The organism is Myroides sp. WP-1, assembly GCF_014145635.1.
Lineage (GTDB): Bacteria > Bacteroidota > Bacteroidia > Flavobacteriales > Flavobacteriaceae > Flavobacterium.
Genome location: NZ_JACHTC010000002.1, coordinates 57,672 through 115,342 on the forward strand (window position 1 = coordinate 57,672; position 57,671 = coordinate 115,342).

Annotated in this window: 46 protein-coding genes and 1 pseudogene (2 of these 47 cut by a window edge); 25 read left to right on the top strand and 22 right to left on the bottom strand. The window is 35.7% G+C overall.

Annotated elements, in window-relative coordinates:
* The 3 genes from H4K33_RS01985 to rplU all read right to left on the bottom strand — a co-directional run.
* Window positions 1–1,305, bottom strand: partial view of a hypothetical protein gene (locus H4K33_RS01985; RefSeq protein ID WP_182646836.1) — the 5' portion only. The gene continues 36 nt to the left of window position 1, outside the view; 1,305 of the gene's 1,341 nt are visible here — the first part of the coding sequence; its start codon is at window positions 1,303–1,305; the stop codon falls past the left edge of the window.
* A 772-nt stretch (window positions 1,306–2,077) separates the two neighbouring features.
* Complete coding sequence (gene rpmA, locus H4K33_RS01990) at window positions 2,078–2,338, bottom strand: 50S ribosomal protein L27 (RefSeq protein ID WP_182646837.1); 261 nt, start codon at window positions 2,336–2,338, stop codon at window positions 2,078–2,080.
* 24 nt (window positions 2,339–2,362) lie between these two features.
* Complete coding sequence (gene rplU, locus H4K33_RS01995) at window positions 2,363–2,725, bottom strand: 50S ribosomal protein L21 (RefSeq protein ID WP_002989791.1); 363 nt, start codon at window positions 2,723–2,725, stop codon at window positions 2,363–2,365.
* Window positions 2,726–2,983: 258 nt separating this feature from the next.
* Between rplU and H4K33_RS02000 the strand changes: the two genes are divergently transcribed.
* From H4K33_RS02000 to H4K33_RS02010, 3 genes are all read left to right on the top strand, one after another.
* Complete coding sequence (locus H4K33_RS02000) at window positions 2,984–4,303, top strand: pitrilysin family protein (RefSeq protein WP_182646838.1); 1,320 nt, start codon at window positions 2,984–2,986, stop codon at window positions 4,301–4,303.
* Window positions 4,304–4,324: 21 nt separating this feature from the next.
* The gene (locus tag H4K33_RS02005; RefSeq protein WP_182646839.1) at window positions 4,325–6,370 is read left to right on the top strand and encodes a pitrilysin family protein; all 2,046 of its coding nucleotides are present in this window, start codon (window positions 4,325–4,327) and stop codon (window positions 6,368–6,370) included.
* A 224-nt stretch (window positions 6,371–6,594) separates the two neighbouring features.
* A complete protein-coding gene (locus tag H4K33_RS02010; protein WP_182646840.1) occupies window positions 6,595–6,987 on the top strand; it encodes a heavy-metal-associated domain-containing protein in 393 nt (130 codons plus the stop codon).
* Between the two features lie 63 nt (window positions 6,988–7,050).
* Here H4K33_RS02010 and gldD read toward each other — a convergent pair whose 3' ends face one another.
* From gldD to mutY, 3 genes are read right to left on the bottom strand one after another with little or no spacing between them, the layout of a single operon-like run.
* The gene (gene gldD, locus H4K33_RS02015) at window positions 7,051–7,629 is read right to left on the bottom strand and encodes a gliding motility lipoprotein GldD (protein ID WP_182646841.1); all 579 of its coding nucleotides are present in this window, start codon (window positions 7,627–7,629) and stop codon (window positions 7,051–7,053) included.
* 21 nt (window positions 7,630–7,650) lie between these two features.
* Window positions 7,651–8,091 (bottom strand): single-stranded DNA-binding protein, encoded by a 441-nt coding sequence (locus H4K33_RS02020; RefSeq protein WP_182646842.1) that lies wholly within the window; start codon window positions 8,089–8,091, stop codon window positions 7,651–7,653.
* An 11-nt stretch (window positions 8,092–8,102) separates the two neighbouring features.
* On the bottom strand, window positions 8,103–9,137 hold the full coding sequence (gene mutY, locus H4K33_RS02025) for an A/G-specific adenine glycosylase (RefSeq protein WP_182646843.1): 1,035 nt from the start codon (window positions 9,135–9,137) through the stop codon (window positions 8,103–8,105).
* Between the two features lie 139 nt (window positions 9,138–9,276).
* On the opposite strand from mutY, the gene H4K33_RS02030 reads away from it, so the two are divergent.
* Both H4K33_RS02030 and H4K33_RS02035 read left to right on the top strand, forming a co-directional pair.
* Window positions 9,277–9,573, top strand: a complete 297-nt coding sequence (locus H4K33_RS02030) for an HU family DNA-binding protein (protein WP_002989807.1) — start codon at window positions 9,277–9,279, stop codon at window positions 9,571–9,573.
* A gap of 323 nt (window positions 9,574–9,896) precedes the next feature.
* Window positions 9,897–11,453, top strand: a complete 1,557-nt coding sequence (locus H4K33_RS02035) for a ribonuclease E/G (protein WP_182646844.1) — start codon at window positions 9,897–9,899, stop codon at window positions 11,451–11,453.
* A 37-nt stretch (window positions 11,454–11,490) separates the two neighbouring features.
* Here the strand turns inward: H4K33_RS02035 and pbpC are convergent, their stop codons facing one another.
* From pbpC to H4K33_RS02050, 3 genes are read right to left on the bottom strand one after another with little or no spacing between them, the layout of a single operon-like run.
* Window positions 11,491–13,863 (bottom strand): penicillin-binding protein 1C, encoded by a 2,373-nt coding sequence (gene pbpC / locus H4K33_RS02040; RefSeq protein WP_182646845.1) that lies wholly within the window; start codon window positions 13,861–13,863, stop codon window positions 11,491–11,493.
* 51 nt (window positions 13,864–13,914) lie between these two features.
* On the bottom strand, window positions 13,915–19,413 hold the full coding sequence (locus tag H4K33_RS02045) for an alpha-2-macroglobulin (protein WP_182646846.1): 5,499 nt from the start codon (window positions 19,411–19,413) through the stop codon (window positions 13,915–13,917).
* 13 nt (window positions 19,414–19,426) lie between these two features.
* Entirely contained in the window at window positions 19,427–19,867 is a 441-nt protein-coding gene (locus H4K33_RS02050) for a nucleoside deaminase (protein WP_182646847.1), read from the bottom strand.
* Window positions 19,868–20,112: 245 nt separating this feature from the next.
* On the opposite strand from H4K33_RS02050, the gene H4K33_RS02055 reads away from it, so the two are divergent.
* From H4K33_RS02055 to H4K33_RS02065, 3 genes are read left to right on the top strand one after another with little or no spacing between them, the layout of a single operon-like run.
* Window positions 20,113–21,876, top strand: coding sequence for a 1-deoxy-D-xylulose-5-phosphate synthase (locus H4K33_RS02055; RefSeq protein ID WP_182646848.1), 1,764 nt, complete (start codon window positions 20,113–20,115; stop codon window positions 21,874–21,876).
* Window positions 21,873–23,084: a DUF3078 domain-containing protein gene (locus H4K33_RS02060; RefSeq protein WP_182646849.1), complete on the top strand. Its 1,212-nt coding sequence runs from the start codon at window positions 21,873–21,875 to the stop codon at window positions 23,082–23,084. The genes H4K33_RS02055 and H4K33_RS02060 overlap by 4 nt, the downstream gene beginning before the upstream one ends.
* Before the next feature lie 17 nt (window positions 23,085–23,101).
* Window positions 23,102–23,806 carry a porin family protein gene (locus H4K33_RS02065; protein ID WP_182646850.1) on the top strand — a complete coding sequence of 235 codons (705 nt, stop codon included), beginning with the start codon at window positions 23,102–23,104 and terminating at the stop codon, window positions 23,804–23,806.
* Window positions 23,807–23,830: 24 nt separating this feature from the next.
* Here the strand turns inward: H4K33_RS02065 and H4K33_RS02070 are convergent, their stop codons facing one another.
* From H4K33_RS02070 to H4K33_RS02095, 6 genes are all read right to left on the bottom strand, one after another.
* Window positions 23,831–24,439, bottom strand: coding sequence for a hypothetical protein (locus tag H4K33_RS02070; RefSeq protein WP_182646851.1), 609 nt, complete (start codon window positions 24,437–24,439; stop codon window positions 23,831–23,833).
* Window positions 24,440–24,481: 42 nt separating this feature from the next.
* A complete protein-coding gene (gene rpoN / locus H4K33_RS02075; protein ID WP_182646852.1) occupies window positions 24,482–25,936 on the bottom strand; it encodes an RNA polymerase factor sigma-54 in 1,455 nt (484 codons plus the stop codon).
* Between the two features lie 111 nt (window positions 25,937–26,047).
* On the bottom strand, window positions 26,048–27,481 hold the full coding sequence (gene asnS / locus H4K33_RS02080) for an asparagine--tRNA ligase (RefSeq protein ID WP_182646853.1): 1,434 nt from the start codon (window positions 27,479–27,481) through the stop codon (window positions 26,048–26,050).
* Between the two features lie 233 nt (window positions 27,482–27,714).
* Window positions 27,715–28,278: a ribosome recycling factor gene (frr, locus tag H4K33_RS02085; RefSeq protein ID WP_182646854.1), complete on the bottom strand. Its 564-nt coding sequence runs from the start codon at window positions 28,276–28,278 to the stop codon at window positions 27,715–27,717.
* 8 nt (window positions 28,279–28,286) lie between these two features.
* Window positions 28,287–29,006 (bottom strand): UMP kinase, encoded by a 720-nt coding sequence (gene pyrH / locus H4K33_RS02090; protein ID WP_182646855.1) that lies wholly within the window; start codon window positions 29,004–29,006, stop codon window positions 28,287–28,289.
* 46 nt (window positions 29,007–29,052) lie between these two features.
* On the bottom strand, window positions 29,053–29,847 hold the full coding sequence (locus H4K33_RS02095; protein ID WP_182646856.1) for a patatin-like phospholipase family protein: 795 nt from the start codon (window positions 29,845–29,847) through the stop codon (window positions 29,053–29,055).
* Window positions 29,848–29,916: 69 nt separating this feature from the next.
* On the opposite strand from H4K33_RS02095, the gene H4K33_RS02100 reads away from it, so the two are divergent.
* Window positions 29,917–30,519: a thioredoxin family protein gene (locus H4K33_RS02100; protein WP_182646857.1), complete on the top strand. Its 603-nt coding sequence runs from the start codon at window positions 29,917–29,919 to the stop codon at window positions 30,517–30,519.
* Window positions 30,520–30,531: 12 nt separating this feature from the next.
* Here H4K33_RS02100 and H4K33_RS02105 read toward each other — a convergent pair whose 3' ends face one another.
* A complete protein-coding gene (locus tag H4K33_RS02105) occupies window positions 30,532–31,155 on the bottom strand; it encodes a YiiX/YebB-like N1pC/P60 family cysteine hydrolase (RefSeq protein WP_182646858.1) in 624 nt (207 codons plus the stop codon).
* Window positions 31,156–31,348: 193 nt separating this feature from the next.
* Between H4K33_RS02105 and H4K33_RS02110 the strand changes: the two genes are divergently transcribed.
* The gene (locus tag H4K33_RS02110) at window positions 31,349–32,854 is read left to right on the top strand and encodes an aldehyde dehydrogenase family protein (protein ID WP_182646859.1); all 1,506 of its coding nucleotides are present in this window, start codon (window positions 31,349–31,351) and stop codon (window positions 32,852–32,854) included.
* A 13-nt stretch (window positions 32,855–32,867) separates the two neighbouring features.
* The gene (locus H4K33_RS02115; protein ID WP_182646860.1) at window positions 32,868–33,248 is read left to right on the top strand and encodes a DUF779 domain-containing protein; all 381 of its coding nucleotides are present in this window, start codon (window positions 32,868–32,870) and stop codon (window positions 33,246–33,248) included.
* A gap of 56 nt (window positions 33,249–33,304) precedes the next feature.
* On the opposite strand, the pseudogene H4K33_RS02120 reads toward H4K33_RS02115, so the two are convergent.
* A pseudogene (locus H4K33_RS02120) lies at window positions 33,305–33,607 on the bottom strand (tRNA pseudouridine(55) synthase); the annotation flags it as partial.
* 282 nt (window positions 33,608–33,889) lie between these two features.
* Between H4K33_RS02120 and H4K33_RS02125 the strand changes: the two are divergent.
* The 6 genes from H4K33_RS02125 (at window position 33,890) to H4K33_RS02150 (ending at window position 41,902) form a co-directional block, all read left to right on the top strand.
* Window positions 33,890–34,519 (top strand): response regulator transcription factor, encoded by a 630-nt coding sequence (locus tag H4K33_RS02125; RefSeq protein ID WP_182646861.1) that lies wholly within the window; start codon window positions 33,890–33,892, stop codon window positions 34,517–34,519.
* 171 nt (window positions 34,520–34,690) lie between these two features.
* Window positions 34,691–37,078 carry an outer membrane beta-barrel family protein gene (locus tag H4K33_RS02130; protein WP_220485285.1) on the top strand — a complete coding sequence of 796 codons (2,388 nt, stop codon included), beginning with the start codon at window positions 34,691–34,693 and terminating at the stop codon, window positions 37,076–37,078.
* A 66-nt stretch (window positions 37,079–37,144) separates the two neighbouring features.
* Window positions 37,145–37,318 carry a hypothetical protein gene (locus tag H4K33_RS02135; RefSeq protein WP_182646863.1) on the top strand — a complete coding sequence of 58 codons (174 nt, stop codon included), beginning with the start codon at window positions 37,145–37,147 and terminating at the stop codon, window positions 37,316–37,318.
* 73 nt (window positions 37,319–37,391) lie between these two features.
* Window positions 37,392–38,768 (top strand): radical SAM/SPASM domain-containing protein, encoded by a 1,377-nt coding sequence (locus H4K33_RS02140; protein WP_182646864.1) that lies wholly within the window; start codon window positions 37,392–37,394, stop codon window positions 38,766–38,768.
* Window positions 38,765–39,694: a hypothetical protein gene (locus H4K33_RS02145; RefSeq protein ID WP_182646865.1), complete on the top strand. Its 930-nt coding sequence runs from the start codon at window positions 38,765–38,767 to the stop codon at window positions 39,692–39,694. The genes H4K33_RS02140 and H4K33_RS02145 overlap by 4 nt, the downstream gene beginning before the upstream one ends.
* Before the next feature lie 3 nt (window positions 39,695–39,697).
* Window positions 39,698–41,902 (top strand): peptidase domain-containing ABC transporter, encoded by a 2,205-nt coding sequence (locus H4K33_RS02150; RefSeq protein ID WP_182646866.1) that lies wholly within the window; start codon window positions 39,698–39,700, stop codon window positions 41,900–41,902.
* Between the two features lie 153 nt (window positions 41,903–42,055).
* Here the strand turns inward: H4K33_RS02150 and truB are convergent, their stop codons facing one another.
* Genes truB through H4K33_RS02170 form a run of 4 tightly spaced genes read right to left on the bottom strand, consistent with a single transcriptional unit; the run spans window position 42,056 to window position 44,710 of the window.
* Window positions 42,056–42,757 carry a tRNA pseudouridine(55) synthase TruB gene (gene truB, locus H4K33_RS02155; RefSeq protein ID WP_182646867.1) on the bottom strand — a complete coding sequence of 234 codons (702 nt, stop codon included), beginning with the start codon at window positions 42,755–42,757 and terminating at the stop codon, window positions 42,056–42,058.
* Between the two features lie 2 nt (window positions 42,758–42,759).
* Window positions 42,760–43,569, bottom strand: a complete 810-nt coding sequence (locus tag H4K33_RS02160; protein ID WP_182646868.1) for an undecaprenyl-diphosphate phosphatase — start codon at window positions 43,567–43,569, stop codon at window positions 42,760–42,762.
* 11 nt (window positions 43,570–43,580) lie between these two features.
* The gene (locus H4K33_RS02165; RefSeq protein ID WP_182646869.1) at window positions 43,581–43,826 is read right to left on the bottom strand and encodes a DUF3098 domain-containing protein; all 246 of its coding nucleotides are present in this window, start codon (window positions 43,824–43,826) and stop codon (window positions 43,581–43,583) included.
* Between the two features lie 2 nt (window positions 43,827–43,828).
* Window positions 43,829–44,710, bottom strand: coding sequence for an ABC transporter permease (locus H4K33_RS02170; protein ID WP_182646870.1), 882 nt, complete (start codon window positions 44,708–44,710; stop codon window positions 43,829–43,831).
* A 291-nt stretch (window positions 44,711–45,001) separates the two neighbouring features.
* Here H4K33_RS02170 and H4K33_RS02175 point away from each other — a divergent pair, with 291 nt between their 5' ends.
* From H4K33_RS02175 to leuS, 3 genes are all read left to right on the top strand, one after another.
* The gene (locus H4K33_RS02175; RefSeq protein ID WP_182646871.1) at window positions 45,002–45,835 is read left to right on the top strand and encodes a LytTR family DNA-binding domain-containing protein; all 834 of its coding nucleotides are present in this window, start codon (window positions 45,002–45,004) and stop codon (window positions 45,833–45,835) included.
* A 148-nt stretch (window positions 45,836–45,983) separates the two neighbouring features.
* Complete coding sequence (locus tag H4K33_RS02180) at window positions 45,984–47,375, top strand: S41 family peptidase (RefSeq protein ID WP_182646872.1); 1,392 nt, start codon at window positions 45,984–45,986, stop codon at window positions 47,373–47,375.
* Window positions 47,376–47,521: 146 nt separating this feature from the next.
* Complete coding sequence (leuS, locus tag H4K33_RS02185; RefSeq protein WP_182646873.1) at window positions 47,522–50,335, top strand: leucine--tRNA ligase; 2,814 nt, start codon at window positions 47,522–47,524, stop codon at window positions 50,333–50,335.
* A gap of 61 nt (window positions 50,336–50,396) precedes the next feature.
* On the opposite strand, the gene H4K33_RS02190 is transcribed toward leuS, so the two are convergent.
* Window positions 50,397–50,777 carry an SPOR domain-containing protein gene (locus H4K33_RS02190; RefSeq protein ID WP_182646874.1) on the bottom strand — a complete coding sequence of 127 codons (381 nt, stop codon included), beginning with the start codon at window positions 50,775–50,777 and terminating at the stop codon, window positions 50,397–50,399.
* 219 nt (window positions 50,778–50,996) lie between these two features.
* On the opposite strand from H4K33_RS02190, the gene H4K33_RS02195 reads away from it, so the two are divergent.
* The 5 genes in view from H4K33_RS02195 to H4K33_RS02215 are tightly spaced (at most 40 nt apart) and all read left to right on the top strand, a layout consistent with a single transcriptional unit that may run on beyond the window.
* Window positions 50,997–52,277: a c-type cytochrome gene (locus H4K33_RS02195; RefSeq protein WP_182646875.1), complete on the top strand. Its 1,281-nt coding sequence runs from the start codon at window positions 50,997–50,999 to the stop codon at window positions 52,275–52,277.
* A 37-nt stretch (window positions 52,278–52,314) separates the two neighbouring features.
* Window positions 52,315–55,365 carry a TAT-variant-translocated molybdopterin oxidoreductase gene (locus H4K33_RS02200; RefSeq protein WP_182646876.1) on the top strand — a complete coding sequence of 1,017 codons (3,051 nt, stop codon included), beginning with the start codon at window positions 52,315–52,317 and terminating at the stop codon, window positions 55,363–55,365.
* A 40-nt stretch (window positions 55,366–55,405) separates the two neighbouring features.
* Window positions 55,406–56,815, top strand: a complete 1,410-nt coding sequence (nrfD, locus tag H4K33_RS02205; RefSeq protein ID WP_182646877.1) for an NrfD/PsrC family molybdoenzyme membrane anchor subunit — start codon at window positions 55,406–55,408, stop codon at window positions 56,813–56,815.
* 6 nt (window positions 56,816–56,821) lie between these two features.
* Window positions 56,822–57,343 (top strand): DUF3341 domain-containing protein, encoded by a 522-nt coding sequence (locus H4K33_RS02210; protein WP_182646878.1) that lies wholly within the window; start codon window positions 56,822–56,824, stop codon window positions 57,341–57,343.
* A gap of 7 nt (window positions 57,344–57,350) precedes the next feature.
* On the top strand, window positions 57,351–57,671 hold the 5' portion of the coding sequence (locus H4K33_RS02215) for a cytochrome c (protein WP_182646879.1). The gene runs 228 nt beyond the window's last position; only the first 321 of its 549 coding nucleotides appear in the window; it begins with the start codon at window positions 57,351–57,353; the stop codon falls past the right edge of the window.

Sequence of the window (57,671 nt, forward strand, 5' to 3'; positions counted from 1 at the left end):
AGCCATCATTCCGCCATCCCACATTTTCATAGCATCTGGAGCAGCGATTGCTTTAGCTTCTTCTAGCGTTTTTCCGATTACATCTCCTTTGCTAGCTGCAATTGAAGATTCACCTTTTTTTGTAGCAATAGCGAAAGTAGCTTTACCTGCTGTTTCTTTGTAATCTCTAACGTATATGGTTAAGAATTGTCCTGTTCTTCCGTCATAGTATCCTTCAGAGTTTAAGATTTCATAAATGATTTGTCCTTTAGCCTCGTCTGTGAATACGCGTTTCATTTCGATTTTTCCACCTTCAGTGAATGTACCTGTACCTCTGAAGTCTCCCATAAAAATGAATGCTTCATCATTCTCTCCAATGTGGAATTCGTATTGACCTACATCAACTCCGTTCATTGCGATCATTGCTGATAAGTAAGTTCCGTTTAATTCTGCAAAAGCAGGAGTTGTAACACCACCTTCTTTTGTGTATGTAGTGAATTTACCCCCTGTTAGTTCAGAAGCTAACGCAAATTCAGCTTCTGCTTTTTGTTTCGCATCTGCTTCACCAAAAGTTAAACGTGCTACATCTACTGTGTTTTCAGTGATGTTTTTTAATTGTGCTACATAGAAAGTTCCCGCTTTTTCGCCTACACCTTCTAATAAGATTTTGTTTGTGTTTGTGTTGTGTTTCAATACAGTCATGTCATAAGACCCATTGAAATTTACTACTGTATTAGAGAATGTATAGTAGTACGTGTGTCCTTGAGCTGAAAAAACGTACTTTCCTTGAACAGGTAAGTTGATTTTCGCAGGTTCTTCACCGCCAGTTCTTGTAAGTTTTAACCAAGGGAAGATATTGTTTCCGTGATCAGGAGTAATGTCACCTGAAGTTGGATAAGTAGATTCAATTGCTTCAATTTCAGACTTAAATGTATAGTTGATATTGATGTCTAATGATTCTTCTTTAATGTTTTTGAAGAAAAACGCTTTGTATTCGCTTTCTTTTGTGTTTTTTGCAACTGCCTTTAAAACATTGTTTTTGTCTTTGTATACTTTTAGAACATTATAGGTGTCATCTTCTTGACCACTACCAGCCATTCCTGACATTTTCATGTTGATTGTTTTCTTTGTAAATTCAAATGGAATTGGATTTCCAGCATGAGCATAAGCAAAGTTACCTTCAAAAGGAAGTTCAGAACCTACTTCTGTTTGGTCGTTGTTGTTTTCTTTTCTGATTACGTCATCATCACTAGAACAACTAGCTGTACCAACTGAAATTAACGCAAGCATTGCTAAAGCAGATAAGAGTTTAGTTACTTTCATCATGAGTAAATTATTATGTTTTTAGTTATAATTTAATTTAGACCAAAAATAAATAAGAAAAATGAGATGTGCAATATTATTTTTATTTTTTCTAAATAAGAATAACGTTTAAGGAAAGAGGAAATCGAAACGTAGTGAAAATCGGAACGTAGTGAAGATTCATCGAACACAAAAACAAATATAAACTCGGTGAGATAAAGAGGAAAGAGGAAAGTGGAAAGAGGAAAGTGGAAAGAGGAAAGTGGAAAGAGGAAATCGAAACGTAGTGAAAATCGGAACGTAGTGAAGATTCATCGAACACAAAAACAAATATAAACTCGGTGAGATATATTCATCGAACACCAAAATAAAATATAAACTTGGTGAGATAAAGAGGAAAGAAGAAAGAAGAAATCTAAACGCAGTGAAAATCGTAACGTAGTGAAGATTCATCGAACACAAAAACAAATATAAACTCGGTGAGATATATTCATCGAACACAAAAACAAATATAAAATAAGTGAGATATATTCATCAACACCAAAATAAAATATAAACTCCGCGAGATAAAGAGGATGAGATGGTTAGTGGTTAGAATGACGATCGGTGAGTAACGAATGCGACTTCTCTTAGATCAAAGAGATATACTGGGTGGAGTGATGGATTCCTCTAAAAATAAAATTTACTTTTCTCTTCTTTCCTTTCTCTTCTCTCCAAAAAAAAAGGTATTGTGAAATTTCACAATACCTTTTTTTATTTTGTAACCTTTTATCTGTTCACACAGATAGATAGATTCTTAAGCTTCGAATGGAATGATTGAAACGTAAGACTTGTTGTCTTTTTTCTTTTGGAATTTAACAACACCGTCAACTTTAGCATGTAAAGTATGGTCTTTTCCCATATAAACGTTTTCACCAGGATTATGCTTAGAACCTCTTTGTCTTACAAGGATGTTTCCAGCGATAGCTGCTTGACCACCGTAAATCTTAACACCTAAGCGTTTCGATTCTGATTCTCTACCGTTCTTCGAACTTCCGACACCTTTTTTGTGAGCCATGACGTTATAATTTTAAATTGTTAATTACTCAGCTGCTTCAGCTGTTTCTTTTTTAGTCGCTTTTTTCTTTGCTCCACCGAAGTTGATTCCTTCAATTACGATTTGAGTCAAAGCTTGTCTGTGACCGTTTTTCTTTTTGTAACCTTTTCTTCTTTTCTTTTTGAAAACGATTACTTTGTCACCTTTAAGGTGTTGTAAAACTTTAGCTTCTACAGAAGCACCTTCTATAACTGGGGCGCCTACAGTAATGTTATTGTTGTCATCAACTAAAAGAACTTTATCAAAAGTGATAGTCGCTCCTTCTTCTGTTGCCAAACGGTGAACATAAACTTTAAGGTCTTTGCTAACTTTGAATTGTTGCCCAGCTATCTCTACGATTGCGTACATAACAATAAATTATTAAGGTTTATTTAAGTGTGCAAAGTTACAATTCTTTTTTAATTGGTCAAGTGTTTTTTGCTTTTTGTTTTCTGATTTTTATGTTGTTGTAGAAACAAATGTTAATTATGCCTGTGTTGACTAATTGCCACATCTTCACAAAGTCACGAGATCAAATGTTAAAATTGAAACTAAAAGTTAACTAGCCTGTAACATTTAGAAAAAATAGCGTCTCATAGTACTATAAACTAAATTCAGAACTATAAAATGAAAAGATCACTCTTGATTTTAGGCGCGCTTTTTTATGGAATGACAGCGTCAGCTCAAAAAGTGGAATTCGAAGAATACGCTTTAGAAAATGGGCTTAAAGTTATTTTGCATCAGGATAAATCAGCTCCTGTTATCATTACTTCCGTAATGTACCACGTAGGAGCGAAGGACGAAAATCCTGAACGCACGGGGTTTGCCCATTTCTTTGAACACTTATTGTTTGAAGGAACAAAAAATATCGAACGCGGAGAATGGTTTAAATTGGTTACGGCTAATGGTGGTAAAAACAATGCGAATACATCAGATGATAGAACATACTACTATGAAGTATTTCCATCAAATAACTTAGAATTAGGGTTGTGGATGGAATCTGAGCGTTTGATGCATCCTATTATTAACCAAATTGGTGTAGATACACAAAATGAAGTAGTGAAGGAAGAGAAGCGTTTGCGTATGGACAATCAACCTTACGGACAACTCCTACCTCAAGTAAAAGAGAACTTATTTACAAAACACCCTTATCGTTGGGCGCCTATTGGATCTATGGAACATTTAGATGCGGCTACTTTGGAGGAATTCTTAGCGTTTAACAAGAAGTTCTATATTCCTAATAACGCAGTGTTAGTGGTAGCAGGTGATTTTGAAACGGCACAAGCTAAAAAATGGATTCAACAATACTTTGGTTCAATTGAAAAAGGTACTCCAGTTACGCGTACTGCAATTCAAGAAGATCCAATCACAAAAGAAATCAGAGCAGAGTATCAAGATCCGAACGTTCAAATCCCAATGCTTGTACAAGCTTATCGTACGCCTTCAATGAAAACACGTGAGGCTCGTGTATTGGATATGATTTCTACAATCTTATCAAACGGAAAAAGCTCGAGATTATACAAAAAAATTGTAGACGAACAGAAGAAAGCTTTAGAAATCGGGGCATTCAATTTAAGTCAAGAGGATTATGGCGCTTATCTAATCTATGGTTTACCAATGCAAGGGTATACAACAGCAGATTTAGTTGCTGAAATCGACAGTGAAATTGAAAAATTGCAAACTGAATTGATTTCTGAACGCGATTTTCAAAAATTGCAAAATGTGTTAGAAAATGAATATGTGAGAGGAAATGCTGACTTAGAAGGATTGGCTCATAATTTAGCAACGTATAGCTTATTGTATGGCGATACAAATCTGATTAATACAAATATTGAGATGTATAGAGATATTACTCGTGAAGAAATCCGCGAAGTAGCTAAGAAGTATTTGAACAAAAATCAGCGCTTAATCTTAGATTATATTCCAGAGAAAGAAGCTAATAACTAATGCTAAACAAGAAGAAGAGAAATGAAAAAAGTATATATTTACGCAGCTAGTTTGGTTTTTGCTTTAGCAGCTGCTCAATTACAAGCACAAGACAGAAAACAACCCGTTTCAGGACCTGTACCCGTGGTTCACGTAGGGAAACCTACTTCATTTACGTTGAAGAATGGAATGAAAGTATTGGTTGTTCCCAACCATAAATTACCTCAAGTATCGTATACCCTAACCATTGATAACCCTTTAATTGCTGAAGGTGATAAAGCAGGAGTTACTTCTATTTTATCTCAAGTTTTGGGAAATCAAACGAAAAAAATGTCCAAAGAACAATTCAATGATGAGATTGATTTCTTAGGAGCTAATGTTCGTTTTTTCTCTAGTGGAGCTTTCGCAAGCGGATTGTCGAAATACAATGAAACAATTCTTGGATTGTTGGCAGATGGTGCTTTAAATTCTGTTATCACACAGGAAGAATTCGATAAAGCAAAAGCACAGATTATCGAATCGTTAAAAACGAGCGAGAAAAGTGTATCTGCAGTTGCAAGTCGAGTTGAAGACGCTTTGTTGTATGGAAAGAATACTGCAGCAGGAGAGTTTGAAACTGAAGCTACTGTTTCTAATGTTACTTTGGCTGATGTACAAGCATATTACGCAAAATACTTTACGCCAAATAACGCTTATTTAGTGGTTGTAGGAGATATTGATTACAAGAAAACAGAAAAGACAATCAAGTCTTTGTTTGACAATTGGAAAAAATCTACCACAACTTTTGCTGAAGCAACAACGAATAAGAATGTAGCTCAAACGCAAATTGATTTCGTTAATATGCCAAACGCAGTGCAATCTGAAATTGCTTTGATCAATGAGGTTGAGTTGAAGATGACAGATAACGATTACTTTGCAGCCATTTTAGCCAACCAAATCCTAGGTGGTGGTGGAGAAGGTCGTTTGTTTTTAAATTTACGTGAAGCACATGGATGGACGTATGGTGCCTATTCTTCAATCAGTACTGCGCGTAAGTATCCAGGAAAATTTAGAGCGACAGCTTCTGTGCGCAATGTGGTAACAGATAGCGCAGTTACGGAGTTCATTAAAGAGATTGAATTAATGCGTACAACTTTAGTCAAAGACGAAGAGTTGAAAATGGCAAAAGCCAAGTATATCGGAAACTTTGTGATGGAAATTCAAAAACCTGAGACAGTAGCTCGTTATGCTTTAAATAAAGAATTACACAAATTACCAGCTGATTTTTACGAAAATTACATCAAAGGTATTAATGCAGTAACACCTGCGGATATTCAAAAAGCAGCACAAAAATATTTCTTAAACGACAATATGCGCATCGTAATTGTTGGAAAAGGAGCAGATGTTGTAAGTGGATTAGAAGGCTTGAATAAGCCAATGTATTTCTACGATAAAGAAGCTAATCCGGTTGAAAAACCTGTGTTCAAAAAAGAAGTACCTGCAGGAGTAACAGTACAAACTGTTTTAGCAAACTACATTCAAGCTATCGGAGGCGATGCAAAAGTGAAAGCTGTTAAATCGTTGTGGATTACAAGTGAAGCAGAAGTACAAGGAATGACATTGGAAATGGTGAACAAAGTAAAAGACGGCTTTTTGTCTTCAGAACAGAAAATGATGGGTGCAGTGATGTCTAAGCAAGTGATTACACCTAAAATGGGGTATGCAGTTGTACAAGGACAAAAAACAGAAATCACGGGTGAAGAGTTAAAAGAAGCACAAGCTGAAGCGGTTCCTTTTGGAGAGTTAAAAGCAGATGCAACTGCTGTGTTGACAGGTGTTGAATCAATCAATGGTGTGGATGCATACGGTGTGAAAGTAGGAAATACAACAAGCTACTATGACACAACAACAGGATTAAAAGTGGCTGCAGTACAAGAAGTGGAGCAAATGGGGCAAAAAATGCAGCAAGTGGTTAACTATTCTGATTACAAAGAAGTAAAAGGAATTAAATTTCCTTTCGTTCAATCGATGAATGTCGGTATTGAAATCGAAATGAAAATCAAAGAAATTAAAGTTAACGAAGGAGTTTCGGATGCAGATTTTAAATAATCTTTTTTAAAATTAATTATAATTCTTTTGAAAAGTCGCTATTCACAACGAATAGCGACTTTTTGTTTTTAATAAATAGACATCGTAAAAAAGGAAATGGTGCTTGCTCTATCTTGAGGTATTGATTCTCAAAACAAAAAGAGTGAATTGCGAGAAGAGACGATTTTATTTTTTGTATTTTTGTGGCTACAAAAGCAATGTATTAACTCGTTAACAAGAACAAGATGAAAATAGTAAAACTTGGATTAGTTGCCTTATTAGGAGGTGTTTTTTTAGTGGGATGTAAAAGCGAAACTAAAAAAGAAGCAGAGTCAACGGAAACAGTAGAGCAAGTAGAAACAGCACCAGTAACGGAATCAACAGAAGTAGCTGGAAACATGGAACAAGCTACTTTTCAAATCGAAGGAATGACTTGCGCTTTGGGATGTGCTAAAATGATCGAAGGAAAGTTGACAGGATTACAAGGAGTAAAAGAAGCAACTGTTGATTTTGAAAGCAAAACAGCAACTGTAATTTTTGACGATGCAAAACAAAATGGAGAGTCATTAACACAAACAGTTCAAAAGATTGCTAATGGCAGTTATAAAGTAGAAAATTTAGAGGTTAAGACACTTTAATTAAATAAAAAAAGCTTTCGTCATACGAAAGCTTTTTTTATGTTGAAATTTAGTTTTTCAGGATTAATTATGTTCCCATTTTAAAGATTCTAGCATTTGACGCATATCTTGTTGGATATAATGACTTGCTGGAAGAATGGAATCAAAGTTGGGTTTGGCATAAAAATACAAAGAAGCAACGACAAAGTTTTTAACGCTATCTGTGGCGTAGAATTGTACATTTGTTGCTGCATCACCTCCAACGTGATAGAACATGCCGTAAACGCGATCTTTCGCATTGACAAATGGTTGTTCTACAATTTCATCTGCCTTGATAAAATGTTCATAAGTCAATTTTTGAGCGTCTTTTAACAAAGCATCCAGGTTGTTGTCAACCGTTTTATAGTTCATGAATATTGTTGCCTTCATTTGAGGATAATGAACCTCAAAAGCTGTTGATTTAAGCTCTTTGACCGAAGCATTTTTGTTTAAATCAAAAGTAAAATGATGGTACGAGTTTTCATAGCTTTGATAAGTGGGCTCAGGATAATTAAGCGCCAAGTAAGCGTTGGGTCTTGGGGTACTTTCTTTTTTACAAGATCCTAAAGTAAGGAATAAGCCTAAAAAGGCTGCGCTATAAAGGGTAAATGTTTTGTGAAACATAGGGTTGATTTACTTATCCGATTAAAAGGGTAAATTGTCATTGTTACTTTCGCCTGGGATGGAGAAGTTGTCAATTGCCTTTTTGCGTTCAATTTCTTCTGGGGTAGCTGTTTTGCTACTGTCTTTTTTTGTGTCGAGAAACATGAATTCCGTTACGATAATCTCGACAATTTGCTTTTGTATACCGTCTTCCGTTGCCCATTGTCTGGTTCGGATTCGGCCTTCTACATAAATGCGGTCTCCTTTAGTTAGGTATTTTTCACATACTTCTGCCTGTTTATTTCGCACTACAATATTGTGCCATTCCGTAGAGGTAATGCGTTCATTGCTCGTTTTGTTGATGTACACCTCGTTGGTTGCTAAGGGAAAACGTCCAATGCAATTGCCATTCTCAAAATAGTGTATTTTGACATTTTCGCCTAAGTGGCCAATTAGGGTAACTTTGTTCAATGTACCATTCATAGATGCAAAAATTATACGGTTAAGGATTGAATAAAGTTATGAATTACAATCGGAAAACCAAATTTATTTAAATCGTGCCAAGGGGTCGTTTCTCCGGGGATAATCTCAGTTTGAATCATCCAAAATCGAAGGTGTAGTTTTTGATGTGATAGTTGGTGAATGATCACTTCTTCCGTCAGGCAGGTTAGTTGTGTAATAGAGGTGGTAGGATAGCGCGCATAGACCTGTTTTTCTAAATCAATAGCTTCATCCGTAAATCGATCGATAACCGGAAATTGGTAGAGATTTTGCCAAATATCTTTTTGAGTTCGCTGTTCTAAAAGGGTATGATTATTTCCGTCCAAAAAGATGAGAAAATCCATATATCGGTTTTTAACCTTGACTTTACTGAGTTTTACAGGTAATTTATCTACTTGATTGGTTTGATAGGCGACACAGGATGTAATAAAAGGACAAGGAGCGCAATTTGTTCCTTTCGGCGTGCATTGAATCGCGCCAAAATCCATAATAGCTTGGTTGAAAATCGCGGGTTGCTGCGGTGAAATAAGTGTTGCTGCAACGGCCTGAAATTCTTTTTTTGTCCTTTGAGTAGCTATATCAGATGTAATTCCGTAAATTCGTGCGAGAACTCGGAAAACATTTCCATCCACAACGGGAACAACTTCATCATAAGCGATAGAGGCAATCGCGGCGGCGGTGTATTCACCTACGCCTTTTAAAGTGAGTAGTTCTTTATAAGTAGTTGGGAATTGTCCGTTTAGTTCATGGGCTACCTTTTTAGCTGTAGCGTGTAAATTGCGCGCTCTACTATAGTAACCCAGCCCTTGCCAAAGTAATAAAACATCATCTTCTTGGGCATTTGCTAGATCAAAAACAGTAGGATAAGCCTGTTTAAAAGCCTCAAAATAGGGTAATCCTTGCGCTACACGCGTCTGTTGAAGAATAATTTCTGATAGCCAAATAGAATAAGGATCTTTTGTTTCACGCCAAGGTAAAATGCGTTTGTTGTCTAAGTACCAAGCTATTAGTTTGTTAGAGAAAATCATGATGAAAATGTGTGAGGGGCAAAAATAAACGATATATAATTAAATTTTAATCGATTAAGATTGAATTATTGGATTATAAATTAATATATTTGCACACTCTAAAAAAAACGGACAACAACAAATATAATTAATATCTAAAATGACTAAAGCGGACATTGTAGCTAAAATTTCAGAGAAATTAGGGCTTGAGAAAGGTGACGTTCAAGCGACAGTAGAATCTTTTATGGATGAAGTAAAAGCGTCGTTAGAAACAGGTGAAAATGTGTATTTAAGAGGTTTTGGAAGTTTTATCATCAAAACAAGAGCTGAGAAAACTGGAAGAAACATTTCAAAAAACACAACAATTAGGATTCCAGCTCACAACATTCCTGCATTTAAACCAGCTAAAGTGTTTGTAGAAGGTGTAAAATCAAACACAGAAGTAAAAGTAAAATAATTTATTAATCTCTAAATTACACACATTATGCCAAGTGGTAAAAAAAGAAAAAGACATAAGGTAGCAACGCATAAGCGTAAAAAAAGAGCGAGAGCTAACCGTCACAAAAAGAAAAAGTAGTTTAATACTACTTTTTTCTTTTCTAAGAAAGTTCAAAAGTACGTTCATTGATAGATATCTTATCAAGTTAAAGAAGGAATAAACAAGTGTATACTTGTTTTTAAAATAATGTTTAATCCATCTATACAAACTCATTTTGTTTTGAACGGATCTCCGAATAACCAAAGCAGTGTAATGAATGAGTATGGATAAAAATGTACAGTGTGAATAAAGAGCTAATTATTAGGTCGAATTCTGATACAGTAGATTTTGCCTTATTAAAAGATGGAAAACTAATTGAACTGCATAGAGAGCGTGAAGCAGATGAAGGTAATGGTTTTCAGGTCGGCGATATTTTTATCGCTAAAATTAGAAAACCCGTTCCCGGATTGAATGCAGCGTTTGTGCATGTAGGTTTTGAAAAAGATGCTTTCTTGCATTATCACGACCTTGGGCCAAACTTAAAAACGCTATTGAAGTTCACTAAACTTGTAAGTGGAGGTAAATTAAAAGATTACGCCCTAGAGAACTTTGTCTTTGAAGACGAAATTGATAAAGATGGTGCTATTACTGATGTATTAAGCGCCAATCAATCTTTATTAGTTCAGATTGTAAAAGAACCAATTTCAACCAAAGGACCTCGTATTAGTTCAGAGTTGTCTATAGCAGGTCGATATGTCGTACTTGTACCTTTTTCGAATCGCATTTCAATTTCTCAAAAAATTGAATCCAAAGAAGAAAAGGAGCGCTTAAAAAAACTAGTACAGTCTATCAAACCCAAAGGTTTTGGTGTAATCGTACGCACAGTTGCAGAAGGCATGAAAGTGAGCGAAATCGACAAAGATCTACGCAACTTAATGGCCAAATGGAACAACATGTGCAAAAAGTTAACAACTGCACATCATCCTTCTAAAGTATTGGGTGAAGTTAATAAGGCTTCTTCAATATTAAGAGATGTTTTTAATGATACTTTTACAGGTATCATTACAGATGATGAGGATCTGTATTATCAAACTAAGGACTATTTGCAAGAAATTGCCCCTGCTAAGGTGTCGATTGTCAAGCATTATCAGTCGAGAGAAGTTCCTATTTTTGAGAAATACAGCATTGAACGCCAGATTAAAACCTCTTTTGGTAAAACCGTTTCTATGAGCAAAGGTGCTTATTTGATTATAGAACATACGGAGGCGTTACATGTCATTGATGTGAATAGCGGTAATCGTTCGAATAAAGCACAATCACAAGAAGACACTGCCCTTGAAGTTAATTTAATTGCGGCGGCTGAGATAGCACGTCAGTTGAGGTTAAGAGATATGGGTGGAATTATCGTGGTCGATTTTATTGATATGGGGAATCCTGAAAATAGAAAGACCTTGTACGACTTCTTGAAAGAAGAAATGAGCGATGATAAAGCCAAACACAAAATTTTACCACCGAGTAAATTTGGATTGATCCAAATCACTAGACAACGCGTTCGTCCTGAAGTGTCGATCGAAACTAGAGAAGAGGATCCAAATGAGCATGGTGAGATCGAAGCTCCTATTTTGGTTATTGACAAGATTAGAGCGAGTATCGAAAATATTATTGCAAGAGATCCATCTTGCAAAATAATCTTGAATACACACCCTTTTGTGGCTGCTTACCTTACTAAAGGTTTGCCGTCATTGCGTATGAAGTGGTGGATGGAATTCAAGAAATGGATCAAAATTGTACCGCGTGACGCTTACACGTATTTAGAATACCATTTCTTTGATGATAAAGGAAAGGAAATATCAGAATAACGAAAAACCCAAAACGGCATCCGTTTTGGGTTTTTTGTTAGTTTTGTTTTTCTAGGTAAAACTCAATTGTTTGTGTATGACCTTCTTCATCGGTGATCGCGAGGTAATTAATTCCCGTTTTCCCGCGAATGGCTATTTCGTGAAATTGTTTAGTTGTGCCAATGTACTGCTCGTTCAAATACCAAAAAAGAGTTTTATTCGCACTGCTGGCGCTTGCCTTTGCAATAAAGGGTTGTAGTTCTGAATAAAAATTCTTCGTCAGGTAGATATGTTCTCCGTGTTTTGGATAGATAAACTCTATTTTTTTAAGCTGATCTTGGGGTGAACAATCACTTCTGTATGGAGGAATATCTTGATAGTCGCTGTGTGTTTTTCGATAAAAATAGGCCATCGTAGGTGGTAGAACAAACCAAGGAGTAGGTCTGATCTGATCAATCGCTTCACATTGACTGTTAACTTGATAGTGTAGTGTTGAGTCTAAATGAACCAGTTTATGATAAGGGCAAAGTATTGTTTTTTTTGCACGAAAGGCAACAAGATCCATTTTTGTTTGTAAACAATTAGGACCTGCTAGGTAACCCGAACTTTGGCAAACAGCAACCTCTTCTAAATCATTTAACGGAGCCGCGATTTCCTTTTGCTTGGGAAGCAGTTTAAATAAATCAAAAAGTATAGGGCCAGCCATGCGTACTCCGCTAATGGAAGGTCGACCTTCTCCTGTTGCATTGCCTACCCATACGCTGACAACGTATTTTTTATTTACACCAATGGCCCAGGCATCTCGTCCACCAAAACTAGTTCCTGTTTTCCACGCAATTTTAAGCGCAGAGTCGTAATATTGCCAAGCTTCGTCACCCTCAGGTCTGTTTACTTTAGTTAAGGCGTCAAACGTGTTGTAAATGGCTCCTGCTCCCCAGATTGTTTTTTCTTTAGAGGTATCTCCAAATGTTTGTGTGAAACCTGCCTTCCAGTTTAATTCTTGAATTTCTTGGGTGCGGTATTCCTGTTCTTTGTTGTAGTAATTGACTGTTCCTACCATACCTGCGTAGGCTCTAGTCAATTGCCATAAACTGCTTTCTGCCCCACCTAAAATTAGGGATAACCCATAGTGATCAGGGTATTTGTTAATAGAGGATAGCTTTAACTGTTGTAGGTTGTCATAAAAGCGATATACTCCATATTGTTGCAGCATTAAAACAAAAGGAATATTCAGCGAGCGCGATAAGGCTTCATTTGCCGTTACAGCACCTTCATAACTATTGGAAAAGTTTGTCGGTTTATATCCTGCTATAACAATCGGAATATCTGCTACTAGTTGATGAGGAGTGAGTGAGGCATCATCTAACATCGCAGCGTATAAAAATGGTTTTAAGATACTTCCCGTACTTCTGGAAGCTTGAATAATATCCACATCTTTTTGATGTGCAGTAGTTGTGGGTGAATTACCGATATAAGCGACAATATCTCGATTTTCTACATCGACAATCAAGGCTGCTATATTGTAAACTTCTGCCTGTCTATAGTGCAAATAGTAGTTTGCAATGATGTCATTGGCTCGTTGTTGGACGGCGTAATCAACAGTGGTAACAAGGCGTTCTTCTCTGTTGGTTTTTGCTGCAAATTGCAATAGATGGGGCGCAAGCTGAGGTAATTCATGTGGTTTTTGAGGAAGAGGCTCCGTAATTGCCAACTCATACGTGCTTTGATCAATGTGGTCGTTGTCTAGTAATTTTTTCAATAACGCATTTCTCTTCTGGAGTAAAATCTCTTGATTTTTTCCGGGATAAATTAAACGCGGTGCGTTGGGTAAGACTGCTAAAGTGGCACTTTCTGCCCAAGAGAGCTGTTCTGGTGAAGTTCCAAAGTAACGCCAAGCTGCAACATCAAGTCCAACTACATTTCCTCCAAAAGGAGCATGAGAGGCGTATAAGTTTACAATAGTCTGTTTGCTGTATTTAAATTCTAAACGTGTCGCCTGGATGAGTTCTATGATTTTTTCGAAATACGTTCGCTTTTTACCATCTCTCGCTAAGCGAATAGTTTGTTGAGTTAATGTACTACCTCCTCTTTTTACTTTTTTGGCTGATAAGTTAGAAAAGAAAGCCTTGACGATAGAGACAGGGTTGAATCCCCAATGGTAGTAAAAATACTCGTCTTCGTAAGTGATGATACATGTTTTGAACTTTTCCGGAACGCGCTCCATTGCGGGAAATCTCCATTGACCGTCACGGGCAATTTGAGCCGCAAGAAGTTGGTGATCCTTACTTTCGATCACAGTTGAATAAGGTTTGTCAAATAGGGTTTTAGGCAAACAAAAATAGTAAGCAATCAAAGCGATTCCCACTAGAATAGAAAGCACTTTCTTTTTCGTGCTCCACGTGCGCCATTGTAGATTGAGATTGAATTTCATATAAAGCAATACAGGGATGTGAATCCCTGTATTTATATTGATTTATAACGGTTATTTAATTACCTCTACCCATTGTCCTACTGTTCGACAGCGGTAGGCATTATCATACATTGCATTAGCTTGTACACCTGGTAAATAGTAGTTACCTAAGTAAGAAGCATTGAGTGTTACCCTTAGCGTTTTAGTGCTATTCGCTTGTAGCGTAAAGTAGAACATCGTGCGATCATCTCGAATATCGGTATAATCTACCTGATTTTGTGTTCCACCAGCATCTGTATAGCGAAGATTGACAATTTCCCATCCTGAAGGTACAATATGTGTCAAGGCTACGTTTTGAATACTGCGATTACTCGTATTTGAAATGGAAATTTCACAAATAAACTCTGTTCCTTGCTCGATACTCGTCGGATTAATTGCTAAGCCATTCGTAGAACGATAAGTCGTTTTAATATTCAAATTGCTTTGATCTGCTTGCTCTTGTCCAACTGGTAAAATACCACTTGATGTTAAACGCGCATATACAACCGCATTACTTTTGTTTTGTACCCCAAGTGTATTGTTCGCTTTGATGCTTTTTAGCTCTGTACTGACTAAGGCTTTGGTTGTGTTAACCGTTGCTTTTTGATCGTTGTATGTATACAGTACATTGATGCCATCACTTGGTTTGTTAATCGTAACATAACTTGCAATAGCATTAAGAGCATAAGCCGTTGTTTGTGTACTCATCCATTGAGATGATCCCAATTTGTTGGCTAATTCAATTGCATATTCATGTGTTTTAATCTTATTGCCATTGCTGTTTATCATGGTTTCTAAAGCCATAGCTAAATTGCGTTCATAAGAACCATAGTAAGAGAAACCTGCAATGTCATCTAAAGACAAGTGTGCAATTAGTTTTTGTGCGGCATCTTTTTGTCCGGCAAGCGCGTAAGCAGCAGCTAATCGGAATTTCGTATTGGTAGAAATTCCTTGCGTTTCGCGTAATCGGTTCATAGACGCAATATCCGCCTGACCTGCAAGTGCTAAGGTATACAAACGGTAAGCTTGTGCAAAATCTGTTGAATAGCGTTGGTCGTGTTTCCACTGGCGAGCCATTTTTTGTTGATAAGCAATCCAGTTGGCCTTGCTATTAACAGGTAATACATATCCTTTTTTCTCTGCTTCAAGATAGAAATGCCCCACATAAGAGGTTGCCCAATCATCAGCATAGCTATTTCCTGGCCAGTAGGCGAATCCGCCATCAGAAAACTGACGTTGTGCTAAACGCTGAATACCCTCGTTTACATTGCGTTGGATACTTTGTTTTTTACTGTCATCTAAGGTGATTAGATCAGCTAAATACAACTGTGGAAATACACCCGATGTGATTTGTTCTGTACATCCGTGTGGGAATGTGATTAAGTAATTTAAACGAGTCGTCAAGTTGATATTCGGGAAAGCCGACAGCTCTAACGTAGCTTTATTACTTCCTGGAATTCCAAACGGACTCCAATCTAAATGGTCTTCACTTTGAGGATCGATACTTACAATCTGTGTGCGCGTTGTCACTGGATTTGGATTGAGTACATCCATTTCAATACTGTACGTCGCTTTTTCTTTTCCGGAAGTTGCCTCTATTTCAATCTTTGTGATTCCCGTTTTATTAGCCACTTCTAACTCAAAATACGCAATTTTTTCGTCCGGTTCACTGAAGGATATCTGTTGAGATGCAGGCCCGTTGATTTTAAATTTGTCATCCGTTTTAACTGAAACTTTTACGTTTTTCACGTGGTTTTCCATCGCAAAAATAGTTACAGGCAACGTGATTTTCTCTCCAGGAACTGCTCTTCTTGGCAAAGATCCTAAGATCATTAATGGATTGTTTACTTTTACCGTTTTATCTGTATTACCATATGCTCTGTGCTCTGTGTTAGAAGCGACAATCATCGTGCGAACAGAACCAATGTATTTAGGTAACTTAATTTCATGTGATGCAGTTTTGCCTTTTTCTAAGGTATGTGGGCCTGAGAAAATAACCACAGGTTTAAAGCGATTGGCTTTTTTGACTTGTCCAGCGCCCAAATCTTCATCTCCACCGATACTGAATACTTGGTTGATAGTTCCTCCATAAGCTCCAATAATATAATCGAAAACATCCCAAGTGCGAACACCTAGAGCCGATTTGCTATAGAAATTTTGCCAAGGGGTAGGTGTTTTAAAACGCGTAAGATCCAATAAACCATCTTCTACAATGGCAACGGTATACGTCATTTTATTCCCGTTTTTCTCTTTCACTTTTAGCGTAAATTTTTCTTCTGGACGCAATTTATCAGGCATGATAATTTCAGGCTCTAATTTTGTCTTTTTATTGTAAACGCTAATTGGCGCAATACCATAAAGGCGAATTGGCGCATTGTTGATCGTATAGGCATGCGGTTGAATCAGGGTAATATTGATGTAGGCATTAGGAGCCATTGCCGCCGTTGCGGGTAATTCAAAGGTTGTTTCTCCTTGTTTGGTCTGAACCCAATGCGTTTCTAAAACACTACTACCACTTTCGATTGATACAAGCGCTCTTCCTCCTTCACTAGAAGGGAAAGAAAGTTTGATCTTCTCATCTACCGTATATTCTTTTTTATCTGTTGCAATCGATAAAGCAATGGCATCTTTTCCTTCTCTGTGTTTGGTTTTAGCTGACCAATAAGGCCAATCTACATAAACCTGCTGAGAAGCAATATGCCCACTATTTAAGTTGGTAATGACTACTTCATAGTTACCCCAATCTTGTTCTGGAATTTTTAATTCATATTGGGTTCCACCATTAGCAGAAGTAGTTAATTGATCCGAACTATACAAGCTGTAGTATTCGGATGCATTGTAGTTGGATACCCCATAATCATTTGAACTCCACCACCAATATCCTTTTTTTCGGTAAACATCTACTTGTACATTCTGCGCTAAAGCTTTTCCATCACTATTAACTGTTACAATAGAAAAAGCAAGTGGTTTCTCCGTTTCATAATACCCATATTTGTTTGCTTCAGGGGCTTTAATTCCGACATAACTAGCATAGGGAGAATAAGTCAATGTAGAAACATCTGTTGATACATCTCCGCCATTTTCATATACTTTGGTTGTCAAAATAGCCTTTAGCATAGCCGAATTTTCTACCGTATTCTTTAAGTTTAAAGCAAACGAAAATGTGCCACTTTCACTTGTTCTGCCTGAATACACATTGATGTCTTCTGTCGCGTAAGACGATAAACTGTTGTTGAAACGATAGTTTGGATACGTTTTAAACGTTGTTTGTTCAGGTAATAATTTGATCTGAACATCTGCTTTTAAATTTTTTGCCGTACTTCCTTGTAGCCATTCAACAGTATAATCAATTTGCTTGTTGTAATAATCTGAAGTAATAACTTTTCCTTCTGCGTTGTTTTTTATTTTTAAGCGATTGGGTTTAATCGTCTCTACTTTGATTCGCTTGTAGAATTTAGCACCTCCCACTTGAACAACAGCTTCCCAGTTACCAGTAGGAGCCTCTTGATCGGTTTGAACCTTAAACGCATAGTGATTTGCTGTATTTTTCTTTTGTACTACTTGTTCGGTTACTTTTCCAAAAGGATCAGATAACGTCAATTTGATTGGGTGATTTTCCGGAAGTGGATTTGCAATATCATCCAAGATAAACCCGATGTAAATAGGATCTCCAGGACGCCAAACTCCACGTTCAGTATAGACATAACCATTCATTCCCTTTTGAAGGGTTGTGCCATCTACATCGTAATTACTCACAGAAAGGGCATTGGCCTGATCTATTTTGATGTAGGTTGTATTGTTCTCTTGTTTTGCAAGGGCAAAATAAGCCTTGTTTTTTCCTAAATTAACCTTTGCAATTCCGTTGTTGTCTGTTTTTGCAGAGGTCAACAATTGCTGTTGGTAGCTATAGAATTCAACTGTAGCACCATTTACAGGAGCGGTTGTCAAAATATTGGTTACAACAGCGGTATATACATTGTCATTTCCACCTTTAACAATCATTGCCAAGTCACTCGCCAATACATTTGTACTTGGCATTTGTGTGTAATAATAGTAAGCATCAGAACATGGATCCTCACGCTCTTCCCAAGGATAGTAACGATAGTAGTAATCATATTCGTCATCTTCAGGTTCTAACTCGTCTTCTATATCAAGTTCAGTTTCGCTATCTCCTTCGTCCGCACAGTTTATAGCATAGGCTTTTTTAAAGGAAAATTTGACGTGGTAAATAGCACCCGGATCAGGTTTGATTAACGTTGATAAATCTAAGGCATAGGCATTCCAACGCAATAACGCTTTTGGATCGGGATTTGTCAATTCGATCGTCGTTTTTGCAATAGGTGCGGCCACAGTATAAAGAGAATACGAACCGTCTAAATTATTAGATTGTAAGAATTGTAAAATATTGTTTTGAAAAACCTTGTATACTTTTACATCTACTGCTCTTAAAGAGGTTGCCTTAAAGTTGATCTTTAAATTTTCTGAAGAAGGTAAAATGGTACCATTTTGCAAGAGTTGAACTTCAGGTTTTGGAATAGCAAAGGTGATGACTTCCGAATGAATGCTATTCAAACGATTGCCATAACTATCCGTAATACCTTCTTGTACCTGTAGCGTAACTTCTTCTGGTAATGCCTTTTCGCTGTATACTTTAATTAAATTTCCTTCAATTAAGAAAGTTAAAGGCAGACTCTCTAACCCTTGTAAACGGATTAATCCATCTAAGTTCTGATTCTTTTTGATCGGATTAGAAAAGTTAATCGCAAAGGCGTGATTGTCTCCTATTGTGGTTAAGACCTGATGTACCGTAAAAACTTCTTTCGCAGGAATCTCGTAGTCCAAGGACGTTTTTTGATCTAGCTGAACAGCTTTTGAATCTAAAGTCAACGTTAGTTCACTTTGTTCTGCTTGACGTTTAATTCCTCGAATTGTAAATGGAAATTCTTTTGCTTCTTGCTCTTCATTCACTTGAAAAGCAAGTTCAGTGCTTTGTTTTCCCTGTTGAGCAGTTGCTACTTTTTTTATAGCTTCCACACTTATCCAATCGCTAGACTTAATAACCCCGTGTTGGATGTAGCTGTCTTTGTCTGATGATTGTAGATCTGTGAACTCTGCAGTAAATTGCTGAGGTACGGTATGAACTACAAAAGAAAAAGATTCTTGTTGTTGTTCAACAGCAGTTACTTTACCTAAATGGAAGGTAATGTAATACTTTTGGTCTTGTTTTAAGCGTTCACTTGGTTCGAAACGCAAGGTTTGATTGGCTAAATAGCGTAATTTACCCTTTACCTCAGGTGAAATGGTAAACAATTTAGCATCAACTTCTTGTTGATCTTTCCATTCACCCCAATTTTTTGTTAGAGCAATGTCAATAGGCGATTTAGACGAGATCATTCCCGTTGTAAAAGCGCTGATGTATTCGCTAAAATCCTTGGGATCTGAAAGCGGAAAATCTTGCATTGCATCTTTTTTACAGGCCTGTAAGAAGGCCAAGAGCAAACACACTACAGTTAATACAATTTTTTTCTTCATAGCTTTTTTGTTTTTATCTTCTTTTTTCAAAAAATGAACGCATTAATGTTGCACATTCATCGGCCAAAATTCCCTGTGTAATGGATGTCTTTGGATGAAGTTGTCCACCCATTGTTTGATAGCCTCTTTTTTCATCATTTGCACCCCAAACCACTCTGGAAATCTGACTCCAATACAAGGCACCTGCGCACATTTGACAGGGTTCTAAAGTTACAAATAAAGTGCATGATTTCAGGTATTTAGCGTCTAAATAATTAGCGGCTGATGAAACAGCTTGTAATTCCGCATGAGCAGTGACATCGTGCAATAGTTCCGTAAGGTTGTGACATTTGGCAATGATCTGATTGTTGGAAACAACAATTGCTCCAACGGGAATTTCTCCTTTTTCAAAGGCCATCTGTGCTTCACTTAACGCAATGCGCATAAAGTATTCATCAGTAAATAGATCCATCATCCTCTTTAAATTTTAAGCAAAGTTAACTGAAAAAGGGAAGTTGTTATTTTATAATGTAAAAAATTCACTAGTTCTAGGGAAGGATTTAGAAAAAAGAAAGAGGATAGGGGAAAAAGAAGAGAGGTTGAAACGAAGTGAAGGTTCATCGTACAAAAAAACAACCAACAAAAAAGCAACTTCACAAAAGTCAAAAAACAAAAAACAAAGTTGTAATTTTGTTAGGTATAAATGTTACACGTATTTCCATGTTGTTAGAACAAATCAAAAAACCTTCAGATATCAGACAAATGAGTTTAGCTCAGTTGGAGGAATTAGCGGTTGAAATTAGACGATTTATCATCGATATAGTTGCTACTAAGGAAGGACATTTAGGTGCGAGTTTAGGGGTAGTCGAATTGACGATTGCCTTGCATTATGTTTTTGATACGCCGAATGATTTATTGGTTTGGGATGTAGGTCATCAAGCCTATGGACACAAGCTACTCACAGGGCGTCAGGAAGTGTTTCATACCAATAGACAAAAAGGAGGAATCAGTGGTTTTCCCAATCGCGAGGAAAGTGTGTATGACGTTTTTGGAGTAGGGCATTCGTCCACCTCCATTTCTGCTGTTTTGGGGATGGCTATTGCCTCTAAGTTAAAAGGTGAGGATGCTAAACAACATATTGCCGTGATTGGCGATGCGTCTATTGCTGCAGGAATGGCTTTTGAAGGATTAAATCACGCAGGTGTTAGCGACGCTAATATGCTTGTAGTATTGAATGATAACGCCATTGGAATTGATCCTAGTGTGGGGGCGTTGAAAGATTACTTAACAGCAGTAAAAGAAGGACGCAATCACAAGCGAAATAATATGATCAAATCCTTGCATTTTGATTATAGAGGTCCGGTTGATGGACATGATCTAAAGCAATTGATCAAGGAGTTGACGAAGTTGAAGAAACACAAGGGACCAAAATTCTTACACGTAATTACAACCAAGGGAAAAGGGTTAAAACAAGCTGAAGAAGATCAGGTTAAATATCATGCACCGGGAAAATTTGACAGTGCAACAGGAGAACTCATCCAAAAAGAAGAGAAAGAATATCCTGCGAAGTACCAAGATGTCTTTGGGTATACATTAGTGGAGTTAGCAGAACAAAATCCGCTGATTGTCGGAATTACACCAGCCATGCCAACGGGAAGTTCGATGAAGTATATGATGGAGGCTTTTCCGACACGTGCTTTAGACGTGGGTATTGCAGAGCAACACGCAGTTACTTTAGCTGCGGGGATGGCTACACAAGGATTGATTCCTTATTGTGCGATTTATTCTACATTTTTACAACGTGCGTATGATCAATTGATTCACGACGTAGCTTTGCAGAAATTGCCTGTGATTTTTTGTTTGGACCGCGCCGGATTGGTGGGAGAGGATGGAGCAACACATCAGGGTGTTTTTGATTTAGCTTATCTGAACTGTATCCCTAATATCGTAATTGCTGCACCCTTGAATGAAATAGAGTTGAGAAATCTGTTGTATACCGCTCAACTGGGAATTGACACACCTTGGGCCATTCGCTACCCTAGAGGTAAAGGGGGTGTAGAAGTCAATTGGCGTGAGGATTTTAAAAAACTTAACGTATCAATAACTAAAAACTTAAGAAAAGGCAATAAATTTGCCATAATTTCTACGGGAGTTATTGGAAACAATGTAATAGAGGCGTTTCAGCAATGTGAGACTAACGCATGGACGCACGAACATTTTTTGTTTGTTAAGCCGCTAAACGAACATCGATTGCATGAAATTTGTCAAACCCATCAGCATATAGTTACCCTAGAAGATGGTAGTGTAAAAGGAGGTTTTGGAAGTAGTGTAGCGCAGTTTGTTTCTAAATATTATCCCAAAATTAGTGTAGATAATTTAGGTGTTCCAGATGTTTTTATCGAACATGGAACAGTTAAACAACAACAACAAATTTGTGGTATAGACGTAGATTCGATTGTTAAATTAATTACAGAAAAGTTTTGAACAAATTAGAAAAGATTGCTTTTTTTTCTGTTGTACTTAGTTGGTATGGAGGGGCAACTTTCGCACAGGAAGGAACTACTCCTGCCGTGAATCCGCAAACCGCTACTTCGGTTGTGAAGGATACAGTAAACGTACAAGAAAATCCTTTTAATCCTTTGATGAATTTTTTACCGCGTAAAAATTACGCTGAAGAAGATTTGTTGATGAGTTATATGAATATGGGAAGTAGAGAAGATTTGGCATTTTTTAAACCCGAAGTTTTTGTTGAACGCAGTAAACCCAAATACAGTGCAATTAAAACGAAATTTAATCCTCAAATTCAACTTTCCGCAATTCCAGTAAATAATGAGATTATCGGGTACTGGGAGAAGAAAAATAGAGTGGGATTAGACTTTAATCAAATTGCTTTTGTCAATTGGAGTGCAGGAGGAGATAACTCCATTGCGGGCTTATTGAAGGGAGATTTTAGCAGAAAGTATATCAAAGGTCGTTTAATATGGGATAATACTTTAAACGTACGCTATGGAGTAAATAAACAATCAGATCGCGAATTGCGTAAGACAGACGACGTGCTAGAACTCAATTCAACGTTTGGGTATAAATATTCGCTCGCTTCTGATTGGTACTATGTCTCTAAATTGAATTTTAGAACTCAATTCACGGACGGGTACAATTACCCAAATACCGACGATCCTGTTTCTAGATGGTTGGCACCTGCTTATCTTTATGTAGGGGTTGGGGGTGAATACATGGATTCCAAAACGGGAATAAAATACTATGTTTCACCATTAACGTATAAGGCAACCTTTGTCAATGATCAAACCTTAGCAAATCAAGGCGCTTTTGGTGTGGATTCAGCGATTAAAGACGAAGATGGCAATATTCTGAAAAACGGTAAACGCTACAAAGCAGAAGTAGGTTTCTTAGTTAGTACAGAATGGAAAAAAGAAATCTTTACCAATATTTTTATCGATACGAAATTGACACTATATAGTGATTATATTGATCAATTTGGTAATATTGATGTTATGTGGGATCTGAAATTGGATATGAAAGTGAATGATTTTGTACGCGCTAATGTGGGAATAAATTTAATTTATGACGATAACGTGAAAAATAAAGTAGAACGCGGTGGGGTACAAGTGATAGAAGGACCAAAAATTCAGTTCAAACAAACCTTAGGAGTAGGGTTAGTCTATTCGTTTTAATTTTATAAATTAGTGCTATGAAGAATCTCTTTTTACTTGCTGTTTGCTGTTTGTTTAGTTCTCTGTCTTTTGGACAAGAATCAGGAGAATTTGTAGAATTAACGCAACAAAAAAAGGATAGCATAGCAGCTTTAGATCTAAAATATAGGGAAGATCAATTTTATTTTGGTTTGTCTCATACGTTGATGCAGGGAAAACCAAGCGAGTTTAAATCGAATTCAGTTTCATTGGGTGTAGATATTGGTTTTTTACGTGACTTTCCAATCAATAAAAGTAGAACAATTGCTATTGCACCAGGATTTGGGTTTTCTTATCAAAATTTACGCAATAGTTTTGGCCTTGCAGAAGACGGAAGTTATACCGTGTTAACAGACTACAAACGCAGTAGTTTATCTTTGCATATGTTGGATTTTCCTATCGAATTAAGATGGAGAAACTCTACACCTGCAAGTCATAAGTTTTGGCGAGCTTATGTGGGGTTCAAAGCCAGTTATGTGCTGGGTAACCGTGTTAAAACAACAACAGATCAATATTCGATAACCGCGAGAAATGATGAGAACATCAATAAATGGTTGATGGGAGTGTATGTAGGTGCGGGATTTAATACATGGAATTTCTATGCCTATTATGGCTTGAATACCATTTATAAAGAGTCTCCAATCCAAGGTGATCCCGAACGATTGAGATTGTTTAAAGTAGGAGTTATATTTTATATTTTATAGAGAGCCTTTTAGGCTCTTTTTTTATTAGGTCAAAAGATACCAACAAATTAGTTGTGGTAGAAAACCCAGCAATCCCCCAAAGAAGACTTCATATGAAGTATGTGCTTTTAAATATAGACGAGCACTTGCTGTTAGTCCCGTAATTAAAATACAGACAATTAATAAGATGAGCGCTGGTGTTTTTTGGTGAATAAGCAAAAGAATAAAGAAAGCCAGACCAGCGGTTAATAGGGCAGTGTGAACGCTATATTTTTGTTTGAATATTGCTCCAATAAGTAACAGCGAATATGTGGCAATTAGTCCCCAGAAGTATATTTTTAGTTCATATGCACTATTGTTGTATAAGACAAGGGATTTGAGGGTATAAAGCAACGCAATATTAATAGCAAAAGGAAAGATGCGTTCTTTTGTTTCACTGACCATAACACTCGATTGCAGAATGCGCAACGAACGCATCAAGTAATAGATGGAAATGGGAATAAAGAAAGTAACGATCGCAACCTGACTAAGGATGATCGATAGCTCAAGGGTTGTGAAATAGTAATATTGAATTAAAAAATACAACCCAACGGTTTGTAAGGGCAATAGAATGGGATGAAAAAGGTAGGAAACAAGTTGAGCTGTTTTTTTCATAAGTACCAGCCTATTTTAACTGAGGGTTTGTTTTTAGTTAGATTAAATTCTCTTTCGCATACGAGCAACAGGAATATCCAGTTGTTCCCTGTATTTAGCCACAGTTCTTCGTGCAATAGGATACCCTTTTTCTTTGAGTAGATCGGCGATTTTATCATCTGGATGAGGTTTTTTCTTATCCTCTTCCGCAATGATATTTTCTAGTATTTTTTTAATTTCAATGGTTGATACTTCTTCCCCTTGATCATTCATCATTGCTTCTGAAAAGAAGTTTTTGATCAATTTTGTACCATAAGGAGTTTCCACGTATTTACTGTTGGCAACACGAGAAATTGTAGAAATGTCTAAACCTACTAAATCGGCAATATCTTTGAGGATCATTGGCTTTAATTTGGTTTCATCTCCTGTTAAGAAGTATTCTTCCTGATAGTGTACAATAGCGCTCATGGTTACATAAAGAGTTTCCTGACGTTGTTTAATAGCGTCAATGAACCATTTAGCTCCATCTAGTTTTTGCTTGATAAATTGTACGGCATCTTTTTGTGAGGCACTAGCTTGGGTTGAATCTTTATACGTTTGCAACATCTCTTGATAGTCACGAGAAACGTGTAGTTCGGGGGCATTGCGGTTGTTTAAAGTCAACTCAATTTCGCCATCTACAATTTTGATTGTAAAATCGGGGATCACTTGCTCTATAAAGCGATTCGTCCCTGTATAAGCTCCTCCTGGTTTGGGGTTGAGTTTCTCAATCTCATCAATAGCTTTGCGCAATTGATCTTTTGTGATATTGTATCGCGATAACAGTTTGTCGTAGTGCTTTTTGGTAAAGGCATCAAATTGATTTTCAATGATGTCTTTAGCTACGGTTATTGCATCTGTTGGAGTTTTGTGTTTGAGTTGTAAAAGCAAACATTCCTGAAGGTTACGTGCACCCACGCCTATAGGCTCAAGTTCATGCACAATAGCTAAGATGTTTTCTACTGTCTCTAAATTGGTGTAAACGCCTTGTGTAAAGGCTAGATCATCTACAATGTCTTGCACATCTCTTCGGATATACCCCATTTCATCTACACTACCAACTAAAAATTCTGCAATTACTCGATCTTCATCCGATAGGATGAAGGTGTTTAATTGATTGATTAAGTTTTGATGAAAAGACTCTGTCGCAATGATAGGTGCTTCATAGTCATCGTCGTCTGAACTGTAATTATTTGCTTGTAATTTATATTCGGGAATTTCATCATCACTTAGATAATCATCGATATTGATGTCTTCTGTGTCAATGCGTTCATTGTCAAAGTCGTCAAACTCATTATCTAAACTATCGAATTCATCAGCAGATTCTTCTTTACCTGTTTCTAATGCGGGGTTTTCAATTAACTCTTCCTTTAGTCTTTGTTCAAAGGCTAAAGTTGGTAATTGAATAAGCTTCATCAATTGGATTTGCTGAGGAGATAATTTCTGAGATAATTTAAGTTGTAAACTTTGTTTGAGCATGCTAAATAAAATTAACGAAATAAAAATGTTTACTTTTAATCGACATTCATCCTAAATTACGGAAAAAATACGGTAAAAGTAAACATTTATAAGGTTTCTTTCTATGAATAATTAAAACGCTGCATTTTGAGGAGTTCTAGGAAAAGGAATCACGTCTCTGATGTTTGTCATTCCTGTAACGAATAGAACTAAACGCTCAAATCCAAGACCAAAACCACTGTGTGGTGCAGTACCGAATTTGCGAGTATCAAGGTACCACCAAAGTTCGTCTTTGTCGATGCCCATTTTCTCGATTTTGTCTAGTAATACATCGTAGCGTTCTTCTCTTTCAGAACCTCCAACAATTTCTCCAATACCTGGGAATAAGATATCCATCGCGCGAACGGTTTTTCCATCTTCATTCATACGCATATAGAATGCTTTGATATCTGCAGGATAATCAAATAAAATTACAGGGCATTTGAAGTGTTTCTCTACTAAATAGCGTTCGTGTTCACTTTGTAAATCTGCACCCCATTCTTCAATGATGTAATTGAATTTTTTGTTTTTGTTTGGTTTAGAAGCTTTTAAAATATCAATAGCTTCTGTATAGCTTACGCGTTTGAAATTGTTTTCTGTGATAAAACGCAATTTTTCAAGAAGAGACATTTCACTGCGTTCCGCTTGTGGTTTGTTTTTCTCTTCGTCTAGTAAACGGTTTTCTAAGAAAACTAAATCGTCGTGACATTTTTCTAGGGTATAGCTGATCACATACTTGATGAAATCTTCTGCTAAATCCATGTTATCTGCTAATTTGTTGAAAGCAACCTCAGGTTCAATCATCCAAAATTCAGCTAAGTGACGTGAGGTATTAGAGTTTTCAGCACGGAATGTTGGTCCAAAGGTATATACTGATCCTAAGGCCATAGCGTAAGTCTCTGCTTCTAATTGTCCAGAAACGGTTAGGTTAGTTGCTTTTCCAAAGAAATCTTCTGAGAAATCAACATCGCCTTCTTCTGTTTTTGGAAGTTTATTTAGATTGAAATTCGTTACTTTAAACATCTCTCCAGCTCCTTCTGCATCAGATCCTGTGATAATTGGTGCATTGAAGTAAAAGAATCCGTTGTCTTGGAAGTATTTGTGTACAGCAAAAGACAGCGTGCTTCTTACACGCATAATAGCTCCAAAAATATTCGTTCTAATGCGCAAGTGAGCTTGCTCACGTAAAAACTCTAACGAGTGTTTTTTAGGTTGAATAGGATATTCTTCTGGATTGGATTCACCATAAACTTTTAAGTTTTCAACTTGGATTTCTACATTTTGTCCAGCTCCTCTACTTTCAACTAAAGTACCTCTTACAGAAATAGCTGCTCCTGTGTGAATTTTTTTAAGTAATTCAGCAGGAAACTTATCTAAGTCAACAACACATTGGATGTTATTGATTGTCGATCCATCATTTAAAGCAATAAACTGGTTGTTTCTAAATGTTTTTACCCAGCCCTTTGCTTTTACTTCGTGCAAAAGTGCCTTTCCAGTAAGCAGATCGATAATTTTGGTGTGTTTCATTTTTGAATATATTTTTGTTACCTAGTAGATCAAATCATTGAATTGAAATACGAACAAATGTACTAAAAAACAATAGATATTTGCGTAAATAACCACGTTATTAATCAAACATTAGCATGGAAAAGACGCTTTTTTAGAAGGAATATAGATTTGTATATTTTGTAAGGAAAAGAAAAGATATAAAATAGTTGAAAACTATAGAAACAAAAAAGCCCGCATCATGCGGGCTTTCCTTATACTTTAAGAATTTCTTCTTCTTTTTTCACTAGAATATCATCGATTTTCTTTACATAAGCGTCTGTTAACTTTTGTACTTGCTCTTCAGCATCTTTACAAACATCTTCAGAAACTCCGTTTTTTTCCTCTTTTTTGATATCGTTGTTTGCATCTTTACGAGCATTTCGAATACCAATTTTTGCTTCTTCTGATTCTGCTTTTGCTTGTTTGACCAAGTCTTTACGTCTTTCTTCAGTTAAAGCAGGAATGTTGATGATAATGTTATCTCCATTGTTCATTGGGTTTAATCCCAAGTTTGCAATCATAATTGCCTTTTCAATAGGTTGTAACATACTTTTTTCCCAAGGAGTAACGGTAAGCGTACGAGCATCTGGAACGTTTACACTCGCTACCTGTGATAACGGAGTTTGTGATCCGTAGTAATCTACAAAAACACCACCCAACATTTGAGGGCTTGCTTTTCCAGCACGAATATTTAATAAAGATTTTTCTAAGTGAGCAATAGAACCGTCCATTGCCTCTTTTGCACTTGCAATAATTAAATCTATTTCTTCTGTCATAACGTTTATTAATTAATGTTTACGGAAACAGTAGTTCCTACTGTATCATCTCCTTGGCAAACTTTTAGTAAATTGTTTTCTTTATTCATATCGAATACCACGATCGGCAATTCGTTTTCTCTACTCAATGTAAATGCAGTAGTATCCATTACATTTAATCCTTTAGTCAACACGTCGCTAAAAGTGATTTGTTCAAATTTAACCGCCGTCGGATCTTTTTCAGGATCTGCATTGTAAACTCCATCAACACGGGTTCCTTTAAGGATAACATCCGCATTAATTTCTACTCCTCTCAATACCGCAGCGGTATCTGTAGTGAAGTAAGGGTTTCCTGTTCCTGCTCCAAAAATTACAATTCGACCTTTTTCTAAGTGGCGAACGGCTCTTCTTTTGATGTAAGGTTCTGCAACAGCTTCTATTTTTAAGGCAGTTTGTAAACGGGTAAGCATTCCCGCATCTTCCAAAGCTCCTTGTAGTGCCATTCCATTAATGATAGTTGCAAGCATTCCCATGTAATCTCCTTGAACGCGATCCATACCTACACTTGCTCCAGCTACTCCTCTAAAAATATTTCCACCACCAATAACAATAGCTATTTCAACACCTAAATCGTGTACTTTTTTTACTTCAGCTGCGTACTCAGCTAATCTCTTAGGGTCAATTCCATATTGATTCTCTCCCATTAAAGCCTCTCCACTTAGTTTAAGTAGAATTCTTTTGTATTTCATGGATATGATATTTTTAAAGTTTTGCAAATATAAAGATTATATACTACTATAAAACAGCTTTTGCGAATTTATCCTGATGATTTTTAAAGGTTCTTGCTGCTGCTTGATATCCCAAGTCAAAAATTTCATCCATGCGCTGTTTGTTTCGTTCAAAAGTGGAGTATTGAGTAATGTGATGTGATTCGATCAACCAATCACATAGCGCTGATTGCGCTCGATTGTGGTTGGCGGCCATTAGATCATAAGCTCGTATGGCTACGGAGCGAAGTGAGTTTAAATTCTTTTTGTCTAGTTGTTCAATCGGACAAACATTGCTGCCAATTAAGAAATCACATTCCTCGCGAATCAAATCCGTCGCAAAGTTATTGAGTATCCCTCCATCACTAAACAATTGATCATTGATGGTATGGGGGGAGAAAATTGCGGGAAATGCACTCGAAGCCAAGATCGCGTCAATAACACGAGTATTGGAATTAAAAACGTGAATTTCACCTTTGGCAATATCTGTTGAGTTGACTACAACGGGAATCGGAAGATCGTCCAACGTTCTATTTTCAAAAATTGAAAACAAGTATTTTTCGAAGGCATTCGAATCAATTAATCCCGCTTTCTTGAAAGTGAAAAAATGCCAATTCAAAATATTAACCGATTTAAAAAAATTGAGAATCTCTTGCGGGGTTAATCCTATTGAATACAAACAAGAGACAATGGAGCCAGCACTCGTACCAGCAAGAATTTTTGGTTTGATATCTTGATCTACTAAAAATGAAAGTACACCGGCATGAGCAATTCCCTTATAGCCACCGCCAGATAATGCCAAACCTATTTTAGGCGTTTTCATAAATAAAGTATTGAGAGATTAGTGTTTAAAAGTTTAACTTTGGATTCAAACTAATAAAAGTACACAAAAATGAATAAAGTTGACTTAAAAGACTTGAATAATAGTTTTTCTTATGCAGATTTTCGTGCTTATGTTACTGATGCACTGCAAAATAATCCTGATGAATTGCAGTTGTCTGCAGATTATATGCCTTATGCGGAATTGAATGAGGCGCGTTTACATCGCTTAGATAAGACGCTTCAAGTAGAACCTGAAGTGGCTTTGGTAATGGAAAATCTTGGAAGTGATTACATCTGGCTGGTAATTTCAGAAAGCTGGTGTGGAGATGCGGCTCAATCTGTACCGATGTTAAATAAAATGGCTGAACTAACAGCGAAGGTTGAATTGCGCATTGTATTTAGAGATCGTCACCTTGAATTGATGGATCAGTATTTGACCAACGGAGGGAGAGCCATTCCCAAATTACTCGTTGTAGAAAAGGATACGTTAAATGTGGTTGGCGATTGGGGACCTCGTCCTGCGGATGCTGTGAAATTAGTAAACGATTATAAAACCGAAAAAGGAAAATTTGATGAAGATGGAATCATTTTGTTGAATAAATGGTACACCAAAAACAAAGGTCAACAAGTGCAACAAGAAGTAGCTGCCCTGATGACCTCTATTGATCAATAAAATACAACATCACTATTGTACGATTGGACCTACAATAGTGATTTTTTTTGATAAAGACATTCCCGCTGGGTTACATCCCAAAGCGCCTTCAGGAATGACCTGACCGCGTTTTTCAAAATACTCTACCCAAACAGGAAAGGGCTGTCCTGTATATTTGGAACGGTAGGTCATCGGATAAAGGGGGAAGAATTCTTTGTTCTTATTTGCTGTTTTAAAAGCGTCATAAATTAATTCTGAGCAATAATACTTATCATTCGCATACAGGTAATTGTCATCATAAGGAACTCCTACTTGTTGAATAGCGAATGCTTTTGCCGCTGGAATCATTTTTTGGTACTTAGGCAACAATCTTCCCAAATACATCGTTTCTGGTGTTTTGCTCAAAAATTGGTCTAAAGGCGTAATGCAAACCACAGGCCAGGTTGCTTCAATGACTTGTAAGCTTCCGTCGTGTTCAATCACCATGCCGATGTGATTGAAATTTAATCCTTCGTACCCAAAAGTTACCTCGTTAATAGCATCACATAAAGGACCGCATTGGAGGTTTTGAAAAATCAAGTCTCCTTCTTGAAAGGTCGTCTGTTGTCCGTAGCTCATTGTACAGAGTAATACAATAAGCGCTACTATTTTCTTCATAAAAGTTCTGTGTTTTGACAAAAGTAAAACTATCTGTATCAATACACAATGAAAGAGCGGAAACCTTCAAATAGAGATTAGAGAAGCATATTTTTTAGTTATGTTAAATTTTACACAATCCATTTGTTGCCATTGGCTTGACTTTTAATTAATTGTATATTAGAGGAATTAACCATAAAAAAACGAATTATTTATGTCAAACAATATTCAATTTCCCAAGTTTAAAGAAAAGTATGGAAACTATATCAATGGACAGTTTGTTGATCCTGTAAAGGGAAACTACCTAGATTCAATTACGCCGATCAATGGTAAGCCATTTACTAAAGCGGCTCATTCAACAGAAGAAGATTTGATCTTAGCTATTGACGCAGCAGATAAAGCTTTTGAAACTTGGAGTAGAACGTCAGCAACCGAACGCAGTAATATTTTAAATCGAATTGCTGATCGCATGGAACAAAATTTAGCGTATCTCGCTCAAGTAGAAACGGTAGATAATGGAAAGGCAATTCGCGAAACGATGAATGCGGATATTCCTCTTGCTATTGATCACTTTCGTTATTTTGCAGGGGTAATACGCGCAGAAGAGGGATCGGTAGTAGAGTTAGACGAGCATACCGTTTCTATGATTGTTCACGAACCTCTAGGTGTTGTCGCTCAAATTATTCCGTGGAACTTCCCGATTTTAATGGCAGTTTGGAAGTTAGCTCCTGCTTTAGCCGCTGGAAACTGTGTGGTTTTAAAACCTGCAGAAAGTACTCCTATTTCGATTATGGTTCTCATGGAGTTAATTGGAGATCTTGTTCCAGCTGGTGTAATTAATATCGTCAATGGATTTGGCTCTCAATTGGGGCAAAAACTAGTGACAAACCCTAAAATTAGTAAAGCTGCATTTACTGGATCTACTGCTACTGGACGTTTAGTCATGCAATATGCTACAGAAAATATTATTCCCGTGACACTTGAACTAGGAGGAAAGTCACCTAATATTTTCTTTGAATCCATCATGGATCACGACGATGAGTACTTAGATAAAGCGATTGAAGGCGCGGTGTTATTTGCTTTTAACCAAGGAGAGATTTGTACTTGTCCGTCTCGTCTACTGATTCAAGAAAGTATTTACGATAAATTTATCGCCCGTGTTATTGAACGTGTGAAGGCGATAAAAATGGGTAATCCATTAGATCCAACAACGATGATGGGTGCACAGGCTTCAAAAATTCAATATGACAAGATTAGCTCTTATCTAAAATTAGGAAAAGAAGAAGGAGCTGAAGTGCTAGTAGGTGGAGATGTTCATCATTTAGGAGGTGATTTAGAAACGGGATATTACATCCAACCTACATTGTTTAAAGGACATAATAAAATGCGCATTTTCCAAGAGGAGATTTTCGGCCCTGTATTAGCGGTAACGACATTTAAAGATGAGAAAGAGGCGATAGAAATTGCCAATGACACACTATATGGATTAGGTGCAGGAGTATGGACGCGCGATGCACATCAGTTGTATCAAATTCCTAGAGCTATTAAAGCAGGGCGTGTTTGGGTCAATAACTATCACAATTATCCTGCGGGTGCTCCTTTTGGTGGATATAAACAATCGGGTATTGGACGTGAGAATCACAAAATGATGTTAGGGCATTATCGTCAGACAAAAAATATGTTGATTTCATATAATAAAAACAAATTAGGATTTTTCTAAAACACATAAAGAGATGTCAAAAGTTAGCCGTATTGATGTAACAGAAAAAGCAAAAGCACTGATTCAAGAACTACAAGCCGAAAATGGAGATTTGATGTTCTATCAGGCTGGAGGCTGTTGTGAAGGAACACAACCCATGTGTTTTGTCAAAGGAGGGTATTACTTGAGACGCCGCGATGTTAAGATCGGAGAGGTATGCGGTTTTGATTTTTGGGTAGATCGCGATCTCTTTGAATATTGGAAACACGCTCATTTTACTCTAGATGTAACGGATGGTTTTGGTGCAGGAGGTTTTTCGTTAGAAACGCCCAAGCAAAAAACCTTTACAATAACGTATCGTATGTTTACACCGGAAGAGCTGTCTCAGCTTGAGGAGGTAATTTTAAATGAATAATTGCTTTAATACGATCAAATGAGAGAGGCTACACTAACAGTGTAGCCTCTTGTTTTTTATATTGATTTAGAATCTATTACTCTCTTTTCAAACGCTTCAATGCTCCACGCATTAACCACGTCATAGTCGCCAATCTTTGTGCGGCGTAAAGCCGTTAAATGACCACCGCTTTGTAGTTTTTCTCCAAAATCAAAAGCCAGTGAACGAATATACGTTCCCTTTGAGCAAGCCACTCTAAAGTCAATTTCAGGTAAAGCAATACGCGTTAATTCGAAATCGGAGATTGTGATAGGACGGGTACTAATTTCGACCTCTTCTCCATTTCTTGCATGTTCATACAATCGCTTTCCGTCTTTTTTAGATCGTTATATAATGTTCTTCAAGTTGAATAAAAAATAACATAGAGTAATTTTTCTACTCTCCTTGGTTTGATTTAAATCTTTGTTTTTTGAATATTAGTTAATATTTATTCGTTAATATTAATTATTTTTACTTTTTATTTTGTTAAAATATGTTTATTGTTTTTCGGTTATTTAATAAGTGTTTAAATTGGTTGTTAAAATAATAAAAGAAGTGAGTGGTGGTTGTTTTTCAAGCGAAAAAATAATCTTTTTTGACTGCTTTCAAATAAAAGAATAAAGATGAATATATTACTTGCGGATGATCACCTAATGTGTTTGGATGGCTATATATTGGCCCTAAATAATTCTGTTAACAAGTATTACACAGCAAAGAGTTGTGAGGAGGTTTATACTAAACTTTTACAACGATTAAAATTTGATGTAGCCATTCTTGGACATAATATGGAAGCTTTTGAAGAAAAGAATATACGAACAGGGTTTGATTGTGCAAAAGTTATTCGAAGATGTTTTCCTGATTGTAAGATTATTATGGTAATCAGTCAGAAAGCCTCTATTGTGTTGTACAATATTTATAAACAAGAAATTCTCAACGCTTTAATTCTAAAATCGGATTTTACTCCTGATCAATTCAGAGCGATAGTTAACGCTGAAGGGATAAATGAGACTTACTATAGTAATGGAGTGAAAAAAGCAATCGCACAACTTCAAAAGACCACATCACTTTTAGAATCTAAAAATAGAGAAATACTGAGTTATTTAGGGGCTGGATTTAAAGTTTCTCAATTACCGGAGGTTGTAAATCTAAGTCATAGTGCAGTACAGAAGCGAATTAGTAAAATGTTGAAAGAGTTTGACGTTCGCGATAACCTAGAGCTTATTCAAGTGGTTAAAAAACAGAATCTTTTATAGTTGTAATTCTCATTATGCGGGATTTTAACAAAAATAATATCCTACATATTGTTTTTGTTAAGTTGTTTATTCTTAGTTTTTTAGATAATTTTTTAGTTGTAGTTTAGAATAAAGTTGAAAAAAAGAAAATATGCTTATTTGTTAACTAATGTAAACTTGGACAAAAAAATTATGAAATCTACTCTTATTGCCTTTTGTGTATTACTCTTTTGTTGTTTAGACAGTGTTCTTTACGCGCAGCAACACATGTTAACAGGAAAGGTGATTGATCAAAACAAGGATCCTTTAGCATTTGCTTTAGTTTATTTAGCCAGAACTGATAATGATGAATTAGTTAGTTCTGTATATACAGATAGTTTAGGTGATTTTAAAATTTCAGCAGAGAACGGAAATTATCTATTGGTTATAAAAAATTATGAACAAGCGTTTTTGAGTGAGAAAATTGTGTTAACAGAGAATATAGATTTAGGAGTAGTTGAGGTAGATAACGCCATGCTACTAGATGAAATTACAATAGCAACACAAAAGAAACGAATTGAAAGAAAGGCAGATCGATTGATTTTTAACGTTGAAAATTCTATTAATTCAACAGGTGGAGATGTGCTTGATGCTTTGAGAGTAACACCCGGTGTGCGCGTTCAAAATAACAATATTGCCATGATTGGTAAAAGTAATGCGGCCATTATGATTGATGATAGGCTTGTAGAATTATCAGGAGATGATTTGATAAACTTTTTAAAAGGCATTGCAACGGATAATATTAAAAATATTGAAGTAATTACTATTCCTCCTTCAAACTATAGTGCAGAAGGAGATAGTGGGGTGATTAATATTAATTTAAAAAAAACAACTAAAAATAGTTGGAGCAATACAGCTAGATCGAATTATAAACAAGCAATTTATCCATCATTTTCTATAGGAAATAATTTCAATTATCAAAAAGAAAGATTTAGTGTCCTCTTAGATGTGTCAATTCTGCATAAAGAAGATGTTTATACAAATGATATAAATTATTACTATCCTACTGCGCATTGGAAAAGTGAAGTCTACAATAAAACCAAGGGATATAGTTTTGGAGCTATTTTAAATTTAGGATATAATATAACAGATAAAACTAGGTTCAGTTTTCAATACTTAGGAAATAGTACTAAACCTAAGGTGAAGCAATATGGGAAAATAGATATTTATTCCATACAAAACAAAGAAATAGAAAAGATTAAGGAATCTTTCGGGTATATAGAAAAAGAGAATTCTAATCACGGATTTACACTTTCATTTCTTTCTAAATTAGATACAATAGGTACAAAGATCACTGTTGATTTAGATTATTTAAACTATTCTTCTGATAAAAAAAATGAGCAGTTTAATCAAACAAGAATCTATCATAACATAATAGAACCTTATACTCTTTGGACTAATAAAAATAATCAAGATACGGGTAATTTATCAAGTAAGTTAGATCTAGATTTTCCCATTTCTTGGGGTACATTTTCGGTAGGAGGGAAAATGAGTTTTACTAAAACGACTAACCATATTGCTATTTCAGATTCTAGTATAGAGGATTTTGATCAAACGGACAAATTCACTTATGAGGAAAATATTCAAGCTATTTACGTTTCTGCAAATAGAACTCTAGGTGATAAATGGGAACTAAAAGCAGGACTACGAGCTGAGGCAACACAAAATAAGGGGTATTCTTCTAGTATTAATCAAACAAATAAGAATAATTATGTAAAACTATTTCCTACTTTTTATATTTCTTACGCATTAAATGAAGTACATAGTTTTTTTTTCCAATATGGAAGAAGAGTTGAACGTCCATTATATTCTAATTTAAATCCTGCTCGTTGGTATTTAAATGCAAATTCTTATGAAGAGGGAAATCCTTTCTTACAACCCTCTCTGCGAGATAATATAGAGCTATCCTATATGTATGGAAATCTGTTTTACACAAATATTTCATTTTCAAGAGCAACTGAGGGGGTTGGTCAATTAACCATCCATAATGAAGAAAATGATTTTCAAAAATTTATTAGGCTAAATTATTATTCATCAGATGATATTACTTTTTATGAGTATACCAATTTTAATATTTTGAATTGGTGGAATTCTGCTATTGATTTAACTGTGTTTTACAGTCAAACTAAGACGAATACAGCATATTTAGAGGAGAAGTATTCTGGATGGGGAGCTTATTTTTCTACAACTCAAAATTTTTCGCTAAATAAAGAGAAAACACTTTTTGCTGAAGTTGTTTATGAACAAGATTTTCCAAAGAAATTTATAGAAAGTAAAACAAGTGCGAGTTCTAATTTAGCGGTAGGTATTACTGTATTCTTGCAGGATAAAAAATTACAAGCTACGTTAAAAGCTAATAATATTTTAGGGTCAGATAGGGCTAAAATTTCAAATGTGACGCAACATATTGCGCAATCTTTTCGTCAATATTATGACACGCAATATGTTGTGTTTTCTCTGTCTTATAAAATAGGAAATTCAAATATCGGTTTGAAACAAACAACTACTAGTAATGAAGAAGAAAAACATAGATTAAACTAAAAAGTCTAACAAATGATCTGAGGACTATAAATTAAAAAAAGATCTATAATATTAATTTTTTAAATTATGAAAAACAAAGATTTAATTTCTAGATTAAATGATTTAAAAAAATCGAAATCTATTGAGAGTATAGAAGGTTCTATGCTAAATGGAATTAGAGGAGGTCAAGGGAAGTTAGAAATTCCTTGTTCTACAAAATCTAAGTGTGGAAAAAATTCTGCATGTAACGGAAATAATTAGAACGACCTAAAAGTTGATACAGGTGATTTTTTTGCCTGTATCAATATTTACTATTTTAATAAAATAAAAAAATATGAAATATAAGTTATCTAAATATGTAATAATTACAGATTCTTTTATTGATAATAAAGAGAGTCAAAAATTAGTATATTCTACAAGAACAGGAGATGTCATCATACTTAATAATGAAACTATAAAAAAATTGATGAACAATAATTTTTTTACTTTAGAAGATCATCTAATAGATCGATTAATATTTTCTGAGATAGTTGTTCCTGAATTAGAAGATGAATTGGATACCGTATTAAATGAATTTGAAATTTCAAAATTAGACAGTGATATTTTATCCATGACAATTACTCCTTCTGCTAATTGTCAATTGGGGTGCGAGTATTGTGGACAAGTGCACAGTAAATTGAGTATAACGGAGGATTTGTCAGAAAAAATTTTTGAGTATATTAAAAATAAACTATCTCTTAAGGAATACTCAGGTTTAGATATTGTTTGGTATGGTGCTGAACCTTTGATGGGAATCAATGCGATAAGGGATTTAAGTGAGCGACTTTTAAATTTTTGTAGTAATAATGATTTAAGTTACAGCGCTTCTATGATAACAAATGGTTTGAATTTGAATAGAAAAAATTTTCAAGATTTAGTCGCAAATATGCAGATTAAAAGTTTTCAAATTACCATAGATGGAACTCAAGATACGCATGATAACAGTAGATTTACGAAAAAGAAAGAACCTACTTTTGAGTTTATTGTGAGAAATATTGTTAATGCTATTAATGATCCTCTTTATAAAAAAGAGAATGTATCTATTCTAATTCGTGTTAATGTTCATGAAAATAATTATTTAGAAGTAGATAAATTATTAGATTTTTTTCATGATTTGAAAATTCAAGATAAAATACAAATGAGTTTTGCTGCTGTTCATGACTGGGGAAATAATAATGCAAATAAAAAAATAGGTTTAAGCATGACACATTTTGCTGATTTAGAAATTGGGTGGTTTTTAAAAATGAAAGAGCTAAATTTTAGGAAGCATGAATTAGTTCCTCAAAGAACTTTTAGTACTTGTATGACTACTTCAGAAAATAACGAATTAATAGATGCAAAAGGTGAAATATCATATTGTTGGGAGGTGCCTTATACCCCAGATTTCGAAGCTAATAATGATTTGATAATTGGAAATGTGTCGGATCAAAGTATTCATTTAAAAGACAGTCAAGACATGCCTTTAAGAAATTGGTATAATGATATAAGAAATAAAAATAACAATAGTGAGAATTGTAATGCATGCGAGTTTTTACCGGTTTGTGGAGGGCATTGCCCAATATCATGGTTTAAAGGAATTAGAGCATGTCCTTCTTTCAAATTAAATATTGAGGATAAACTTATTATGCAATATATTGAGGATGGTGAATTACTAAATATTAATAAAGGATGATTTTAGATATTAAAACAAATTTAGAAAAAGAGATTTTAATTCCTACAAAGAAGAATCAATTTGAGAGAAAACATATTTTTTATGATATTAAAAATGTAGTAATTAACAATTCAAATAAAGAAAATACGATTGATTTATATTATTGTTTTTCTTTATATGAAAAAAACTTGAGCTTGTGTAGAACGAATAATTTAGATCTTGCTGCATTTTGGATTTCTAAGGTTGATGTAGCTCATTCACAATTGTCTAATGATCTCTTCCAACACCTTAAACTTTTGTATCTTCCAATGGTTGCTTTTTATCATTACAAAAGGAAGAATTATAGTCTAGCTTTGAATTTATTGTCTGATGAAATACTGCAGGCATATTCAATTTTAAGAGATAATGAGAATTTAAGGCTATCAATTACATTTGAACAAATAATTAATAAATATAGGGTGCTATTTGCTGCAAAGGATTATCAAACAGCACTTTCTTTAGCTATTGATTCTATTAATTGTATTGTGAATAATAAACCTTTTAAAGATGTCTATAAAGTTGAAATGAAATCGATTATTGAAGAGGGATATACAGAATATCTGCAATGGGCGGATTATATTATAAATAGTATAATTGAAAGAATCATACATGATAAAGAATTGTCGGAATTTGAAAAAAACAATATGATTTATCATGTTTTTAAGAATGTAGAACAAGTGGAAAATAAAAAGTTTTTTTATTTAAATATGGCAAAACAGAATATCGAATATTTTATTAAAAATAAAAAAAGTGAATTTATTGAGAGTTCATACAACCTATCAAAAAATATAAGCTCTTTACCAGCTGGGGTACAATTTTTTTTCCTTTATTCTTTAGATAAGAATAATATTATAAATAGAAAATTACATGATGAATATATAGAAAAAGTACTTAAACTAGCTGTTTAAATTATGAAATTCATTCCTCAACATGATCAAATGGATTGTGGTCCTGCATGTTTAGCTATGGTTGCTTTGTTTCATGGTAAAGAATTTGACTTACAGTTTTTGCGTGATCAATGCTTTATTACAAGAGAAGGTGTGTCATTAATGGGACTAAGTGAGGGAGCTAATAAACTAGGTTTTAAAACTATGGCTGCTAGGTTAAAGCCAAGCGATATTGATAATGAGTTTCTGCCTTGTATTTTACATTGGAACAGGAATCACTTTGTAGTATTATATAAAATTCATAAAAATTTTTTTTCAAAAAAGAGTATTTATAAAATTGCTGATCCTGGATACGGGATTATTTCACTGTCAGAAGAAAACTTCATTTCATCTTGGTTGGCTAGTGATGACAAAGGAGTATCGCTTTTTTTGACACCAACTTCGTTTTTTTTTGAACAAAAAAACAAAAAATTGGTTAAAATAAGTATGAGGCATCTATTTGATTATTTAAAATTATTTAAAAAATATTTTTTTTGGTTGTTTGTACTTTTAACACTTAGTTCTTTTATCTCTCTTGGATTTCCAATTTTGACTAAACAATTAATAGATGAGGGTGTGAATAAAAAGAATTTATCATTGATAACTTTTATTTTGTTAGCACAGCTAACCTTTTTCTTTGGAAATATTGTCTTTGCAGCTTTTCAAAATTGGATTATGCTTATCATTGGAACAAAAATTAATATCAAGATTATATCCGATTTTTTAAAAAGGACTCTTCGTTTACCTATTATTTTTTTTGAGACAAAAAAGACAGGTGATTTTAGCCAACGTATTCAAGATCATGAAAAAATAGAACATTTTTTAACTTCTGATAGTTTACTGACTTTGTTTTCAATGCTGACTTTTTTTGTTTTTTTTGGTGTTTTGTGGCATTATAATTTTTGTATGATGGTTGTTTATTTTAGTTTAACCATAATTTCGATTTTGTGGTCTTTTTATTGGATGAGAAAGAGAAAAATATTAGACTATTTTCGTTTTCAACAAAAAAGTGAAAATCAAGAAAATATTTATGAAATAATCAAAGGCGCTTCAGAAATGAAATTGAATCAGTATGAGGATTTTAAACGTAAAGAATGGGAAAAAATACAGGAGAGACTTTTTAAAACTAATATGCGTATTCTGAAACTTGATCAAATACAACTTTCAGGATTTGATTTTATAAATCAATTAAAAAATATTATAGTGACTTTCTTTGCGGCATATTTAGTTGTCTATAGTAAAATGTCATTAGGTGCTTTGTTGAGCGTATCTTATATTATTGGACAAATGAACTCACCAATTAATCAACTAATCTCTTTTTTTCGTTCACTACAGGATGCTAAACTCAGTTTAGCTAGGCTAAATGATGTTCAAAATCATAAAGAAGAAGAACAAGAGTATTTTAATAAAATCAAAATTAATTTTGAAAAGTCAGATAACAAGAATAGCCTAAACGGAATTAGATTTTCCAATGTAACCTTTCAGTATGAAGGACCTAAATCTAGGACTATATTAGACTGTGTTAATTTATACTTTCCAGAAGGAAAAGTTACAGCTATTGTAGGTGCGAGTGGAAGTGGTAAAACTACTTTAATGAAACTGCTTTTAAAGTTTTACGAACCAACAAAAGGGAATATTTATTATAATGAAGAGAATCTTTCTAAATTATCCCCAAGAAGTATTAGGGAAAATTGTGGAGTCGTAATGCAAGATGGATATATTTTTTCTGATACGATTGAGCGTAATATAGCTATGGGGGATGAAATAATTGATAATGTAAAAATGAAAAATGCTATCAATATCGCTAATATAGATGAATTTATTAACGAGTTACCTCTTGGAATTAATACAAAAATAGGTGCAGCAGGGAATGGAATTTCAGGAGGGCAAAAACAAAGAATATTAATTGCCCGAGCTATATATAAAAACCCGCATTTTATTTTTTTCGATGAAGCTACTTCTGCTTTAGATGCTGAAAACGAAAAAAAGATTCATGATAATTTACAGATTTTTTTTAAGAGTAAGACTGTTATAATTATAGCTCATCGACTTTCTACAGTTAGAGATGCTGACAATATAATTGTGTTTGGAAAAGGAAAAGTGCTGGAACAAGGCAACCATGAGGAATTAGTATCTATTAAAGGAGAATATTACAATTTGGTAAAAAATCAACTAGCGCTAGGAGATTAATTATAAAAAAACAGATTTTTTTATAAACCAAAACAATAGAAGCACATAGGTGTGTTACTCCATACTTTTTTAGTGCAATAGATTAAAAAAATTATAGAACTATAACGTTTTGGTTTCTAATAAACTTGTTTGTCAAAGATGCGGTAGCTCATACTATATGTTATGAACAACCGCATTTTCAAACGCTTCAATGCTCCATGCATTAGCCACGTCATAGTTGCCAATCTTTGTGCGGCGTAAAGCCGTTAAATGACCACCGCTTTGTAGTTTTTCTCCAAAATCAAAAGCCAGTGAACGAATATACGTTCCCTTTGAGCAAGCTACTCTAAAGTCAATTTCAGGTAAAGCAATACGCGTTAATTCGAAATCGGAGATTGTGATAGGACGGGTACTAATTTCGACCTCTTCTCCATTTCTTGCATGTTCATACAATCGCTTTCCGTCTTTTTTCAACGCAGAAAAAATTGGAGGACGTTGTTGAGTTGTTCCTAAAAAACTAGCTCTTGTTTGTTCGATCATCTCTTGCGTAATATGATCGATAGGGAAGGTTTGATTTACTTCGGTTTCTAAGTCGTAAGAAGGTGTTGTAGCACCCAAATAGAAAGTTCCTGTATACTCTTTTTCTTGCCCTTGTAATTCTGTGATTGTCTTCGTGGCTTTCCCTGTACAGATTAGCAATAATCCGGTTGCTAAGGGATCTAAAGTTCCGGCATGACCAACTTTAATTTTTTTTAGTCCATATTCTTTTTTTAAAAGCCATTTAATTTTGTTTACGGCTTGAAAAGAGGACCAATGTAAAGGCTTGTCAATCAATAAGACTTGACCTTCCTGAAAAGCTTCTGCTGAAAATTGCATGTTTAATTTTTTAAGTATCCGAAGTAAACAAGTAAGATAACCCCTGCAATGATGCGGTAATATCCCCAAGGTTTAAATCCGTATTTTTTAATGATTCCAATGAAGAATTTGATAGCAACGATAGACACAACAAAGGCCAAAACATTGCCTAAAAGGAATAATTTTAAGTTGTCACTGTTTTCGAAAAGGAGTTCATATCCCATTTTTCCAGACTCGTATTTTTTCAATACAATTGAATAAACCGTTACTGCAGCCATTGTAGGAACAGCCAAGAAAAAGGAAAACTCTGCCGCCACTTGACGAGACAATCCTTGTTGCATTCCACCGATAATAGACGCAGCAGAACGACTCGTTCCTGGCATCATGGCCAAACACTGCCAAAAACCAATGCTTATCGCTTGTTTTACAGTGATATCTTCTTCTCTAGTAGTTTTGGGATTTTTGAAGAATTTGTCGATAAAAATGAGGACAAAACCTCCTACAATAAGCATAATAGCAATGTAAATAGTTTCGCCTAAAACAGCGTCAATTTTTTCGTCAAAAAGCTTCCCCAATACCAAAGCTGGAATTACAGCAAGTATTAATTTTTTATAGAATGAAATACGAGTGAAATCAAAAAACTTACGCCAGTATAAAACAACAACGGCCAAAATTGCACCGAATTGAATAGCTGTTTGAAAAAGTTTAACGAAATCATCTTCCTGAATCCCGTAATAGGAGCTCAAAAATACCATATGAGCTGTAGATGAAACGGGTAAATATTCAGTAAGTCCTTCTACAATGGCTAGAAGGATGGCTTGTATTAAATCCATAAATTAGTTTGTTATGATTGTTTTTTGTCTTTTTTGATAATTGAATATACAGCAACACCTATGCCAATAAAGAACACTGCAGGAGCTAAATGGATGCGTCTAAAGCTGTAAATATCTTCATTAAATTGTGTAGGATCATCATTCGAAGCTCCTCCCATTAGGATAAAACTCAACGCAATAAGGGCAAAACTAGCCAATAGCAACGTGTAATTCTGTTTGGTAAACAAAAAACCGGAAGGGGTATTGTCTTTTTTCATATTTAATAAAGTTCGTCTGATTTAAGATTTAAGAATCGCTGTGTAGCGAAAAATGTACTAATGGTTGTTATGATAATACCCATTAAGATTAGACCTAGTCCAACAACAACTAAAGGAATAAAATTAGTAGCAGGATTTAGTTCTAGATCTGGAAATTTTTTATCGAGGTAAAGCGTTAAAGCAACTAAAGCAATAACTGCTAATATCGAGCCAACAAGACCCAAACGAATGCTGTGCCAAATAAATGGACGGCGAATAAAACGTTTGGTTGCTCCAACCATTTGCATGGTTTTAATAGTGAAACGACTAGAAAAAATCAATAAACGCAAAGAGCTGTTGATTAACAACATGGAAATAATGGTAAGAACTCCAGCAATGATCAATACCCAGTTCGTAATACGCGTAATATTGTTATTCACCAACTCTACTAATTGCTTGTCGTATAATATCTCATCAACATGAGGTGTCTCTAATAAGCTTTTTTCGATGTTTGCCAAACTATCACTAACAACATAATCTCCTTTGATGTAAAGGTCATATGAGTTTTGCAATGGATTATAACCTAAGAATTCTAGGAAATTTTCGCCTAAATCCTCCTTTTGACTTTCAGCAGCTTCTTCTTTAGAAACAAAATTGAAAGTTTTGATATAAGGCGACGCATTGAGCTCTTTTGTAAATTGATCAAAATCACCCTGAGAAGCCTTATCCGTAAAGAAAATAGTCATCGGAATATTTTCGCGAAAGTTATTTGAGATTCGCTCTGAGTTAATGACAAATAAACTCAAGGCCCCCAATAAGGTGAGAACCAAGAAAATACTGAGTATTACAGAAAAATAAGACGAAATTAGTTTTCGCTTTTGGTATTTTTCATAAGTAGACGTCATAGTGCAATTTTTAAAGCTGTAAAATTAAGAAACAAAAATGTTTTTAAAAGATAATAACGATTAAACTTTTCTAATTGTTATAAATATAGTTTATTTCTTTGTATTTTGTATGATAATAGAAGGGAAATTGGTAGTGAATCAGGAATTATGCGAGGCAAGAAAATGAAAAATGACGAAAGAAATACTTTTCCTCCTCCTAGGAAAAGAGGTGAAAATAAGTAGCCTAACAGTATAATTTAGTGGATAATGCTGAGAAATACACTGGAGAAACCTTCGTTTATTTCGTGAAACATGATGCTATTTGAACAATGGAAATCGTTGAGAAACACACTGCTATCCTCCTTGTTGTTAGGCGGTTTGTGCTATTTTTTTATTGCGGTTTTTCAACCTTTCGGGACGTATAACTTTGTCCATACCAATAAATATCTGCTTTTATTGCCTTATGGTTTTTTTGGCTTTTCAAGTTTTTTACTTAGTGATTTGTTGTTTCTTCAATCCCATAATCTTTGGAATTGGAAGAGAGAAGTGAAACAAGCCAGTTTCGTCTTGTTTACTTGTTCGATTTGGAGCTATTGGTATAACAGCAAGGTTATTTATGCCTATTCTTTAACTTTTTTAGGCTGGTTGGAAATGTTGTTTTATACTTTGTTGATCGGTTTGCCAATTTATGCAATTCACAGCTTACTTCAGTATGTAATTGATAACGAAGGCAGAGAAGGTGCTCCTCTTGGGATTAGTTGTAAAACAAATGACCAAAAATCTGATCAAGAATCCGATGAAGAAGTGTCTGTTGTAAGTATAAAAACAGACGTTTTACAAGAGACATATCAACTACAGGAGACCGATTTTGTTTATGCACAATCCGAAGGAAACTACTGTACCGTTTACTACCTGGAAGGAGAGGAGATGAAGCAGCAACTCATGCGTTTGCCTTTGAAAAAGTTAAAAGAACAACTTTCTTTGAAAGCAATACAATATTGTCATCGTTCTTACTTAATCAATGTAAACTATCTTCTAAATGTAAAAGGCAATGCGCAAGGAGGTAAATTGTATTTGAAAGAGGTTCAGCATGAAATTCCTGTTTCAAGGACGTACATTCAAGCGCTGAAAATATATCAAAAATAGTTTTTTTACTCGTACATCTTCGCATATCGTTAGTTGGATGTCTCACAGTGCTTGCTGTTCATCCCAAATCGTTGTTGTTCATCCCAAACTTGTTTAGGCTGTAGTTTTAATGTGCAGTTTTGCTGTGTTAATTGAAAATACATAGGAAATGAAAAGAATGTTAATCGTTGCATTGATGAGCGTGTTGAGCTTTTTTAGCTGTCAAATAAAAGCAGAAGGAACGCATCCGCATCCATTATTGCGTGGTGATTGGAAAGTAGAATTCAGCCATCCTGATATCGGTCAGGTTCGTTTGATTTTATCGATAGAAGCAGAAGAGAATACCTTTCGCGCACATACGCGGAAAGGAGCTGATAAGATTATTTTAGGTCGCTGGACTTCCTTTTTAGGTCGCACGTTTACCTCTTCGTTCAAAGAAGGATGCTTTATTGTAGTAGATGAAGGAAAAATTACATGCGAAGACGGTCGTTTGTTACTCGATGGAATCTTTCGTTCCCCTTTGGGTAATTACTATTTTAAAGGAACAGTGGAAGAGAGAAAACTGCAAGTCAATTTGACTACAAAAAGTGAAACGGTACGTGCAACGATGTCTGGTGTGCCACTCGTTGAACCTTTGCCTTTAGCTGATTATCAAAGTGTTTTGGATCAGGTATTTAAAGATACAGAACGATATCTTTATAATCGACGTTTGATTGAAGACAAACCATGGCAAACGTTTAAAAGTAAAATGATAGATCTTTCCACGGAAGTTAATGATGACTTGGAACTTGTTTTTGCTTTTTATTACTACGCACAGAAACTTCCTTTTTCTCATTTTGCGTTAGTGAGAGGTCAAATGGAAAATACAGCTGAGAAGGTCAGAGAAAGACACTTGAGTTTTGAAGATAAGGGTGAGGGAATAGGCGTGCTAACAATTAGCAGTTTTGGCGGTTCGGCTGAGGAAATGGAAGATGTTTTCCGCTTGATTGAACAACGGAACACAATGCACCTGATTGTTGATTTAAGAAACAATACAGGTGGCTCCATTGAGGCGGGGTTAACTTTTGCCAATCACGTTGCCACCGCAACATACGATGGAGGTGTTTTTTTGACGCGTCAATGGTTTGATCATCATTCGCAATTACCCACTTCAGCCCAACGATCAGCTTTTAGGGCTTTTAGTGATCCAAACGCTACAGCATTGGTGGCGAATATTCATCGCCAAGAAGGAATTTCCTTGTTTGCAAAACCAGCAGATACGGCTAGGTTTACAGGTGATTTGTATGTGCTAATCAACGGAAAAACGGCAAGTACTGCAGAACCATTGGTATACGCACTTCAATCACAAAGGCGCGCTTTGGTAGTGGGAGAAAAGACAGCAGGTGCGATGTTGAATAGTGAGCGATTTTCTTTGGCAGAAGGATTTACGCTGGTCTTGCCGACTGCCGATTATTACACGGCTGATGGAAAGCGATTGGATCAATTAGGAGTGCAACCTTCAATAGCGATACCAAGCGATGAAGCCCTAGATTATGTTATGAAACGACTAATTAAAAAATAAACAAATAGCGCTTCTGTGTTGTTTTGTGGTAAGTAAGTGAATTAAAGTTTTCTCTTTCTTAATAATATAGTTTATTTTTGCGACACGATGGCGTTTTTTTTCGAGTAGTTCGAAGGAGAACAGGTGTAATAAATGATATTTGTACTATGAAATACAATCCAAGCGAAATTGAAGCAAAATGGCAAAAGTTTTGGAAAGACAATCAAACTTTTAAAACCTCAAATCAATCTGATAAACCCAAGTACTATGTACTAGATATGTTTCCTTATCCATCAGGAGCAGGACTGCATGTGGGACACCCTCTAGGGTATATCGCCTCGGATATTTTTGCAAGATATAAAAGACACAAAGGATTTAATGTATTACATCCTCAAGGATATGATAGCTTCGGATTACCTGCTGAGCAATACGCTATTCAGACAGGTCAACATCCCGCTATTACAACAGAAGTAAATATTGCCCGTTATAGAGAACAATTAGATCAAATTGGTTTTTCTTTCGATTGGTCTCGTGAGATTCGAACTTCTAACGCAGATTACTACAAACATACACAGTGGATTTTTATTCAGTTGTTCAATTCTTGGTACAATAAAGTATCGGATAAGGCAGAATCTATCGAAACATTGATTGCTTTATTTGAACAAAATGGAAATGCGGGTGTTCAAGCGGTTTGTGATGATGCAATTGAAGTATTTACCGCGTCTACGTGGAATGCTTTTTCAACAGAAGAAAAAGAACGTATTTTGTTACAGTACCGTTTGACGTACTTGGCCGAAACAGAAGTTAACTGGTGTCCTGCATTGGGAACAGTTTTGGCAAATGACGAAATCAAAGACGGTTTGTCAGAGCGTGGAGGACATCCTGTGGTGCGCAAAAAAATGAAACAATGGAGCATGCGTATTTCTGCTTATGCAGAGCGTTTGTTGCAAGGATTAAATACAATCGATTGGACAGAAAGCTTGAAAGAAAGTCAACGCAATTGGATTGGAAAATCAGTCGGAGCTTCTGTTGTTTTTAAAGTAAAAGAGTCAGAAGATACAATTGAAGTATTTACTACAAGACCTGATACTATTTTTGGTGTGAGTTTTATGACATTAGCACCAGAACATGATTTAGTGCGAAAAATCACAACAGCTCAGCAAAAAGAAGCAGTTGAAGCTTATATCGAAGCAACTTCAAAAAGAAGCGAACGCGATCGTATGGCTGATGTGAAAAAAATATCAGGTGTTTTTACAGGTGCTTATGCAGAACATCCATTTACCAAAGAACCTATTGAGATTTGGATTGGAGATTATGTGTTAGCCGGGTATGGAACGGGAGCTGTTATGGCTGTTCCTGCTGGAGACACGCGTGACTATGCCTTTGCTAAACACTTTGGTATTGCAATTAAAAATATTTTCAATCAAGATATTAGTGAAGAGGCTTTTGCAGAAAAAGAAGGTTTTGTATTGGAAAATTCAGATTTCTTAAATGGGTTGGAGTACAAAGAAGCTTCAGCTAAAGCTATCGCTGCAATAGAAGAACTAGGACAAGGAAAAGGAAAGACTAACTATCGTTTGCGCGATGCGGTTTTTTCTCGTCAACGCTATTGGGGAGAACCTTTCCCTGTGTACTATGTGAATGGATTGCCTAAGATGATTGACAAGGCGTATTTGCCAATCGTATTGCCAGAAGTTGAAAAGTACTTGCCAACAGAAGATGGACAACCACCATTAGGAAACGCACATACATGGGCATGGGATACCGTTAACAACCAAGTTGTATCCAATGATCAAATTGATGAAAAAACAGTATTTGCATTAGAGTTGAATACAATGCCAGGATGGGCAGGTTCTTCTTGGTATTGGATGCGTTATATGGATCCGACAAATGAAGAATTTATCGCTTCAGAAAAAGCATTAGACTATTGGCAAAATGTTGATCTATATATAGGAGGAAGTGAACACGCAACAGGTCACTTATTGTATAGCCGTTTTTGGAATAAATTTTTAAAAGATATCGGCGTAGCTCCTACAGAAGAACCTTTCGCAAAATTAATCAATCAAGGAATGATTTTGGGAACTTCAGCTTTCGTTTATCGTATAGAAGGAACGAATACTTTCATTTCAAAAGATATGATTAAAGAGGAGAAGGTTCAACAGTTGTATGCTTATGTTGGTTTAGTGAATAATTCGTCTGAATTAGATATGGAGGGATTCAAAGCATGGAGACCTGATTACGCTACTGCAGAGTTTATTTGTAACGCCAACGGAAAGTACGTTGTAGGACATGAAGTCGAGAAAATGTCGAAGTCTTACTATAACGTGGTAAACCCAGATGATATCTGTCAAGAATATGGAGCAGATACGCTTCGTTTATACGAAATGTTCTTAGGTCCATTAGAACAAGCAAAACCTTGGAATACGGCTGGTATTTCAGGTGTGTTTGGTTTCTTGAAAAAACTGTGGAGATTATATGCGGATGATACAGCTGTTGTCGTGGTTGAGGAAGAACCAACCAAAGAGATGTATAAATCACTTCATAAAACAATTAAAAAAGTACAAGAAGATATTGAAGCCTTTTCGTTCAATACCTCTGTATCACAATTTATGATTTGTGTGAATGAGTTAGGGCAACAAAAATGTCACCACCGTGCAATTTTAGAACCATTAGCTATTTTGATAGCACCTTATGCGCCACATATTGCAGAAGAACTTTGGAGCATGTTAGGACATAAAGAAACAATTTCCAATCAACCATTCCCTGAATTTAAGGCAGGGTACTTAGTTGAAGAGGCAAAAGAATACCCTGTTTCTTTTAATGGAAAGATGCGTTTCAAAATTGAATTAGCTTTGGATCTAAGTGTAGAAGAAATCGAGAAGATTATTTTAGCTGATGAAAGAACACAAGCACAATTACAAGGACGCGAGCCTAAAAAGTTAATTGTCGTTCCAGGAAAAATTATAAACATCGTTGGATAGCAAATCCAAGAAGTAGCGATAAAAAAAATCCCGTTGTACACGTACAACGGGATTTTTTATTTTATTTTCCTGGACGAAGCAGTAGTGAATTTTCAAAATCCTTTTTGATAGATTGAAGATGGCGTTCAGCTTCTAAACGCGTTTTGAAATTTCCTGCCAAAACCTTGTATGAAGGATTGGAGTAAATCACTGTAGCTTCCATCTCTGGATACAGTTTTTTAAAGCGAGTTAACGCTGCTTTTGCCTGATCGTTTTTTCCGTAAAAAATCTGAATATTGTATTTATCCGTATTCAAAGATGAAGAGGTAGTGTTTCTTTTGGCTTCAACGAGTTTTTTTATGGCTAAAGGCTCTTGAATCGCGTTATTTTTCTCTTGTGCATAACTTATTGTATGCATAAAAAACAAGCAAAAAAGAACCGGAAATATTCTTAAAATTCTCATAATGAAATGTATTTGAAGCAAATTTACAATTATTCTTGAAAATTGCGTGAGATAGCTTTATTTAGAACGCGTATAAATTAAAGATTAAGGTCGTTAAAGGTTTTAAGAGTTATGCATAAATTGTATTTTTGTCGGAGTTTGTAAATAAGGTGTATTGAATAATAGTTGATTATCGCTGTTATTAAAAGACCAAGTTTAGTTGAAAATCAATTTATAACTATGAAAAAAGTGGGTAACCATAATTCGTTTTCAAAGATTTTATTCTTTTGTTTAGCATTAATGCTATCGTTTTCTACAATTTCGTTTGCTCAGGACGCAGCAAAAGGTAAGGAATTGTTTAATTCTAACTGTGCGGCATGTCACAAGTTGGACGGAGCTTCTACAGGACCTGCATTGCGTGGAGTTGTTGAACGTCACGAGGGGGATGTAGAATGGCTACACAAGTGGATTAAAAGTAGTTCATCTTTGATTAAATCTGGTGACGCTCGTGCAGTAAAACTGTTCAACGAGTGGAACAAAGTTGTGATGAACGACTTCCCAGGTTTATCTGACCAAAATATTGACGATATTTTGGCGTATGTATCTGAACCAAAAGCTGAAGCTCCAGCTGCTACTGCAAGTACAGACGGCGCTCAGGGACAAGGTGGTGGAGATGCAGTTTCTAATATGATTGTATTAGGAGCATTAGTAGTGGTGTTGTTATTATTGGTAACGATGCTTTTCCTTGTTAAAAAAGTATTGAATAAAGTTGTTGAAGCAAATGGTTTAACAGAAGAAGTTCGTCAAACAGTTCCAGTATGGAAAGCGTTTGTAAAAAACCAATTCTTAGTAATTTGTTCTACTATCGTATTTGTTTTAATTGGATCGTATTTCGCTTACGGATTTATGATGCAAATTGGAGTAGATAAAGGATATGAACCAGTTCAACCAATTCACTTCTCTCACAAAATTCACGCAGGAGATAACGGTATCGATTGTAAATACTGTCACTCATCTGCAAGATCAAGTAAAACTTCTGGAATTCCATCATTGAATGTTTGTATGAACTGTCATAAAAACATCAGCGAGTTTACAGGTGATGCTGGAACAGATTACGGAAAATACACGCCAGAATTTTATACTGCAGAAATTCAAAAGTTATATGACGCTGTTGGATGGGATCCTTCAACTCAAAAATATACTGGTAAAGAGAAGCCTGTTAAATGGGTTCGTATTCATAATTTACCTGATTTCGTTTACTACAACCACTCACAACACGTAAATGTTGCTGGTTTAGAATGTCAAACTTGTCACGGACCAGTTGAGGAAATGGAAATCATGAGACAACATTCTCCATTAACAATGGGATGGTGTATCGACTGTCACAGAAAAACAGATGTGAAGTTAAAAGACAATGCATACTATGCTAAGATCCACGAAGAACTTGCTAATAAGTATGGTGTTGAGAAATTGACAGTTGCTCAAATGGGAGGACTTGAGTGTGGTAAATGTCACTATTAAGAATTATTTAAGAATAAGAAGCTAATATTTATATACAATGGCATCAAACAAAAAATACTGGAAAAGTGTTGAGGAGCTGAATGATAATAGTTCTATTGTTGAGACGCTAAGAAACAATGAGTTTGTTGAGGAAATTCCTACAGATGAATTTCTTGGAGACAAAAACAAATTGTCTTCTTCTTCAACAACTCGTCGAGACTTTTTGAAATATGTTGGTTTTTCAACAGCTGCAGCTACATTAGCTGCTTGTGAAGGACCAGTTATAAAATCAATTCCTTACGTGGTTCAACCAGAGGAGATTATCCCAGGTATCGCAGACTACTATGCAACTACAATTGCAGACGGATTTGATTTTGTAAATGTTTTGGTTAAGACTCGTGAGGGTCGTCCAATCAAAATTGATAATAATAAACTTGCAAACGCATATTCTGGTGCGAATGCGCGTGTACATGCATCTGTACTTTCAATGTATGATAGCAAGCGTTTGACTACACCGAAAATCGAAGGGAAAAATGCTTCTTGGGATGAGGTAGATGCTAAGGTAAGAGCAAGTTTACAAGATGCTAAATCAACTGGAGGAAGTGTTGTGTTGTTAACTAATACAATGGCGAGCCCTTCTACTGATAAATTGATCGGAGAGTTTATTGAAACTTATCCGAACGCTAAACACGTTGTGTACGACGCTGTTTCGTCTTCTGCTGCTGCAGATGCTTACGAACAAGCATATGGAAAACGCGGATTAGCAGATTACGATTTTGGAAAAGCAAGTGTAATCGTTTCTGTTGGAGCTGACTTCTTAGGAGATTGGCAAGGTGGAGGATACGATTCAGCTTATGCGCAAAATCGTATTCCTAAAAATGGAGTAATGTCTAAACACATTCAGATTGAGGCTAACATGAGTCTTTCTGGTGCAAATGCAGACGTTCGTATTCCAGTAACTGTTGCAGAACAAAAAGCAGCTTTAGTGAAATTGTATAACGCAATCGTTGGAGGATCAGTTTCTTCTGCGAATACAGCATACGATGAAGCAATCAACAAAGCAGCTAAACAAGTAAAAGCGGCAGGTTCAAAAGGAGTTGTTGTTACAGGTTTAGAAGATGTAAATGCTCAGTTAGTTGTTTTAGCAATTAACGAAGCGTTACAAGCAGAAGCTTTCTTGCCAGAACAAACAAAATATGTAAGACAAGGTAACGCTACTAAAGTAGCGGAATTAATTAAAGAAATGAACGCAGGAAAAGTTCATACTTTAATTATGTCAGGTATTAACCCTGTGTATACTTTGGCTGATCATGCAGCTTTCGTTGAAGGATTGAAAAAAGTAAAAACTTCAGTTAGCTTCACAATGAAAGAAGATGAAACTGCTTTAGAGACTACAATCGCGGCGGCTGCTCCTCATTATTTAGAGGCATGGGGTGACGTGATGATTAAAAAAGGTCACTATTCAGTTACACAACCTACAATCAGACCTTTATTTGATACAAGACAGTTCCAAGAGGCTTTATTGTTGTGGAACGGAAATAATACAGCGTATTATGACTATATCAAAGCAACAAGTGCTTCTTATGTTTCTGGGTTAACTTGGAATCAATTAGTTCACGATGGTTTTGCTGTATCAGGTGAAAACGCAAAAGTATCAGCTTCTGCTGATTTCTCTTCTGCAGTTTCTGCTTTAAGCAAAGCGAAAAAAGGTGAAGGACTTGAATTAGTATTGTATACTAAAACAGGTATGGGAGACGGACAACAAGCAAACAATCCTTGGTTGCAAGAGTTTCCAGATCCAATCACGCGTGTTTCATGGGATAACTACTTAACAATCTCTCGCGCTGATGCTGAAGCTTTAGGTATCGAAAACTTCCACGTAGCTAACGGTGGATTAGACGGAAGCTATGTAACAATTACTGCTAATGGTGTTACCTTAGAAAATGTACCTGCATTAATTCAACCAGGTCAAGCTGCTGGAACAGTTGGTTTAGCTTTCGGTTACGGAAGAAAAGCAAGCTTGAAAGAAGATATGCAAGTAGGGGTAAACGCATATACATTATATCACAACTTCAATAACGTACAAAATGTTACTGTAGCGAAAGCATCAGGAAACCATGAGTTTGCTTGTGTTCAGTTACAAAACACGTTAATGAGTAGAGGTGATATCGTTAAAGATACTACATTAGAAATTTTCAATACAAAAGATGTTGAGGAGTGGAATATCTTCCCAATGGTTTCTTATGATCACCAAGAAGTAAGAGCTGCATCTGTTGATATTTGGGAATCATTCGACCGTACAGTAGGTCACCACTTCAACTTATCAATTGATTTAAATGCTTGTACAGGATGTGGAGCATGTGTTATCGCATGTCACGCTGAAAATAACGTACCAGTAGTTGGTAAATCAGAGGTTAGAAGAAGTAGAGATATGCACTGGTTGCGCATTGATAGATATTATTCATCAGAAGATACTTTCGCTGCAGACGTAGACAAAAAGGTTAACGCAAAAGGATTCTCAGAAGCTCGTTCTGCTTATATGGAATTAGAGCACCCTGCAGATAATCCACAAGTTGTTTTCCAACCTGTAATGTGTCAGCACTGTAATCACGCACCTTGTGAGACTGTATGTCCAGTAGCAGCAACATCACACGGACGCCAAGGTCAAAACCATATGGCTTATAACCGTTGTGTTGGAACTAGATACTGTGCAAACAACTGTCCTTATAAGGTAAGACGTTTCAACTGGTTCTTATATGCTCAAAATAGCGAGTTCGATTACCACATGAATGACGATTTAGGACGTATGGTATTAAACCCAGACGTAGTAGTTCGTTCAAGAGGGGTAATGGAGAAATGTTCATTGTGTATTCAAATGACACAAGCAACAATCTTGAAAGCGAAGAATGAAGGTAGAGCGGTTCGTCCAAACGAATTCGAAACTGCTTGTTCTGCTGCATGTTCAAGTGGAGCTATGGTATTTGGAGATGTTAATGAAAAAGAATCAGAAATTACTAAATTAGCTGAATCAGATAGAAAATACCACCTGTTAGAGCACATTGGTACAAAACCAAATGTATTCTACCATGTTAAGGTTAGAAATATCTAGTTTAAAAAGAATTATTAATTAAAGAAACATATAAAGGATTATGTCGTCACATTACGAAGCACCCATTAGAAAACCTTTAGTTATCGGTAAGAAATCTTACCACGATATAACTGTGGATGTGGCTAGACCTGTTGAAGGACGAGCAAATAAATTATGGTGGAGAGTATTCGCTATTGCTTTGTTAGCGTTCTTATGGGGTGTAGGCTGTATGGCTTACACTGTAGGAACAGGTATAGGTACTTGGGGATTAAATAAAACTGTTGGATGGGCTTGGGATATTACCAATTTCGTTTGGTGGGTTGGTATCGGTCACGCCGGTACGTTAATTTCTGCTGTATTATTATTATTCAGACAAAAATGGAGAATGGCTATTAACCGTTCTGCAGAGGCAATGACAATTTTCTCGGTAGTTCAGGCTGGTTTATTCCCGATTATACATATGGGACGCCCTTGGTTAGCATACTGGGTTTTACCTATTCCAAACCAATTCGGTTCGTTATGGGTAAACTTTAACTCACCGCTATTATGGGACGTTTTCGCGATTTCTACGTACTTATCAGTGTCATTAGTTTTCTGGTGGACTGGTTTATTACCTGACTTCGCTATGTTACGTGATAGAGCTATCACTCCATTTACAAAAAGAGTTTATTCAATTTTATCTTTCGGTTGGTCAGGAAGAGCAAAAGATTGGCAACGTTTCGAAGAAGTTCACTTGGTATTAGCTGGTTTAGCTACTCCACTTGTACTTTCGGTACATACGATTGTATCTTTTGACTTTGCTACTTCAGTGATCCCAGGATGGCATACAACAATCTTACCTCCGTACTTCGTTGCGGGTGCAATCTTCTCTGGATTCGCAATGGTAAACACGTTGTTGATCATCATGAGAAAAGTATCAAACTTGGAAGATTATATCACGGTTCAACACATTGAGTTGATGAACATCATCGTAATGATTACTGGATCTGTAGTAGGGGTAGCCTATATTACAGAGTTATGGGTGGCTTGGTATTCAGGAGTAGAGTATGAACAATACGCTTTCTTAAACCGTGCATCTGGTCCATACTGGTGGTCTTACTGGTTGATGATGACATGTAACGTAATTTCTCCACAAGTTATGTGGGTGAAGAAAATTAGAACAAACATCATGGCTTCGTTTATTATCTCAATCGTAGTAAACGTAGGGATGTGGTTCGAGCGTTTCGTAATTATCGTTACTTCGTTACACAGAGATTACTTACCGTCATCTTGGACAATGTTCCAACCAACTTTCGTTGATGCTGGTATTTATATTGGAACAATCGGTTTCTTCTTCGTGTTATTCTTGTTATACTCAAGAAGTTTCCCTGTAATTGCGCAAGCAGAGGTGAAAACTATCTTGAAATCATCAGGTGAATACTACAAAAAAGAAAGAGATAGTAAAGAAGGTCATCAATCATTAAATCACTAATTCGTTATGAGTAATAAGTTTATTCACGCAATATACAATGATGATGATGTGTTGTTAGATGCAGTTAAAGAAACAAGATCTGCTCACCATCACATTGAAGAGATATACACGCCTTTCCCAGTTCACGGACTAGACAAGGCGATGGGATTAAAACCAACTAGATTAGCTATTTGTGCATTCTTATACGGTTTAGTAGGTTTAGCATTTGGAACAAGCATGATGTATTTCATTATGATTGTTGATTGGCCACAAGACATTGGAGGTAAGCCTAGCTTTAGTTTTATCCAAAATATGCCTGCTTTTGTGCCTATTATGTTTGAGATGACTGTGTTATTCTCTGCCCACTTAATGGTACTTACTTTCTTCTTTAGAAGTAAATTATGGCCATTTAAATCGGCTGAGAACCCTGATGTAAGAACAACTGATGACCATTTCTTAATGGAGGTTGCTTTAAAAGGAGACGAAGATACTGCAATTGAATTCTTCAAAGGTACAGGAGCAGTTGAAGTTAAAGTAATTGAAAAGTAATAGTAGCATGAAATCGATATATAAAATAGTAACTTTAGCGGGTGTAGCTGTTTTGACTACGTCTTGTTTTAACAAAGAGCGTCCTAACTATCAGTTTATGCCAAATATGTACGAATCAGTAGCATATGAAACATATTCTGAAGTTCCTACTACTGTTTTCAAAAATGGTAAGGAAGGACAACTTCCTGCAGAAGGATCTGTACCTCGTGGATTTCAACCAGAAGAGTATCCAAATACTCCAGAAGGTTTAGCGGAAGCGAGACTACATTTAAAATCACCTTTAACTGCAGATGAAAAAGATTTAGAGAAAGGTAAAGAGTTGTATGCA

Bases quoted from the DNA above. Each gene is read 5' to 3' on its own strand.
- rpmA (WP_182646837.1), bottom strand. From the start codon at position 2,338: ATGGCTCACAAAAAAGGTGTCGGAAGTTCGAAGAACGGTAGAGAATCA.
- rplU (WP_002989791.1), bottom strand. From the start codon at position 2,725: ATGTACGCAATCGTAGAGATAGCTGGGCAACAATTCAAAGTTAGCAAA.
- H4K33_RS02000 (WP_182646838.1), top strand. From the start codon at position 2,984: ATGAAAAGATCACTCTTGATTTTAGGCGCGCTTTTTTATGGAATGACA.
- H4K33_RS02005 (WP_182646839.1), top strand. From the start codon at position 4,325: ATGAAAAAAGTATATATTTACGCAGCTAGTTTGGTTTTTGCTTTAGCA.
- H4K33_RS02010 (WP_182646840.1), top strand. From the start codon at position 6,595: ATGAAAATAGTAAAACTTGGATTAGTTGCCTTATTAGGAGGTGTTTTT.
- gldD (WP_182646841.1), bottom strand. From the start codon at position 7,629: ATGTTTCACAAAACATTTACCCTTTATAGCGCAGCCTTTTTAGGCTTA.
- H4K33_RS02020 (WP_182646842.1), bottom strand. From the start codon at position 8,091: ATGAATGGTACATTGAACAAAGTTACCCTAATTGGCCACTTAGGCGAA.
- mutY (WP_182646843.1), bottom strand. From the start codon at position 9,137: ATGATTTTCTCTAACAAACTAATAGCTTGGTACTTAGACAACAAACGC.
- H4K33_RS02030 (WP_002989807.1), top strand. From the start codon at position 9,277: ATGACTAAAGCGGACATTGTAGCTAAAATTTCAGAGAAATTAGGGCTT.
- pbpC (WP_182646845.1), bottom strand. From the start codon at position 13,863: ATGAAATTCAATCTCAATCTACAATGGCGCACGTGGAGCACGAAAAAG.
- H4K33_RS02045 (WP_182646846.1), bottom strand. From the start codon at position 19,413: ATGAAGAAAAAAATTGTATTAACTGTAGTGTGTTTGCTCTTGGCCTTC.
- H4K33_RS02050 (WP_182646847.1), bottom strand. From the start codon at position 19,867: ATGATGGATCTATTTACTGATGAATACTTTATGCGCATTGCGTTAAGT.
- H4K33_RS02055 (WP_182646848.1), top strand. From the start codon at position 20,113: ATGTTGTTAGAACAAATCAAAAAACCTTCAGATATCAGACAAATGAGT.
- H4K33_RS02065 (WP_182646850.1), top strand. From the start codon at position 23,102: ATGAAGAATCTCTTTTTACTTGCTGTTTGCTGTTTGTTTAGTTCTCTG.
- H4K33_RS02070 (WP_182646851.1), bottom strand. From the start codon at position 24,439: ATGAAAAAAACAGCTCAACTTGTTTCCTACCTTTTTCATCCCATTCTA.
- rpoN (WP_182646852.1), bottom strand. From the start codon at position 25,936: ATGCTCAAACAAAGTTTACAACTTAAATTATCTCAGAAATTATCTCCT.
- asnS (WP_182646853.1), bottom strand. From the start codon at position 27,481: ATGAAACACACCAAAATTATCGATCTGCTTACTGGAAAGGCACTTTTG.
- frr (WP_182646854.1), bottom strand. From the start codon at position 28,278: ATGACAGAAGAAATAGATTTAATTATTGCAAGTGCAAAAGAGGCAATG.
- pyrH (WP_182646855.1), bottom strand. From the start codon at position 29,006: ATGAAATACAAAAGAATTCTACTTAAACTAAGTGGAGAGGCTTTAATG.
- H4K33_RS02095 (WP_182646856.1), bottom strand. From the start codon at position 29,847: ATGAAAACGCCTAAAATAGGTTTGGCATTATCTGGCGGTGGCTATAAG.
- H4K33_RS02100 (WP_182646857.1), top strand. From the start codon at position 29,917: ATGAATAAAGTTGACTTAAAAGACTTGAATAATAGTTTTTCTTATGCA.
- H4K33_RS02105 (WP_182646858.1), bottom strand. From the start codon at position 31,155: ATGAAGAAAATAGTAGCGCTTATTGTATTACTCTGTACAATGAGCTAC.
- H4K33_RS02110 (WP_182646859.1), top strand. From the start codon at position 31,349: ATGTCAAACAATATTCAATTTCCCAAGTTTAAAGAAAAGTATGGAAAC.
- H4K33_RS02115 (WP_182646860.1), top strand. From the start codon at position 32,868: ATGTCAAAAGTTAGCCGTATTGATGTAACAGAAAAAGCAAAAGCACTG.
- H4K33_RS02125 (WP_182646861.1), top strand. From the start codon at position 33,890: ATGAATATATTACTTGCGGATGATCACCTAATGTGTTTGGATGGCTAT.
- H4K33_RS02130 (WP_220485285.1), top strand. From the start codon at position 34,691: ATGAAATCTACTCTTATTGCCTTTTGTGTATTACTCTTTTGTTGTTTA.
- H4K33_RS02135 (WP_182646863.1), top strand. From the start codon at position 37,145: ATGAAAAACAAAGATTTAATTTCTAGATTAAATGATTTAAAAAAATCG.
- H4K33_RS02140 (WP_182646864.1), top strand. From the start codon at position 37,392: ATGAAATATAAGTTATCTAAATATGTAATAATTACAGATTCTTTTATT.
- H4K33_RS02145 (WP_182646865.1), top strand. From the start codon at position 38,765: ATGATTTTAGATATTAAAACAAATTTAGAAAAAGAGATTTTAATTCCT.
- H4K33_RS02150 (WP_182646866.1), top strand. From the start codon at position 39,698: ATGAAATTCATTCCTCAACATGATCAAATGGATTGTGGTCCTGCATGT.
- truB (WP_182646867.1), bottom strand. From the start codon at position 42,757: ATGCAATTTTCAGCAGAAGCTTTTCAGGAAGGTCAAGTCTTATTGATT.
- H4K33_RS02160 (WP_182646868.1), bottom strand. From the start codon at position 43,569: ATGGATTTAATACAAGCCATCCTTCTAGCCATTGTAGAAGGACTTACT.
- H4K33_RS02165 (WP_182646869.1), bottom strand. From the start codon at position 43,826: ATGAAAAAAGACAATACCCCTTCCGGTTTTTTGTTTACCAAACAGAAT.
- H4K33_RS02170 (WP_182646870.1), bottom strand. From the start codon at position 44,710: ATGACGTCTACTTATGAAAAATACCAAAAGCGAAAACTAATTTCGTCT.
- H4K33_RS02175 (WP_182646871.1), top strand. From the start codon at position 45,002: ATGATGCTATTTGAACAATGGAAATCGTTGAGAAACACACTGCTATCC.
- H4K33_RS02180 (WP_182646872.1), top strand. From the start codon at position 45,984: ATGAAAAGAATGTTAATCGTTGCATTGATGAGCGTGTTGAGCTTTTTT.
- leuS (WP_182646873.1), top strand. From the start codon at position 47,522: ATGAAATACAATCCAAGCGAAATTGAAGCAAAATGGCAAAAGTTTTGG.
- H4K33_RS02190 (WP_182646874.1), bottom strand. From the start codon at position 50,777: ATGAGAATTTTAAGAATATTTCCGGTTCTTTTTTGCTTGTTTTTTATG.
- H4K33_RS02195 (WP_182646875.1), top strand. From the start codon at position 50,997: ATGAAAAAAGTGGGTAACCATAATTCGTTTTCAAAGATTTTATTCTTT.
- H4K33_RS02200 (WP_182646876.1), top strand. From the start codon at position 52,315: ATGGCATCAAACAAAAAATACTGGAAAAGTGTTGAGGAGCTGAATGAT.
- nrfD (WP_182646877.1), top strand. From the start codon at position 55,406: ATGTCGTCACATTACGAAGCACCCATTAGAAAACCTTTAGTTATCGGT.
- H4K33_RS02210 (WP_182646878.1), top strand. From the start codon at position 56,822: ATGAGTAATAAGTTTATTCACGCAATATACAATGATGATGATGTGTTG.